Source organism: Microbacterium sp. 22242 (genome assembly GCF_052045495.1).
Taxonomy (GTDB): Bacteria; Actinomycetota; Actinomycetes; order Actinomycetales; family Microbacteriaceae; genus Microbacterium.
Map to the genome: position 1 here is coordinate 1 of NZ_JBQEOZ010000013.1, position 56,965 is coordinate 56,965.

The window sequence follows — 56,965 nt, forward strand, 5'->3', positions numbered from 1 at the left end:
AACTCATCGCCCGCGAAATCTACTACGTCCTGATCCAGCCTTGACATCCATAGGAGCATCACCACCCCACCACGAGAAGAACGGCCCGTCGCTCGGAATGAGCGACGGGCCGTTCTGGGCCCGGATCAGGCCCCGGCGTCGGGGTCCCTGGTCGGGATCACCGGGATCGCGGCGGTGATGGTCTCCAGGCCGGACAGGCGCGCCGGCGACAGCTGCTTGATGACCTCCTCGCGCGACATCAGGCCCGCCTCGACCACGAGGTCGGCGACGTTGCGGTTCGTCAGCAGCGCGGTCTTGGCGAGCGCAGCGGACGCCGCGTAGCCGATGAACGGCGTCAGCGCGGTGATCACGCCAACCGAGGAGCCGACCATGGCGCCCAGCCGGTCGCGGTTGGCGGTGATGCCGTCGACGCAGTTCACGCGCAGAGTCCACATGGCCTGCCGCATCCAGGTGATCGACTGGAAGATCGAGTGCGCGATCACCGGCTCGAACGCGTTCAGCTGCAGCTGACCCGCCTCGGCGGCCATCGTCACCGTCATGTCGGATCCGGCGACCGCGAACGCGACCTGGTTCACGACCTCGGGGATGACCGGGTTGACCTTGCCGGGCATGATGCTGGATCCCGCCTGCATCGCCGGGAGGTTGATCTCGCCCAGACCCGCCTGCGGACCCGAGGAGAGCAGCCGCAGGTCGTTGCAGATCTTGGAGAGCTTCATCGCGTTGCGCTTCAGCGACGAGGAGAAGGACATGAAGGATCCGGTGTCGCTGGTCGCCTCGACGAGGTCGCTCGCGGTCTGCAGGTCGAGACCGGTGATCTCGCGCAGGTGCCGCAGCACCGCCGCCGCGTACGCGGGGTGCGTGGTGATGCCGGTGCCGATCGCCGTGGCGCCCATGTTGATCTCGAACATGAGCGCGGCGTTCTCGCTCAGCCGGGTGTGGTCGAAGCCGAGGGTCGTGGCGAAGCCGTGGAACTCCTGGCCGAGCGTCATCGGCACGGCGTCCTGCAGCTGGGTGCGGCCGACCTTGAGCACGTCGTGGAACTCGCGCGCCTTTGCGAGGAACGCCACGCGCAGGTGGTCGAGCTCGTCGAGCATCGTGTGCAGGGTGATCGACAGGCCGATCTTGATCGCCGTGGGGTACACGTCGTTCGTGGACTGGCTGCGGTTGGTGTGGTCGATCGGCGAGAGGAACGCGTAGTCGCCCTTCTCCCGGCCGGCGAGCTCGAGCGCGATGTTGGTGATGACCTCGTTCGCGTTCATGTTCGTCGAGGTGCCGGCCCCGCCCTGGATGACGCCGACGATGAACTGGTCGTGGAACTCGCCGTTGATCACCTTCTGCGCGGCGGCGTCGATGAGGTCGGCCTTCTCCGGGTCGAGGACGCCGATCTCCTTGTTCGCCCTCGCGCTCGCCTGCTTCACCATGGCGAGGGCCTCGATCAGCTCCGGATAGACGGAGATGGGGCGCTTGGTGATCGGGAAGTTCTCCGCCGCGCGAAGCGTGTGGATCCCCCAGTACGCGTCGGCGGGAATCTCCTTGCTTCCCAGAGAGTCGGTTTCGGTTCGGGTGACGGCAGGCGCGACAGCGGCCATGGACACATCCTCGTGGGTGATGGCGAACAGGGAAGGGGGATGCCCCCATCCTACCCGAGCGGTCTCAGCGTCCCGGCTTGCGGGAGAACGCCTCCAGCCGCTCCTCGGGGGTCAGCGCGGCCATCCGCTGCAGCCACTCCGGGGTGAACGTGCGCACGGGCTCGGCTTCGACCACGGGCACCACCGTGTGCGTGATCGTCTCGGGCCGCACATGCACGAGCTGGAAGGACTGGGCCGCGTCCATCCCGTTCACCCGATCGGCCGGGCTCGCCACGTCCATCGTGTAGCAGGTGGCCGAGGCGACGCTCACGGGGATGCCCGCGAAGGTCCCGTGCAGCGAGTAGTGCAGGTGACCGGCGAGGATCCCGCGGACATCGGATCCGCGCAGGATCTCGGCCAGCTCGTCCTGATGCCGCAGCTCCAGGATGTCGAAGAACGGCACATGGCTGGGCACCGGCGGGTGATGCATCGCGAGCAGCGTGCCGTGCGGCGCAGGCGTGCGCAGCTGCTCGGCGAGCCACGCGCGCTGGCCGGCGTCGATGTCGCCGTGATGCCACCCCGGCACGGTCGAGTCCACGGCGATCAGGCGCAGCCCGTTCAGATCCCACACGCCCGTGACCGGCTCCTCCGTCGGCGCGGCGTCGAGGAGGTGCTCGCGCAGGGCCGGGCGCTCGTCGTGGTTGCCCGCGACCCAGATCACGGGGGCGCCGAGCCGCTCTGCGACCGGCTCGACCGCGGCGCGCAGCCGCCGGTACGCCTCGGGCTCGCCGAGATCGGCGAGATCTCCCGTGACGACGATCGCGTCGGGACGCTCCACCGCGCTCTCGATCGCGGCGAGGGTGCGCTCCAGGGTGCGCTCGACGTCGAACCGGCCGGCAAGCACCGCGCCTCCGGCGAGCAGATGCGGGTCGCTCACGTGCACCAGCGTGTGCGTGGGAGGCGCGTAGCGGCCGAACTGCGGCAGGGCGGACGGAGCGGGCGGGGCCATGCCGCCAGGTTACCCGGCGCCTCCCGCAGCGTGCTCGAGGCCGCCCGCGCGCTGGCTCAGTGCACGACGATGAGCAGGATGCCGCTCAGCACGGCGGCGGCGCACAGCGCGAAGCACCCGTACGCGGCGACCAGCGCGATCGTCTTCTGCCCGCGGCTGAGCGGGCTCTTCTTGGCGGCCTTGGCGGCCGCTTTCGCCGCGCGCTTGGCCTCCTTCGCGGAGATCACCGTGATCGCATCGGTGAACTCGACCGGGGTGACCACCGGGGAGTGCCCCGAGCGCACCAGCATCCGCAGCCCCAGGGCGTAGAAGCCGACGACGACCAGGGTGCCGACGAGAGCCGCGCCGAGCACCTGGAAGAAGGCCTCCCAGTGGATCACGACGGTCATCGTCCCTCCCCTTTCGCCTTGGCGCGCTCCCGCGCCCGCTGCGCCCTCGCCTGCCGCGGGGTGAGCGGCGGCGCCTCCGGCACCTCGACCGCGCGGCCGGACGCCGCCACCTCGCTGAAGGCGTTGTTGGCGGTGACCGCGTTGTGCCGCGAGCGCAGGAACAGGCCGACGATGATGGCGATCGCGAGGATCGCGTCGATCAGCACGCCCCAGCCGTCGCCGAGCCGCACGATCAGTGCGGCGACCGCCCCGACGACCGCGGCCGCCGGCAGCGTGAGGACCCAGCCGATCGCGATCCGGCCGGCGGTGCGCCAGCGCACGGTGGAGCCGCGGCGGCCGAGGCCGGATCCGATCACGGATCCGGACGCGACCTGCGTGGTGGACAGCGCGAAGCCGAGCGCGCTCGAAGCCAGGATGGTCGCCGCGGTGGAGGTCTCCGCGGCGAAGCCCTGCGCGGGCTTCACATCGGTGAGGCCGCGGCCGAGGGTGCGGATGATCCGCCACCCGCCGAGGTAGGTGCCCAGCGCGATCGTGCACGCGCACGCGATGATCACGTACACGTGCGGCTGGTGGTCGCCCTTGGCCTGCCAGCCGACCGAGATCATCGCGAGGGTGATCACGCCCATCGTCTTCTGCGCGTCGTTCGTGCCGTGCGCGAGCGCGACCAGCGATGAGGTGAAGATCTGGCCCCAGCGGAAGCCGCTCCTGCCGTCCGGCTTGCCGTCGTAGCGGCGGGTGATCAGATACGCGAGCTTGGTGGCGAGGTAGGCGATCAGCCCCGCCGTGACCGGCGCGATGAGCGCGGGCAGCACGACCTTCGACAGCACGATCCCGAAGTTGATCCCGCCGAGTCCCGCACCGACCAGGGTGGCGCCGATCAGGCCGCCGAACAGGGCGTGCGAGGAGCTGGACGGCAGACCGAGGAGCCAGGTCAGCATGTTCCAGGTGATCGCACCGATGAGACCGGCGAAGATCAGGGCCGGGAACAGGTGCGCGTTGCTGTCGTCCTCCTGGATGATGCCGCCGGAGACCGTGGCAGCGACCTCGGTCGACAGGAACGCGCCGACCAGGTTGAGGCCCGCGGCGAGCAGCACGGCGACCTTGGGCTTGAGCGCCCCGGTCGCGATCGGGGTCGCCATGGCGTTCGCCGTGTCGTGGAACCCGTTGGTGAAGTCGAAGAAGAGTGCCAGCAGGATCACCAGCACGACGATGAGGGCTGCGGTATCCACCGTTCGCTTTCGTGAAGTGGAGGGACGTGACGAACGAAGAGTTCACCGGGGATTCAGCATCCGTTAACGGGCCGTGAGAATCCTCCCATCCCGCCCGGTGCCGGTCAACTCGACCTCGGATAGCGTGGTGGGGTGACCTCCGTCTCCGCCGCGACCTCTTCCGCCATCCCCGCTCCCGCCGCCCCCGTGCCGCCGCGCGCGGCACGCCGCTCTCGGATCCGCAGCCACCACGGCGACGTCTTCGACGACCCCTACGACTGGCTGCGCGCGAAGGACGATCCCGAGGTGATCGCCCACCTCGAGGCGGAGAACGCGTACACGGAGGCGAAGCTGGCGCCGTTGGCGCCCCTGCGGGAGACGCTGTTCGAGGAGATCAAGGCGCGGGTGCAGGAGTCGGACCTGTCCGTGCCCACCCGCCGCGGCGACTGGTGGTACTACGGCCGCACGGTCGAGGGGCAGCAATACGGTCTGCAGTGCCGCGCCGCCGTGTCCTCCGCCGACGACTGGACGCCGCCGGTGCTGGATCCGGCCGTCCCCGTGCCGGGCGAGCAGATCCTGCTGGACGGCAACGCCGAGGCCGAGGGGCACGACTTCTTCGCGATGGGGGCGTTCGACGTCTCGGACGACGCCACTCGGCTGCTCTGGTCGACCGACTTCGAGGGCGACGAGCGCTACACCGTGCGGGTGCGCGACCTGGGCACGGGCGAGACGCTGCCCGACGAGATCCCCGGCACCTCCGGCGCGTTCTTCACCCCCGACGGCGCCGCGATCCTGTACACGACCGTCGACGAGTCCTGGCGCCCGGACACGCTCTGGCTGCACCGCATCGGCACGCCGGTCTCGGAGGACGTGCCGCTGTTCCACGAGCCGGACGAGCGGTTCTGGCTGGGTGCGGGGATCACCCGCAGCCGGTGCTTCCTGGTGATCGGGCTCGGATCCAGCATCACCAGCGAGGAGCTGCTGGTCGACCTCGACGACATCACGGCTCCGCCGCGCGTGGTCTGGCCGCGTCGGGAGGGCGTCGAGTACTCGGTCGAGCACGCCGTGGTGGACGGCCGCGACGAGCTGCTCATCCTGCACAACGACGGCGCCCTCGACTTCGAACTGGTGTCCGTGCCCGCATCGGATCCCGGCGGCCCCCGCCGCACGGTCCTGCCGCACACGCCGGGCCGGCGGCTGCTCGACGTGGACGCCTTCCGCGACGTCACCGTCGTCGCCTACCGCTTCGAGGGACTGGAGCGGATCGCGCTGCTGGATCCCGCCTCCGGCGCGCTGGACGAGCTCGGCTTCGACGAGCCGCTGTACTCTGCCGGGTTCGGCGGCAACCCGGAGTGGGCGGCGCCGTTCCTCCGCCTCGGCTACGGCTCGTTCGTCACCCCGTCGACCGTCTACGACCTGGAGCTGGCGACCGGCGAGCTGCACCTGCGCAAGCGGCAGCCGGTGCTCGGCGGCTACGAGCCCGCCGACTACGGCCAGCGCCGCGACTGGGCCATCGCTCCTGACGGGACCCGCGTGCCGATCTCCCTGGTGTGGAAGCGCTCGTTCGGCGAGCCGGGCTCCGAGCCCCGGCCGGTGCACCTGTACGGCTACGGGTCGTACGAGCACTCGATCGACCCCGGCTTCTCCGTCATGCGCCTCTCCGCGCTGGATCGCGGGGCCGTGTTCGCGGTGGCGCATGTGCGCGGCGGCGGCGAGATGGGCCGGCAGTGGTACGAGGACGGCAAGCTCGGCCAGAAGACGAACACGTTCACCGACTTCGTCGCCTGCGCCCGGCATCTGGTCGACGCGGGCGTCACGGCCCCCGACCGGATGGTGGCCGAGGGCGGCAGCGCGGGCGGCCTGCTCATGGGCGCGGTCGCGAACCTCGCACCCGAGCTGTTCAGCGGCATCCTCGCCTCCGTCCCGTTCGTCGACGCGCTGACCACGATCCTGGACCCTTCGCTGCCGCTGACCGTCATCGAATGGGACGAGTGGGGCGACCCGCTGCACGATGCCGGCGTGTACGCGTACATGAAGTCCTACTCGCCGTACGAGAACGTGCGCGACGGGGTCGCCTATCCCCCGATCCTCGCGGTCACCTCGCTCAACGACACCCGCGTGCTGTACGTGGAGCCGGCGAAATGGATCGCTCGCCTGCGCGACGCGGGAGCCGCGGACGCGATGCTCAAGTGCGAGATGGTCGCCGGTCACGGCGGCGTCAGCGGCCGGTACAACTCCTGGCGCGAGCGCGCGTTCGAGCTCGCCTGGATCCTGGACCGGCTCGGCATCGCGGGGGCCTGACCCCTCCGGCTCGGCCGAACCGCACCGCGCGGCGGAACGGCGACGCCGCTCAACAGAACAGCACCTCTCAGCCGAACAGCACCTCTCAGCCGAAAAGGGCCGCGGCCTCCTCGTAGCGCGCCAGCGGGACGGTGTTCAGCTCGCCCAGCGCCTCGGCGAACGGGACGCGCACGATGTCCGTGCCGCGCATCGCGACCATCTGCCCCCAGGCCTCGTCCACGAGCGCGTCGGCGGCGTGCAGGCCGAGCCGGGTCGCGAGCACGCGGTCGAAGGCGGACGGGGATCCGCCGCGCTGGATGTGGCCGAGCACGGTGGACCGGGTCTCGATGCCGGTGCGCTCCTCGATCTCCGGGGCGAGGAGCTCGCTGATGCCGCCGAGACGCGGGCGGTTGAACGCGTCCAGACCCTTGTCGCTGTATGCCTGGTCCATGCCCTTGAGCTTGAAGCCCTCGGACACCACGACGAGCGGCGCCCTGCCGCGGTCGCTGGCCCTGGTGACGAGGCCGCAGATCTCCTCGATCGACATCGGCACCTCGGGGATGCAGATGACGTGAGCGCCGGCGGCCATGCCCGCGTGCAGCGCGATCCAGCCGACATGCCGGCCCATGACCTCGGCGACCATGCACCGCTGGTGCGAGTCGCCGGTAGTGCGGAGCCGGTCCATCGAGTCGGTGGCGATGTTCACCGCGGTGTCGAAGCCGAACGAGTAGTCGGTCGCGCGCAGGTCGTTGTCGATCGTCTTCGGCACGCCGAGGACGTTGATCCCGTCCTTGGCGAGGCGGTCTGCGGCCGCCAGGGTCCCCTCGCCGCCGATCGCGACGATCCCGTCGATGCCGTGCTTGGCGAGGTTCTTCGCCACGCTCTCCGCACCGCCGCGCGGGCCCTCGTACGGGTTGGTGCGGCTGGTGCCCAGAATCGTGCCGCCCACCTTCGACAAGCCCTTCACCTCGTGACGGGTGAGCGGGAAGAAGTCGGCGTCGACGACGCCGCGCCAGCCGTCGCGGATCCCGACGAACTCGAGCTCATAGGTCGTGGTGCCCTTGAGCACGATGCCGCGGATGACCGCGTTCAGGCCGGGGCAGTCGCCGCCGCTGGTCAAGATGCCGATCTTCATGGGTCGTCCTCGGGAGGGATGGGGGATGGAAGCACGGCGCCGTTGCCTCGTTCGACCCTAGTGCCGAGGGGCGCCATCGCGCCATTCCGGGCCGTCGAAAACCCGGGTTCTTACGACGCGCACCCGGGACTTTCGGCCTTCTTGACGAAGAACGGCGCAAATCCGCATCTGAGGGTGCGAAGAAGCGCCGTTCTTGCAGGCATGTGTCGGGGTCAGTCGCCGCCGAGCGCCTCCCGCAGCAGATGCATGAGCGCCGCCTGCTGCACGGACTCGCTCGCGCCCTCCTCCACGGTCTCGCCGTCGAGTGCACGCGCCGCGAGGCCCTGCTTCTGATCGATCAGCTCGGCGATCTTGGTGTCGAGCGTGTGCGCGGCGATGATCCGCCACGCCGTGACCGGCTCGTCCTGGCCGATGCGGTGCACGCGGTCGATCGCCTGGGTCTGCTCGGCCGCGGTCCAGCTGAGCTCGGCGAGCACCACGTTCGAGGCGGTCTGCAGGTTCACGCCGACGCCGGCCGCGGTGAGCGAGCAGACGGCGATGCCGACCTCGGGATCGCCGTTGAAGTCGTCGATCGCCTTCTGACGGGCGGGCGTGGTCTGGTCGCCGCGGACCGACACGGCGCGGATCCCGGCCGCCGCGAAGTGCGCCTCGGCCTGGTCCATCACATCGACGTGCTTGGCGAAGAAGACGACCTTGCCCACCGAGCGCTGCAGCTGGGCGGCGTAGTCCGCCGCGAGCAGCGCCTTGGCCTGGCCGATCTTGCGCACCATGGTGAAGACGTTGTCTCCCGCGGTTCCGGCGGCCTTGGACTCTTCGAGCTCGCCGTGCGCGACGAGGCGAACGATGTCCTCGTCGATCTCGCCCGGCACCAGACCGCGGTCGCCGCGCGCCTCGATGATCCGGCGGTACTTCGCCGCCATCCGCGCTCCGAGCTCCCGCTCGGCCTGGCGGATGCCGCGACCGAACTCGTCGTCCAGCTGCACGGGCAGATCCGCGATGAGCTTGTCCGGGAGATCGGCGGCGACATCCTTCTTCTTGCGCCGCACGATCCCCATCGAGATCACCGCGTCCCTCGCCTCGCCGTAGAAGGCCTTGTCCGCCGGGGTCAGCCCGGTGGCGTCGAGCTTCTCGGCCAGCTCCGGTGCGGGCCGCTCGCCGTTGGTCCAGCCGAGGAAGCGCCAGATCGCGTCGAAGTCCTCGACGTCGTTGATCAGCGGCGTCCCGGTGAGCGCCATCAGCAGCGGCTTGCCGCCAGGGGTCTGCTCGCGGACGCGGGAGGCCAGCGCGAGCACATTCTGGGAGCGCTGCGAGGACAGGTTCTTGATGAAGTGCGCCTCGTCCACGACCATGCCGCGCAGGCCGATCGAGCCCAGCCAGGACAGGTGCCGGTCGAGGATCTCGTAGTTCACGATGAAGATGTCGGCGAACGCGTCGATGTCCTGACCGTCGCCCTGGATGACGGCGGCGCGACGCTGCGGCGTCCACCGCTCGACCTCGCGGGCCCAGTTCATCTTGACCACGTTCGGGACAACGACGAGCAGCGGGTAGGCGTGCGCCACCGAGGCAGCGAGCACCGACTGGGCGGTCTTGCCGAGACCCGGCTCGTCGGCGAGCAGGAACGAGCGATGCCCGGCCCGCACGGACTCGAGGAAGCGCGCCTGGTGCACCATCACCTCCAGCCCCTTCGGCGAGACGTGGTCGTACTCCGGCAGCGGCGGCAGCTCCATCGAAGCGACGGATCCGCCCGCGCCCGACTCGAACGCCTTGTACAGCGGCCCCATGAGCTCCCAGCCGTCCAGCCGGCGCCGCGGTGTGGAGGCGGGGCGCGGGGTCAGGTCGGGGGCGAGGAACGGGTTCGCCAGCAGCCGCGACTCGACCGACGGCGGCGTGACCTGACGCTCGGCGAGAGCGGCGGGCACGACCGGCGCCTGCTGCACGCGGATGGCGTCGGCGATCACGAGCTCCTCGGGGGGGAGCTCGGCTCCCGACTCCAGCAGCCAGTCCCGGCGCATGCGCTTGGCGACCGGGCTCGTCGCCTGGTCCGCCTCGAGCAGCTGGATCAGCGAGGTGTCGCGGGCGGCGGTCTTCGCGAGGATGGTCGCGACGCCGTCCAGGCGCTTGAGCAGTTCGGCGCGCGCGGCGTCGCCGAGCTCCGCGTCGGCCTTGACCCTGGCGCGCTCCTCGCGCACCAGGAAGGCGATCACCTGGAACTTGACGCGGTTGGTCGGCCCGAGCTTGCCGTGCTGGGCCTTGGCCTCGACCTCGCGCACCTTGCGCGCGAGGATGGGGATCAGGGGCGCGTCCTCGTCGCGACGGGACGTCCTCTTCCGCCGGATGGCGGTGGTTGCCGTGCTCGGCATGCTCCTCCTGAGCGTGGATGCCGGCTCGCACCGGGCGAGCGGCGGGTATCCGTAAAATGCGGTGTCCGCGGACGGGCTGCTGCCAGACGGCGGAACGCGGACCGGGCGGACGAGAGCCGCTGCCGATGTGCATCGCGCACGCCGATCGCAGCGGGTACGCGGTCAGTTTACGCCACTTCGGGCCTGATCCGGGTCACTCCGTGTGCGCCTGCCGGATCCGGATCACTCCGCGTGCGCGTCGGCCGGATCCCCCGTCGGGACGCCGAGCAGGATCCGTGCCTGGGCCACGTCCGAGGCGATGCCGTCGATGAGCGCCTCGATGCTGTCGAAGGCGGTCATGCCGCGCAGCCGGTGCGTGAACTCCACGGTCACGTCGTGGCCGTACAGGTCCAGGCCGGGCCGGTCGATCGCGTGCGCCTCCACCTGACGCTCCGGCACGTCGTCGAAGGTGGGGTTCGTGCCGACGGACACCGCAGCCGGATGCGTGAGTCCGGTGGTGTGGTCGATGAGCCGGCCCGCGTACACGCCGTCCGCGGGGACCATGTCGTCCAGCATCCCGGGCAGGTTCGCGGTGGGGAAACCGAGCTCGCGGCCGCGCTCGAGCCCGTGCACGACCTCGCCGCGCACCGAGACGGGCCGTCCCAGCACGGTGCCGGCGAGGGCGACGTCCCCGGCGGCGAGCAGCTCGCGCACCCACGACGACGAGGCCCGCCGCTCGGTGCCGTCCAGGAGGACGTCCTCCACGACGTCGACGCGGAAGTCGCCGGCGGCGCCGAGCTCGCGCAGCAGGGCGGGGTCCCCGCTCCCGCCTCGGCCGAACCGGAAGTCCCTGCCGACGAGCACCGCGGCCACGTGCAGCGCATCCACCAGGATCGTCTGCACGAAGTCCTCCGCCGTGCGCGCGGCGAGCTGCTCGTCGAACGTGAGCACCAGCACCGCGTCGAGACCGCACTCGGAAAGCAGCTCGATCTTGCGCTGCACCGAGACCAGGGCGTCCGGGCAGCGGTCGGGCCGCAGCACGCTCAGCGGATTGCGGTCGAACGTGACGGCCACGGTCCTCGCGCCGAGCTCCGCCGCGTCCTGCACGGCTCTCCGGAACACCGCGCGGTGCCCGGCGTGCACGCCGTCGAACTTGCCGATCGCGGCGACCGTGCGGCCGAAGTCGGCGGGGATCTCGGCCGGATCCCGGAACACGATCATGCGCCGGATCCGTTCCGCACGGCCGGCCGGGAGGCCTCGACCGCGGCGGGACGGTGCCGGACGAGCCACCACAGCCCCACCATCGGCAGGAAGAGCGGGATGAGCACGTAGCCGAGGCCGTACTGCGACCACACCGTGTCGTGCGGGAAGAGTCCAGGATCCACGAGGCTGAGCGTGCCGACGACCAGCACGCCGAGGAGCTCGAACACGATCGCGATCCACGCCGCGCGGTACCAGCCGGGCCTCCCCGAGAGGATCAGCGCGAGCGTGGCGACGATGTAGACCACGGCGGAGACGGCGGAGAGGGTGTACGCGAGCGGGGCGTCGCCGAAGGCCCGCACGATCTGCACGAACGAGCGTCCCGTGGCCCCGAGCGCCATCACGGCGTACACGATCACCAGCACCCGGCCGACACCGCGCATCCGCGGGCGCGCCGGAGCGGGGTCCGGCGCAGCCGGGTTCGAGGCGGACTCGGAGGGGACGGGAGGGTGCGCAGCGCTCATGGCGGATCCATTCTACGGACGTCGCCGGGCTCGCCGGCCCGCCTCAGGCTCCGATCGGAGTCGTCCAGATCACCTGCATCCGCCAGATCATCACGGCCAGCGCCAGCGCCACCGCCCCCAGGATCACCGTGCTCCACCGGGAGCGCTCCAGCAGCGCCCAGATCACCCCGCCGATCGGCAGCAGGATCGCGGAGACCAGGTACACCCCGTACTCCAGGGGGTCGCCCTTCGCCGGGTTGCCCGCGAAGGGCGCGACGATCGCCATCACGGCCTGCACGACCAGCAGCAGCTCGACCAGGGCCAGCGCCCCCACGGTGTAGTCGTTCGGGCGCTTGCCCGCGAAGCCGAGGACCAGGCAGAGAAGCCCCGCGCCCACGGCGACGACCAGCTGGACCACCGTGAACCACAGGATCATGAAGCCCCCTCAGGCATGTTCATCGCGCTCTTGAGATCATCGCCGCGGCGCTCGACGATGCCGACCAGCCCGCCGTCCGGGTCGATCGCCGCGGCCCGCGCACCGTGCAGGCGGGATCGCTGCCCCACCAGGCGCTTGCCGTGGCGCAGGTCGACGGCCTCGGCGGCGCTCACCTCGAGCACCGGCAGGATGAGCGACGCCGCCTTCGCCGCCGACATCGGCCGCGCCTCCGCGAGATCGTCGAGGCCGGTCGCCGCGGCCACCTCGAACGGGCCCACCCTGGTGCGCCGGAGCGCGGTGAGGTGGCCGCCGACGCCGAGCGCGGCGCCGAGGTCTCGGGCGAGCGCGCGGATGTAGGTGCCCGAGGAGCAGTCCACGGTCACGTCGAGGTCGCGCACGCCGTCGCCGGGACGGTCAGCGAGGATGTCGAAGCGGGAGACCACGACCTCACGCGCGGCCAGTTCGACCTCCTCGCCCGCGCGCACCCGGTCGTAGGCACGGCGCCCGTCGACCTTGATCGCGGAGACGGCGCTGGGCACCTGGGCGATCGTGCCGGTGAGCGCGGCGATGCCGTCGGCGATCCGTCCGGCGGTGACGGCGGCGAGCGCGTCCGCGGACGCGGTGGCGACGACCTCGCCCTCGGCGTCGTCGGTCGTGGTGGCCTGGCCCAGCCGGATCGTCGCGGAGTAGGTCTTGTCGGCGCCGACCACGAACGTGAGCAGGCGCGTCGCCGCCTCGATCCCGATCACGAGCAGGCCGGTGGCCATCGGATCCAGGGTCCCGGCGTGGCCGACCTTGCGCGTCCCGAACGCCCGGCGGGCGCGCGCGACGACATCGTGACTCGTCATCCCGCCTGGTTTGTCGACGAGCAGGATTCCCGGGGCCACCATCCTTCCAGCCTAGAGGCCCGCCGCGGCAGCTTCCGGCCTCCCCCGCGGGGGCGTCGGCGGTAGCGTGGTCTCCCGTGTCCGTCTCCCCCGCCGCCGCCCTGATCCCCTGGTACCGCGCGCACGCGCGGGACCTGCCGTGGCGACGTGCCGAGTACCTCGAGCGGTACGGCCCGTGGGGCGTGCTCGTCAGCGAGTTCATGCTGCAGCAGACCCCGGTGAACCGGGTGATCCCGCACCTCGAGGCGTGGCTGGAACGCTGGCCGGACGCGCTTTCGCTCGCCGCGGCCACGCCGGCGGCGGTGCTGCAGCAGTGGGCGAACCTCGGCTATCCGCGGCGTGCGCTGTGGCTGCACGGCGCCGCGACGGCGATCCGCGACCGGCACGACGGACGCACGCCGCGCGACGTGCCGGCGCTCCTCGCGCTCCCTGGCATCGGGGACTACACCGCGCGGGCGGTCGCGGTCTTCGCTTACGGGGACCGTCATCCTGTCGTCGACACCAACACCCGCCGGGTGCTCGCGCGGGCGGTCCATGGTGCGGCGCAGCCGGATCCCCCGTCCCGCCGCGATCTCGACGACATGCTCGCGCTGCTCCCGGAGGATCCGGAGCAGGCGGCGATCGTGAACGCGGCGACGATGGAGCTCGGCGCGACGATCTGCACGGCGCGGTTGCAGCGGGAGAGCGCCGCCGCATGCCTCCGCTGCCCGCTGCAGGACGTGTGCGCCTGGCGCGCCGCGGGGTATCCGGAGGGCCAGGATCGACGGCGCCGGCAGGCCAGGTACGAGGGTTCCGACCGTCAGGCGCGCGGCGGTGTGCTGCGGGCGCTGCGGCACGCGGAGGGGCATCGGCTGCCCGCCGAGGCGGTGCTCGCGGACTGGCCCGATCCGGTGCAGCGCGATCGCGCGATCGACTCGCTCATCGGGGACGGCCTGCTCGAGGCCGCGGACGGCGAGCTGCTGCTCCCCCGCTGATCCGGGCTTCACCGGCCGTCCGGGCGGTCACAGGTGCTGGTCGACGCGGTGCGCGAGCACGGTCAGCTCGTGGCGCGTGCGCACGTCCAGCTTCGCGAAGATGCGGCCTCCGTGCACCTCGACCGTGCGGACCGATACGTGCAGAGCCAGGGCGATCTCGCGGTTCGTGCGCCCCTCGGCCATCAGCAGGGCGACCTCGAGCTCGCGGGCGGTGAGGATCGGCTCCCACGACGCCCGGCAGACCTCGAGGGGCGCCGCCGACGCCGGCTCCCGCACCGGCGAGGTGCGCTCGGCCCGGAGATCCTCGCCGAGCCGGCGCAGCCGCTGCTGCACGAGACGGCGCCACGCCTGCGCTCCGGACTCGTCGAACAGGCTGCGCGCGGCGCGCAGATGCCGCAGCGCGGCCGCCCGGTCTCCGCGCGCCGCATACGTGGACCCGAGCAGCGCCTCGATCCTGGCACGCTCGAACGGACTGCGGATGGCGCGGCTCTCCGCCGCGGCCGATCCGAGGTCGGTGCGCCAGGAGGCCTCCCGAGCGGAGCGGATCCGCTCCCTCAGGCTCCGTGCCGCCGTCGCCTCGGGAGGCTCCGGCGCGGCCGGGCCCCCCAGCGGTCCGATCTCGTCGATCCCGGGCAGGCCGAGCGCCTCACCGGGCCGTCCGCAGTCCGCCCACAGCTGCAGGTGCACGGCCGCCTCGTCGCTCCGGCCGTGCAGATAGGCCTCGATCGCGCGCTCCACGAAGCCGTCCGGCCGCTGCGGCCAGGGCACCGCGGCGGCGAGATCCCGGGAGAGCGCGCCGGTCCGGCCGTCCACCGCCAGCTCGAGCCGCCGTGCGAGCGGGAGGGCGATGCCCGCGAACGGCAGCGCGACCGGGAGTTCCGCGGCTGCGGTCTCCAGCAGCTGGCGCGCGACGGCGATGCGCCCGCCCCAGACGTGCAGCAGCACCTCGGAGACGGCATGGCGCGCCCGGAGGAGCGGACTGCGCTCATGCAGCCCGGCGACCGGTTCGCCCGGCTCGGCCGCGGCCGGCTCGGCGAGCGCCCTGACTCCGGCGTCCGGTTCGCCGTCCAGTCCGAAGCCGAGCGCCTGGACGACGCGCTCGATGACGTCGCCGCCGCCGATCCGCTCGCCCTCCCCCGTGCCGGCGAGGGCGCCGCACCACGCCAGCAGGGCGGCGCGGGCGTCCGGATCCCCCTCGATGCGCGCCTCCACGCCGAGCCAGGCCGCGCAGCGCTCACGATCTCCGCGTTCGGCGCTGAGCGCAGCGGCCAGCACGGCCGCGTCGCGGTAGCCCGGGTGTACCGCATCCGGCGGGATCAGCGGTTCCGGCGCCGGCGCCGTGCCGTGGCGCAGCGCATGGGCGAGCACGAATGCGGCGGTCGCCTCCGCACGATGCGGCTCGTCCGCGCGCAGGGCCGGCTCCAGGAGCTCCAGCGCGTCCGCGACGAACCCGCAGGCGAGCGCCGCGCGTCCCGCGCAGAGCAGCGCTTGCCGGTGGGAGGGCGCACCGGCCTCGGCGTGATCAACCGCTTCCCGCGCCAAGACCCAGGCGGCCCGGGCCCCACCGGCGCGCATCGCCGCTCTCGCTCGCACGAGCAGGGGCTCGACGAGGACCGGATCCTTCAGCACCGCGCCGCGGGCGCGATGCCACAGCGCGTCGTCGTCCTCGCCGGCGTCCGCGAGGACCGCCGCCAGCCGCTGATGCGCGGCGAGGCGCTCCGCCTCGGCGGCGGCGCCGACCACGTGCGCGCGAAGCACCGGATCCGCGAACCGGAACCGCCCGGCCGTGAACTCCACGCACTGCGCGAGTGGCGAGAGCGCCACCAGGTCCGCCGCGCGGCCCGCGATGACGCAGAGCGCCGCAACGGGCCCGCGCCCGCACAGCGCGAGCAGCAGCAGGGCGTCGGGATCCGCCCCGCCCGGCATCGCCTGGGCGGCGGCTCGGGTGATCGCCGGGACGAGCGGCAGCGGATCGGGCAGGCAGCGACTGCCGCCGCGCTGTTCGCCGGTCAAAGCCGCGAGCGTCTCGGCCGTCGCGACCGGATCGTTCCCGCAGGCGACCGTCACGGCAGCTCGGACATGCGGCGCCGCCGCGAGATCGCCGTCGTCCGGCGTCGCGCGGAACATCCCGCGGTCCCTCACCACGCAGCCCCCCCGGTGGTCCTCCGCCGTGCGCATCCTCGCGCACGTGCCGAGAATGCTAGCAAGCGGGGGCGCCGGACGGGAGGGTACCCGTGCTCAGTCCTCCTGCGTGCCGTCGTCGACGCGGTACGGGTCGGCCTCGCCGGCGTAGCGTCCGGTGGCCGCGAGCCTGGCGACCTCTTCGTCCCGCTCCCTGGCCTGGCGGAGCAGGTCGCTGATGTGATCAGCGTTCTCCGGCAGGGCGTCGGGGATGAACTCGAGCGTGGGCACGAGGCGGACGCCGAGCTGACGGCCGACCTCCTTGCGCAGCAGGCCGGTCGCCGCGGTGAGGGCGGCGCCGGACGCGACGCGCTCCTCCTCGCTGCCGAGCACCGTGTAGAACGCGGAGGCGTGCTGCAGGTCGCCCGTGACGCGCACGTCGGTGATGGTCACGAAGCCGAGACGCGGGTCGCGCAGCCCCTTCTCCAGCCGTTCGGCGAGGATGACGCGGATCCGATCCGCGAATCGTGCCTGTCGTTCTCCGGCCATGTGCAACACCTATCTCTTCTTCTCAGCGCCCCAGGCGGGGCGAAGCCGGATGGCGTTCCGGACCGAGTGCCGGGGCAGAAGCCCACTGACTCGGTACGGAACGCCATCCGGCACAGCCGGGTCCACTCAGGAGCGCGGCTTCTCGACCATCTCGATGGTCTCGATCTCGTCGCCGATCTGGATGTCGTTGTACTTGCCCAGGCCGATGCCCGCCTCGAAGTCCGTGCGGACCTCGGTGACGTCGTCCTTGAAGCGGCGCAGCGACTCGATGGCCAGGCCGTCGGCGATCACGATGCCGTCGCGGATGACGCGCGCCTTGGCGTTGCGCGTGATCGTTCCCGATCGCACGATGACACCGGCGATGTTGCCGAACTTCGAGGAGCGGAACACCTCGCGGATCTCGGCCACACCCGACTGCACCTCTTCGAACTCGGGCTTGAGCATGCCCTTGAGGGAGCTCTCGATCTCGTCGATCGCGTTGTAGATGACCGAGTAGAACCGGACGTCCACGCCCTCGCGGGAAGCGGCCTCGCGGGCCTTCGGGTCGGGGCGGACGTTGAAGCCCACGATGATCGCGTTGTCGATCGTCGCCAGGTTCACGTCGCTCTCGGTGACCGCACCGACGCCGCGGTGGATGATGCGCAGCTGCACCGAGTCGTCGACCTCGATCTTGAGGAGCGACTCCTCCAGCGCCTCGACGGCACCGGACACGTCGCCCTTGATGATGAGGTTGAGCGTCTCGACCTTGCCCTCTTCGAGAGCACGGGTGAAGTCCTCGAGCGAGATGCGCTTGCGGGCCTTGGCCAGCTGGGCGTTGCGCTCGACGGCCTCGCGCTTCTCCGCGATCTGACGGGCCATGCGGTCCTCGTCGGTCACGATGAAGACGTCGCCGGCGCGCGGGACCGAGTTCAGACCCTGCACCTGGACCGGACGCGACGGCGCTGCGGCCTCGACCGCGTCGCCGTTCTCGTCGATCATGGCGCGGACGCGTCCGTAGGCGGTGCCCGCCACGATCGCGTCGCCGATCCGGAGCGTTCCGGACTGGATCAGCACGGTCGCGACCGAACCGCGGCCCTTGTCGAGCTTCGCCTCGATGGCGATGCCTCGTGCGGCCTTGTTCGGGTTCGCGGTGAGGTCCAGGCCGGCGTCCGCCGTGAGCAGCACGGCGTCCAGGAGCTCCTGGATGCCGGTGCCGGCACGCGCCGACACGTCGACGAAGATGACGTCTCCGCCGTACTCCTCGGCGACCAGTCCGTACTCGGTGAGCTGCTGGCGCACCTTGGCCGGGTTGGCCTCGGGCTTGTCGACCTTGTTGACCGCGACCACGATCGGCACCTGGGCCGCCTGGGCGTGGTTCAGCGCCTCGACCGTCTGCGGCATGATGCCGTCGTCGGCCGCGACCACGAGGATCGCGATGTCGGTCACCTGGGCACCGCGGGCGCGCATGGCGGTGAACGCCTCGTGACCCGGGGTGTCGATGAAGGTGATCGCGCGCTCGATGCCCTCGTGCTCGGTCCAGACCTGGTAGGCGCCGATGTGCTGGGTGATGCCGCCGGCTTCGCCCTCGATCACGTTGGTCTGACGGATCGCGTCGAGCAGTCGCGTCTTACCGTGGTCGACGTGACCCATCACGGTCACCACCGGAGGACGGATCTCGAGGTCGTCCTCGCTCTCCGCCTCCAGCTCGGCCTCGAGGTCGAGACCGAAGCCCTCGAGGAGCTCCTTGTCCTCGTCCTCGGGCGAGACCATCTGGATCTTGTAGCCGAGCTCTTCGCCGAGGACCTCGAAGGTGGCCTCGTCCAGCGACTCGGTCGCCGTGGCCATCTCGCCGAGGTTGAACAGGATCGTGACGAGCGTGCCGGGCTGCACGGTGTAGCCGCGCAGCGCCTCGAGCTTGTCCGCGAAGTCCGCAATGGACGCACCGCGGCGCAGGCGGATGATCTCGCCGTTGCCCTTGGAGACGTTGACGCCGCCGACGACCGGCGCCGACCGCATCTCGAATTCCTGCCGCTTCGCCCGCCGCGACTTGCGCTGCTTGCTCTTGCCCGCGCCCTTGCCGAAGGCACCTGCGGTGCCACCGCCGGGACCACGGCCACGGCCGCCGCCACCGCCGGGACGACCGGCGAACCCGCCGGCCGGGGCTCCCGGTGCACCACCGGGACGCTGGAAGCCGCCTGCACCGGCGCCGCCGGGACGACCGGGGCCGCCCGTGCGCTGCTGGAACGGAGCACCGGGGCGACCGGCGCCACCGGGACGACCGGGTCCGCCGGCGCGACCGCCGGGACCGGGACGGGGGCCGCCGATGCGCGGGGAGCCGGGGCGCGGCGCCTGCGGACGCGGGATGTTGCCCGGCGTCGGGCGCTGGCCCATGCCCTGCTGCGAGGCGAACGGGTTGTTGCCCGGCCGGGGACCGGCCGGACGCGATCCCATCCCCTGCTGCGAGGAGAACGGGTTGTTGCCCGGACGCGGAGCGCCGGGGCGGGGAGCCGCGGATCCGCCGGGCTTGGGCGCGGAGGACTTCTCCGCAGCCGGGGCGGCCGGAGCGGGCGCGGCCGGAGCCTCCGCCTTCTCCGGGGCCGGAGCCGGAGCCGGAGCGGGCGCCTCGGCGGGCTTGGCCGGACCCGGCTTGGGACCGGGGGCCGGCGCCTTGGGGCCGGGCCTGGGACCGGCCGGGGTCGCCGAGGCGGTCTTCGCCGCCGGGGCGCCGGCAGCCTTGGCCGCAGGCGCGGCGGAGGCCGGCTTGTCGGCCTCGATCGCCGCGCGCAGCTTGCGCGCGACCGGGGGCTCGATCGTGGAAGAGGGGGACTTCACGAACTCGCCGAGCTCCTTGAGCTTCGCGAGTGCGAACTTGCTGTCGACGCCGAGTTCGGCGGCGATCTCGTGCACGCGTGGTTTACCAGCCACAATTCTCCTGTCAGGGTCGGTCGGCCCTGGCAGGGCAGACCACTAGTCGCGGACGGGTCTCATTTCGAGCCGTTCACTTTGTTTCCATAGCCGTTCAGCCGTTTCTCGAGGGTCTGCATGTTCTCTGCTTCCGGGAATTCCAGGGCAGTGGACACACGGAGCGCACGGGCGAAGGCGCGGCGCCGCTGGGCGGCCTCCACGCACTCCGGAGTCGGATGCACCCACGCACCCCGTCCCGGCAGCACGGCGTCCTCGTCGAAGACGAGGTCACCGTTCCGGATCACCACCCTGAGCAGGGAGGTACGAGATGCACGAGCGCGGCAACCGACACACGTTCGTACAGGATCCATCTTACACCTCGGAGCTGAAAGACCGGTTCGCCCGGTACCGGGCGGTCACGCCTCGTCGAGAATGGAGTCCGGCTGGATGTCGATCTTGGCGCCCGTGAGCTTCGCGGCGAGGCGTGCGTTCTGCCCCTCCTTGCCGATCGCGAGCGACAGCTGATAGTCGGGCACCAGGGCGCGCACGGCCTTCGTGCCGGCATCCAGCACGAACGCGCTGGTCACCTTGGCCGGGGAGAGCGCGTGCGCGACGAAGGTCGCCAGGTCGGCGTGGTGGTCGACGATGTCGATCTTCTCCCCCGCCAGCTCCTCGGTGACGGCGCGCACGCGCCGCCCCATCTCGCCGATGCAGGCGCCCTTCGCGTTGATCGACGGGTCGTTCGCCCGGACGGCGATCTTCGTGCGGTGTCCGGCCTCCCTGGCGAGCGCGACGATCTCGACGAGGCCCGCCGCGATCTCGGGCACCTCGAGCGCGAACAGCTTGCGGACCAGCCCGGGGTGTGTGCGGGAGACGGTGATCTGCGGGCCCTTGAGCCCCTTGGCGACGCTCGTGACGTACACGCGCAGACGGGATCCGTGCGTGTACTCCTCGCCGGGGACCTGCTCCTCGGGCGGCAGGATCGCCTCGACCGAGCCGAGGTCGACGTGGATCATGCGCGGGTTGGGACCCTGCTGGATGACGCCGGCGACGATGTCGCCCTCCTTGCCGCGGAACTCGCCGAGCACCGCGTCGTCGGCGATGTCGCGGAGGCGCTGGCTGATGACCTGCTTCGCGGCGAAGGCGGCGATGCGGCCGAAGTCGGCAGGAGTGGAATCCTCCTCGCCGATCACGGCCCCCTCCTCGTCGAGGACGGGGACCAGCACCGCCACGTGGCCGGTCTTGCGGTCGAGGTCGACGCGGGTGCCCTCGGGCAGCACGCCGTCGTTGGAGTCGTGCTTGGCGTAGGCGGTCAGGACGGCCTGTTCGATGATGGCGATGAGCTCTTCGAAGGGGATCTCCTTCTCGCGCTCGATCGTGCGCAGCAATCCGAGATCGATATCCATGACGGCCTCCCTGTTCAGCTCTCGTCGGCGCATGAGTGCACGCACGACATCCGTACAACGATACCCGGTCCGGGTCGGGTGCGCGATCGCGGGCCGGTCAGGCCGGGCGTGCCGACCCGAGCGCGTTGATCGCGCCGATGAGGCGGAACAGGCCGCCGACCGTGCGCTGATCCAGATGCAGGGCGAGCCGGGGAAGCTCGAGCGCGTCCTTGTCCGCGAGCTCGGCGGGCAGCGGCGTGGAGCGCTCGATCCGCCCCGAGGACAGCAGGGACCCGAACCGGCGGTTCAGCTCGTTGATCTCGGCGTGGGTCGGCTCGGCGCGCAGCCGGAGCACCAGAACGTCGCCCACCCAGCGCAGCGAGTCGTAGTTGCGCCAGAACCCGGTGATCTCCTCGGTCGCCCTGGTCACCGAGTCGGTGACCAGGACGCGGTCGAAGTCGCCGGGCGAGATCACCCGCGCGGGAGCGAGGTCCTCCGTCACGAACCGCTCCAGCCCCTGCCAGAAGGAGCCGCCGGGCTGATCGAGCAGCACGATCGGCATCGGCTCCGCCTTGCCGGTCTGCTGCAGCGTGAGCAGTTCGAACATCTCGTCCAGAGTGCCGAAGCCGCCGGGCAGGCAGATGAAGCCGCGCGACTCCTTCATCAGCATGAGCTTGCGGGTGAAGAAATACTTCATCGCCACCACGTGCTCCTGCTCGGTGACGATCGTGTTCGCCTTCTCCTCGAACGGCAGCCGGATCGAGACGCCGAGGGAGCGCTCGGGCCCGGCGCCCTCCGCGGCGGCCTGCATGATGCCGGGTCCGGCGCCCGTGACGACCATCCAGCCCTCTGCGGCGAGCGCGGCGGCGACGTCCCTCGCCTGGCGGTACAGCGGGTCCTCCTGCGCGGTGCGCGCGGAGCCGAACACGGTGACCTTGGGCACGCCGTGGAAGGGTGCGAAGAGGCGGAACGCGTCGCGCATCTCGCTGAGCGCTGCGGAGGCGATCTTGAGGTCGAGCCGGTCGGTGCCGTCCGTGCCGAGCAGCACCGCGGTCTGCAGCATCCGCATGATCAGGCGCCGGTCCGCGTGCACCCCTGCGTCGTCGAGCACGGCGTTGATCTCGGCGCGCAGCGCCGGCGGCAGGAGTTCGTCGGTCATGCCTCCAGCGTGTCACGGCCGGGTGAACGACGGCCGTCGCCACACGGTTCCGGGCGGGGAGCGGGCGCGGTCACGCCCAGGGCATCGGCCGCCCCGGCACGCGGGCGCTGTCGTCCGGCAGGTGCGGGAGCGTCTCGCCACCTGCGCGGATGCACAGCCAGCGCAGCTGACCCGGGCTGTCCGGACGCGCCCGCCAGGTGCGCACGACGTCCTGGCCGACCCGCACCACGGTCCCGGGGCCGACCTCGACCAGGTCGTCGCCGACCCCCATCTGCCCGCGCCCTTGGAGGAACACGTAGAGCTCCTCGATCCGGGAGTGAGTGTGCCAGTAGCCGGCCTCCTCCCCCGGTTCCAGCGCGTTCGCGGTCATGCCGATGTACTGCATCGTGAGCTCGTGGTCCACGACACGACGACCGTCGCGTGCGCGGGACTCGTCGAACCCGCCATGATGGCTGCGCCACTCGTCCAGCGCGCCGATCTCGGTGACCTCGTAGTCGCTCATGCCTTCTCCTCGTGCCCGGCACCCTCGGGTGCGCCTTCCCCGTCGCCCGGCTCGCGGCGCCAGCGGTGCCCGGCGTCCGAGTAGACGATGCGCCGATGCCGGCGGTCCGGGGATCCCTGCCAGAACTCGATCCGGGAGGGGACGATCCGCCACAGCGCCCAGTCGCCCTCCGCGATCCCGGCGCGGGCCGCCGGGGAGCGTGCGGCGAGATCCGCGGCGCTCTCCTCCGCCTGCGCCTCCTCGACCCGTCCGCGCACGCGCACGGCGCGCACGAGCGGCTGCCACCAGAAGTTCAAGGCGGCGGCCGGGTTCGCGGCCAGCTGCCGCGCCTTCGCCGAGGAGCGCGGGCCGGCGAACGCCCAGCCGCGCTCGTCCACGCCCTTGAGGATCAGCGTGCGCGCATCCGGCACCCCGTCGGCGTCGACCGTCGCGAGCGTGGCCGCGTGCGGCTCGGCCACGCCGGCGTCGGCCGCCGTGGCGACCCAGTCCAGGAACAGCGCGATCGGATCCTCCGGCAGGGCGCCGGGATCGAGCGCGGGAGCCGATCCGGTGAGGGACGGCTGCGCGCGGAGCCAGGCCGCGGTGCTGACGGGATCCATGGCCTTCGCGCCGCTCAGCGGACGGTGAGCGCCCGCACCGCGTCGGCGATCGAGACCGTGTCGCGGTCGCCGGTGCGGCGGTCCCACAGCTCGACCTGTCCGTCGGCGGCGCCGCGTCCCACGACCAGCACCCGCGGCACGCCGACCAGCTCGGCATCGCCGAACTTCACGCCGGGCGAGACCTTGGGGCGGTCGTCGTAGAGCACGTCCAGGCCCGCGGCCTCGAGCTGCGCCGACACGTCGGCTGCCACGTCGAACACGAGCTGGTCGCGGCCGGCCGCGACGACGTGCACGTCGAACGGCGCGACCGAGGCGGGCCAGATGAGGCCCTTGTCGTCATTGTTGAGCTCGGCGATGATCGCGAGGATCCGGGTCACCCCGATGCCGTACGAGCCCATCGTCACCGTGACGAGCTTGCCGTTCTCGTCGAGCACCTTGAGCCCGAGCGTCTCGGCGAAGAACCGGCCGAGCTGGAACACGTGGCCGATCTCCATGCCGCGAGCGAGCTCCACGGGGCCGGATCCGTCCGGCGCGGGGTCGCCCTCGCGCACGTTCGCGATCTCGACGACGCCGTCGGCGGCGAAGTCGCGGCCCGCGACGACCGAGTGCGCGTGCTTCTGGTCGAGGTTCGCGCCGGTGATCCAGCTCGACCCCTCGACGACGCGCGGGTCGACCAGGTAGCGGATCCCCGTCGCGGACTCCTCGCCGAGGATCGCGCCGGTGGGCGACCACGGCCCGATGTAGCCCTTCACGAGCAGCGGGTTCTTCTCGAAGTCGTCCGCCGTCGCCGCCTCGACCTCGGCCGGGGCGAACGCGACCTCGGCGCGCTTCTCGTCGACCTCGCGATCGCCGGGGAGGCCGACGACCACGAGCTCGCGGGTGCCGTCAAGGTGGGTGAGCGCGAGCACCACGTTCTTCAGTGTGTCGGCGGCGCTGTACTCGCCGTCGAGGTTCGCGTTGCAGTGCGCCACGAGCGTCTCGATCGTGGGCGTGTCCGGCGAGTCGAAGATCACCGGGCTCGCGTCGGCGTCGAACGGGATCGCCTCCGGGATCGCGGTCGTGAACGCCTCCACGTTGGCCGCGTAGCCGCCGTCGCTGCGCACGAAGGTGTCCTCGCCGACCGGAGTCGGGTGCAGGAACTCCTCGCTGCGGGCGCCGCCCATCAGTCCGTTGTCGGCGTTCACGATCACGTACTCCAGGCCGAGACGCTGGAAGATCCGCTCGTACGCGTCGCGCTGCGTCTGGTAGCTGACCTCGAGGCCGGCATCGGACGCGTCGAAGGAGTAGGCGTCCTTCATCGTGAACTCGCGGCCGCGCAGCAGGCCGGCGCGGGGGCGCGCCTCGTCGCGGTACTTGTCCTGGATCTGGTAGATCGTGAGCGGCAGATCCTTGTACGAGGAGTACAGGTCCTTCACGAGCAGCGTGAACATCTCCTCGTGCGTGGGCGCGAGGAGATAGTCGGCGCCCTTGCGGTCCTGGAGGCGGAAGATGCCGTCGCCGTAGGACTCCCACCGGCCGGACTGCTCGTACGGCTCGCGCGGCAGCAGCGCGGGGAAGTGGACCTCCTGCGCACCCGCGTTCGACATCTCCTCGCGGATGATCGCCTCGATGCGCGCCTTCACCTTGAGGCCCAGCGGCAGCCAGGTGAACACGCCCGGCGCGGCGCGGCGGATGTAGCCGGCGCGGACCAGCAGTCGATGGCTGGCCACCTCGGCGTCGGCGGGGTCTTCGCGGAGCGTGCGGAGGAAGAAGTTCGAGAGACGAGTCACCACGGGGCAAGTCTAGTGAGGCCGACGGCCCGGCCCTGTGCGAGGAGCACGGGACCGGGCCGGTTCGCGAGACGGGTCAGTTCAGCGCGCGGGTGCCCGCGGGGATGATGCCGCCGCGGTAGATCTCGGCGGCGTTGTCCTGCAGGGCCGTGAGCGCGACGCGCTGCGGCATCGGGCCGTAGGAGACGCGGGCGACGCCGAGCGCCTCGTACTCGACGGAGGTGAGCGCGCCGGGCAGGCCGATCACGCTGACCTTGCCGCGGCCGATCCCGTCGACGAGGGCGCGGGTGGTGTCCGCGTCGAGGATCCCCGGCACGAACACGCAGGTGGCGCCCGCGTCGAGGTAGGCACGGCCGCGCTCGATCGCGTCGGCGAGCGACTCCTCGACCGGGCGTCCGCCGCCGCGCGCGAACGCGTCGGTGCGGGCGTTCAGCACGAACGGCACGCCCTCGGCCTCGCCCGCGCGGATCATCGCCTCGACGTTCGCCGTGGCCTCGGCGAGCGGGCGCAACCGGTCCTCGACGTTGGCGCCCACGACGCCCGCCCCGATCGCGAGGCGCACGGTCTCGCCCGCATCGTCGTAGCCGTCGTCGAGGTCGGCCGTGACCGGAAGATCGACGGCGGCGGCGATCCGGCCCACCATGTCGAGCATGAGCTCGCGCGGGATGGCGCCGTCGGCATAGCCGAACGAGGAGGCGATCGAGTGCCCGGCCGTGGCGATGGCGGTGGTCTCGGGGAGGGCGGCGATCGCCTGCGCGGAGACGACGTCCCACACGTTCACGACGCGGAGGATCTCGGGGGCGGCATACAGTGCGGCGAGGGAGCGGGCCTTGTCGGCGGAGCTGGTCATGTGACCACGCTAGCGCCCGCTCATCCCTGCCGCGGCGGCCTAGCATGAACGCATGCCTCAGCGCCGATCCCACGTCGCCCCGTCCGCCGCGCAGAGCGAGCTCGCGACCGCGCTCGCGGCTCTGCGCACCGAGATCGACGCGCCGACGGACTTCTCCCCCGAGGTGCTCGCGGAGGCCGCCGCCGCCACGCCGCCGGCCCCGGAGCTCGACCTGCGGGACGTCCCGTTCGCCACGCTGGATCCGGCCGGGTCGATGGACCTGGATCAGGCGTTCCAGCTGGAGCGGAGCGGATCCGGCTACACGGTCCGGTACGCGATCGCCGATGTCCCGTCCTTCGTGGCGCCCGGCGGCGCGCTCGACGCCGCTGCGCGGGCGAGAGGCGAGACGCTGTATGCCGCCGACGGCACGATCCCGCTGCATCCCCCGATCCTCAGCGAGGACCATGCGTCGCTGCTGCCGGACGTCGACCGCCCAGCCCTCGTCTGGACCTTCACGCTGGACGGCGCCGGGTCCGTCACCGGCACGCGCCTCGAGCGCGCCCTGATCCGCTCCCGCGCGAAGCTCGACTATCTGACGGTCCAGGCCGACCTCGACGCCGGCCGCGACTCCCCCGCCGCGCTCCTCCCGGAGATCGGGAAGCTGCGGCTGGAGCAGGAGGCGCAGCGCGGCGGGGCGAGCCTGAACCTGCCGGACGAGGATGTCGTGCGCCGCGAGGACGGCAGCTACGCGATCGAGCGGCGCAGCCCGCGGCCCGTGGAGGACTGGAACGCGCAGCTCTCGCTGATGACGGGGATGGCGGCGGCCCAGCTGATGCTGCAGGCGAAGGTCGGGATCCTGCGCGTGATGCCGCAGCCCGACGAGGCCGCGTTCGACACGTTCCGGCGGCAGACGGAGGTGCTCGGCGTTCCGTGGACCACGGGACGGTACGGCGACTACCTGCGGCAGCTGGACAAGGACGATCCGCGCACTCTGCCGATCCTGGAGGCGGCGTCCGCACTGTTCCGGGGCGCCGGCTACGTCTCGTTCGACGGCGAGGCGCCTGCCCAGACCACGCAGGCGGCGATCGCGGCGCCGTATGCGCACGCGACCGCTCCGCTGCGCCGGCTCGTGGACCGGTGGTCGCTCACGATCTCGCTGGCCGTGAGCAGGGGCGAGGAGGTCCCGGCGTGGGTGCGCGAGAGCCTGCCGCAGGTGCCCGACCTCATGCGGGAGTCGGCGCAGCGGTCCTCCGCGCTGAACTCGCGGACCATCGACCTCGTCGAGGCGGCCCTGCTCACGCCGCATGTGGGCGAGACGTTCGATGTGACCGTGATCCGGCGCAACGGCAGCCACGGGAGCGTGCAGCTCGCCGATCCTCCCGTGACGACGTCGATGGAGCTGCCGGATTCCGCAGCCGCCGGCGCCACGATCCGGGTGAGACTGCTCGCGGTCGACATCGCGAAGGGGCAGGTCTCGTTTGCCGCAGTCTGATCTGCCGCTGTCCGAGCCGGATGAGCAGGAAGCGCCGCTGCCGGGCGGAAACGCGGGCGGTGCCGTCGTCCGGATCGGGCGGACGGTGCGGAAGTCGTGGACGCCGGCGACCGAGCACGTCGTGAGGTTCGTGACGACCCTGCGCGAACGCGGCGTCGACGCGCCCACCCCGCTGGGGAGGGACGGTCTCGGGCGCCAGATCATCGAGTACGTCCCCGGCGACCTCGCCGTCGCGCTGCCCCGCCTGACGCCGTCCGAGTTCGCTCGTGCGGGGGGAATGGTCCGGCGGATCCACGATGCCGCCGCCTCGTACGTTCCGGCGGCGGACGCGACGTGGGACACCCCGATCGCCGCTCCGGGCGCAGAGCTGATCTGCCACAACGACCTCGCCCCGTGGAATCTCCTCGTCGGCGAACGCTGGGTGTTCATCGACTGGGACGGCGCGGGCCCGAGCACGCGTCTCTGGGATCTCGCCTACGCGGCCCAGGCCTTCACGCTCAACGATGCCACGGTGCCTCCCGCATCCGCCGCCCGCGATCTCGCCGCATTCGTCGACGGTTACCGCGCCGACGACACCCTCCGCGCCGCTCTTCCCGCGGCGATGCAGGAGCGGACCACGGCGATGCTGGACCTGTTGCGAACCTCGCACCGCGACGGCGTGGAGCCGTGGGGATCGATGCTCGTGAACGGCCACGGGACGCACTGGGCGAACGCGTCGGCTTACGTCGGCGCGCACCAGGAGGTGTGGGCGCGCGCCCTGCGACGGGAACAGGGAGCCGCCTGAGGAGGCCGCCCCCGTCCCGCGACTCTCAGGCGGGTGTCGCCACCGTGGTCATCACCAGCAGCTGCGGATCCGTGAGATCCAGCGAGACCCGGATGGACGCGAACTCCGCCAGCGAGGTCGCGTGCGTGCCGCCGCAGAAGATCGCGGCCGTGCCCTCGGGAAGCTCGCACACCCACCGGCGCCGGTCCACGATCGTCTCGCCCTCGACCTCGATCCGGCTCGGAGCCGCCGAGGCCACCCACCGGGCGAGCTGCGCGTTCATCCGCTCCTCGCGCTCAGCCAGCGTCGCGGCGAGGCCCTCAGTGTCGAACCCCGCCTTGCGCAGGCTCTTGCCGAGCCGATACTCGTCGACCGCGCCGTCCTCGTGGATGAAGCTGGTCTGGTTCGCGCGGCCCTCGAAGTCCGGGGTGCCCAGCGCGTCGGATCCGGGATCCTTGCGCCACAGATCCGCGACCGCGAGGTCCAGCGCCAGCGAGGCCAGGTGGCAGGCCGTGTGCCCGCGACTGAGACCCGAGCGGCGCCCCGCGTCGACCACGGCCTCGACGGTCGTGCCGACCGGGAGCGCGCCGGGTGCCGCGTCCACCCGGTGTCCGACGAGCCAGGTCCAGCCGTCGGCACCGCGCTTGACGGGGATCTCCGCGCCGACCGCGGGCGCGCCCTCATCGCTCACCGCGGCCATGACCGCCTCGGTCACCGCGAACTCCACGCCGTCCACGCGCAGCGTCCCGCTGTCGCCGGGCTGATCCGGCCAGGTGTGGTCGACCGGGTGGAACGGCGTCCGGTCCAGGACCACGACCGAGCCCTGATCCGCCGGCTGCGCGCCGACGACGGTCGCCGGCTCGACGAGGGATCCCGAGGGGAACGTGACGACGGTGCTGCGCGGCATCAGCTCGTGACGACCTGCGCCGTGCCGACCGGAGCCGCGGGCCCCATCTCATCGGCGATCCGGTTGGCCTCCTCGATGAGCGTGGCCACGATGTCCTCCTCGGGGACGGTCTTGATGACCTCGCCCTTGACGAAGATCTGCCCCTTGCCGTTGCCGCTCGCCACTCCGAGGTCGGCCTCACGCGCCTCGCCCGGGCCGTTCACGACGCAGCCCATCACGGCGACGCGCAGCGGCACGGTCATGTCCTTCAGACCCTCCGTGACGTTCTCCGCGAGCGTGTAGACGTCGACCTGCGCGCGCCCGCAGGAGGGGCACGACACGATCTCGAGCTTGCGCTCACGCAGGTTCAGCGACTGCAGGATCTGGTGGCCGACCTTGACCTCCTCGGCGGGCGGCGCCGAGAGCGAGACCCGGATCGTGTCGCCGATCCCCTCGCCGAGCAGGATCCCGAACGCGGTCGCGCTCTTGATCGTGCCCTGGAACGCGGGCCCTGCCTCGGTGACGCCGAGGTGCAGCGGCCAGTCGCCCATCGCCGCGAGCAGGCGGTACGCCTTCACCATCACGACCGGATCGTTGTGCTTGACCGAGATCTTGAAGTCGTGGAAGTCGTGCTCCTCGAACAGCGACGCCTCCCAGCGCGCGCTCTCGGCGAGCGCCTCAGGCGTCGCCTTGCCGTACTTCTCCAGCAGCCGAGGGTCCAGGGATCCGGCGTTCACGCCGATCCGCAGCGAGACGCCCGCGTCCTTGGCCGCCCGAGCGATCGCGCCGACCTGGTCGTCGAACTTGCGGATGTTGCCCGGGTTCACGCGCACGGCCGCGCAGCCGGCATCGATCGCCTGGAACACGTACTTCGGCTGGAAGTGGATGTCGGCGATGACCGGGATCTGGCTCTTCTTCGCGATGATGTGCAGCACGTCGGCGTCGTCCTGAGACGGCACGGCGACACGCACGATCTCGCAGCCGGAGGCCGTCAGCTCGGCGATCTGCTGCAGCGTCCCGTTGATATCGGTCGTCTTCGTGGTGGTCATCGACTGGACGCTGATGGGAGCGTCACCGCCGACGAGGACCTTGCCGACCCTGATCTGGCGGCTCTTGCGGCGCGGGGCGAGGACGTCGGGGATCCGAGGCATCCCGAGGTTGACAGCTGGCACGTCATACAGGTTACCCGGGCGCGGCTGGACGGGATCCGTGTGGTAGTTTCGGCGCATGTCCGCGAACACCACCTGGTGGCCCGCCTCCTAGGCGGTGAGTTCGCGTTCCACGATCCAGACCGCCTTCCGGGGCGGTCTTGTCGTTTCTGCCGCGCCGGATCCCCCTTTCAGGAGCTCCTCGATGACCACTGCCGATCGGATCCGCGCGCTCGCGGACGAGACCTCCTTCGTGCTGCTCGCCCGGGAGGGATCCGGCAGCGTGGAGCTGCTGACCGGCTCGCTGATCGATGTCGAGAACCTCGCCGACATCCCGCTCGGATCGGGCGACGACCGTCGCGAGGTGTTCGCGATGGTGCCGTACCGCCAGGTCCGCGAGCGCGGCTTCGAGGCCCAGGACGACGGCGCCCCGCTGCGCTGTCTGCTGGTCGACGAGCATCTGCACCTGCCCGCCGACGAGGTGCGCGCGGCGCTCCCCACCGCGCCCGTCGCGCTGCACGACGGCGGCTTCGACCTCAGCGATGAAGAGTACGCGGCGATCGTCGAGCGCGTGATCGCCGACGAGATCGGCCGCGGCGAAGGCGCGAACTTCGTGATCCGCCGCGACTACACGGCCAGGATCGACACGACCGCGGACGACGCGGAGCGGATCGCTGCGCTGACCTGGTTCCGCGCGCTGCTCGAGCACGAGCGCGGGGCGTACTGGACGTTCGCCGTGGTCACTCCCGGGGTCATCGCGGTCGGCGCGAGCCCGGAGGCGCACGTGGTGGCGCAGGGCGGCGTGGTCACGATGAACCCGATCTCCGGCACCTTCCGGCACCCGGCCGGCGGATCGACCACCGCGGCGCTCACCGAGTTCCTCTCCTCCACGAAGGAGACCGAGGAGCTGTTCATGGTGGTCGATGAAGAGCTCAAGATGATGAGCGCGGTCTGCTCGGACGGCGGACGGATCACCGGCCCGCACCTCAAGCAGATGTCGCGGCTCACGCACACCGAGTACATGCTGCGCGGCAGGAGCCGCCTCGACCCGCGCGAGATCCTGCGGGAGACCATGTTCGCGCCGACCGTGACCGGATCCCCCATGCAGAACGCGTGCACGGTGATCCGCCGGCACGAGCGCAAGCCCCGCGGCTACTACTCCGGGGTCGCGGCCCTGTTCAGCCCGAACGAGGCGGGCGGCCACGACCTGGACGCGCCGATCCTGATCCGCACGGTGTATCTGAAGGACGGCGAGCTCAGTGTGCCGGTCGGGGCGACGCTGGTGCGCCACTCGGATCCGGCGGGCGAGGTCGGCGAGACGCACGGCAAGGCCGCGGGCGTGCTCGGCGCGATCGGCGCCGTCGCCCGCGACGCCGCCGCGGAGGCGCGCGAGGATCCGGACGCCCCTGGGGCCGGCCCGACGCCCGGGGACGACCCCGCGGTCCAGCACCTGCTGGCCTCGCGGAACGCGCGCCTGGCCGAGTTCTGGATGAATCCGCAGGACGGCGCGGCGGAGGCTGCGGCGCCGACCCCGTTCGCGGGGCGCACCGCGGTCGTCGTCGATGCCGAGGACCGCTTCACGACGATGCTCGCGCACCAGCTCCGTCATCTCGGCCTGGACGTGCGGATCGTGTCCTGGGCCGCGGCGGAGGACGCCGAGATCGACGCCGCAGATCTGCTCGTCGCCGGTCCCGGGCCCGGGGATCCCCGGGACGGATCCTCGCCCCGAATCGCCCGGATGCGGGCGCTGGTCGGCCGACGCCGCGACGCCGGCCGACCGCTGCTCGCCGTGTGCCTCAGCCACCAGATCCTCGCGGACGGGCTCGGCCTCGAGCTCGCCCCGCTGGCCAGCCCGCACCAGGGGCTGCAGAAGTCGGTGCCGGTGTTCGGCGAGGAGGCCTCGATCGGCTTCTACAACACCTTCACCGCCCGGGTCGCACCGGGCACGACCGCCGCAGGGCAGGCCGAGGTGTCCGCGGACCCGGAGACCGGCGACGTGTACGCGCTGCGCGGCCACGGCTTCGCCTCGGTGCAGGGCCACCTGGAGTCGATCCTGTCCCGCGACGGCATGACGACCCTGCAGCGCCTGGTCGCGCACGCGCTGCGCTGACGAGGGTCGCAGGGCCCGGGAGGTCGGCGCGCGGCCATCGTGGCGCCGCTCGGGTCAGGTCGGCGCGCGGCCATCGAGGCGCCGCTCGGGTCAGGTCGGCGCGCGGCCATCGTGGCGCCGCTCGGGTCAGGTCGGCAGCTTGACCGGGTTGAACAGGTCGGCCGCGAGCAGCAGCGCGCCCATCGCGATCAGGATCCCCGCGACGACGATCGTGAGCGGCACGAGCCGGGTCGCGTCGACCGGCTTCGGCGGCGGACGGCGGAACAGCTTCGCCCACGCCCGCTTCAGTCCGTCCCAGAGCGCGACCACGACGTGCCCGCCGTCCAGGGGCAGCAGCGGGACCAGGTTGAACACGAACAGTGCGATGTTCAGCGAGCCCATCAGGCTCAAGAGCACGGCGAAGCGGTTCAGCAGCGGTGCGTCCGCGGCGGCGACCTCTCCGGCGATCCGCCCCACGCCGACCACGCTGAGCGGGCCGTTCGGGTCGCGAGGCGCGCCGGTCGCCAGCGAGACGCCGACGTCCCAGAGCCGGACCGGCAGGTTGGCGATCAGCGAGACGACAGCCCCCGTGTTGCTCACGGCCTGCTCGACGCCCGCCGTGAGCGGCTGCCGCACGTAGGCGAGCCGGGCTCCGACGCCGGCGTAGCCGACGGTGTGCATGACCGCGTGGCCCTTGTCGTCGACGACGGCTCCGCCGTTCGCATCCACCGCCTGGCGCTGCGCGGCCACGGGGGTCAGCTGCAGGGTCACCTCGGACCCCCCGCGCTGCACGACGAGCGGGATGGTCCTGCCCGGAGACGCCTGGATGATCGCGCTCGCCTCGGCGAAGGTCGAGACGGCCTTCCCGTCCACCGACACGATCCGGTCTCCTGGCTTGATCCCGGCCTTCGCCGCGGGAGCGACCGGGTCGGACGAGGTGCACGTCGTCTGCGTGGATCCCGCGGGCAGCACGCACTGCGACACCGAGGCGATCGTCGTGGTGCCCTGCTGGATCCCGATCCCGGAGAGCAGCACCGTGAAGATCACGAGCGCGAGCACCAGGTTCATGAACGGACCGCCGAGCATGACGATGATCCGCTTCCAGACGGGCAGCAGATAGAACACCCGGCTCGCCCGCTCCGGGTCGATGGTCTCGTCGTTCGCGGCCCTGGCATCCTGGATGAGCGCCCGGAAGGCGCCCCGGGACGCGTTCTCCGCGCCGTCCGCCGCGTCCGGCGACGGCGGGTACATGCCCGACATCGAGATGAACCCGCCGACCGGCAGCGCCTTCACGCCGTACTCGGTCTCCCCGATCCGCTTCGAGAACAGCCGAGGGCCGAAGCCGATCATGTACTGCCCGACGTGCACGCCGAACAGCTTGGCCGGCACCAGATGGCCGAGCTCGTGCAGGGCGATCGAGACGCCGAGCCCGACCAGCACGAAGAGCAGGCCGCCGACGTAAAGCAGGATCTCCACGCCGCCACGCTACCGGTGCCGGGCTAGGAAACCGCCGTGCCGTTGGCCGGACTCTCCCCCGACGCGCGCGCTGCCGGCCTCAGGACAGCTTCGCGATCGCATGGTCGGCGCTCGCCCGCGCCCACGCCTCGGCGTCGGCCAGCGACTCCACGGTGAGCACCTCGGGCGGGTCGTGGGCGTCGACCACGCGCTCGATCGTGTCGACGATCCCGAGGAACGACAGGCGCCCCTCGTGGAACGCGTTCACGGCCTGCTCGTTCGCGGCGTTGTAGACGGCGGGATAGGTCCGTCCCGCCCTGCCGACCTTCTTCGCGAGTCCGACGGCGGGGAAGGCCTTGCCGTCCAGCGGCTCGAAGGTCCACCGGGAAGCCCTGGTCCAGTCCAGCGGGTGTCCGACGCCGCCGACCCGGTTCGGCCAGTCCAGTCCCAGCGAGATCGGCAGGCGCATGTCGGGCGGGGAGGCCTGCGCGATCGTGGAGCCGTCGACGAACTCGACCATCGAGTGCACGATCGACTGCGGGTGCACCACGACGTCGATCCGCTCGTAGTCGATGTCGAAGAGCAGGTGTGCCTCGATCACCTCGAGCCCCTTGTTGACGAGGGTGGCGGAGTTCGTGGTGACCATCCTGCCCATGTCCCAGGTCGGGTGGGCGAGCGCCTCGGCCGGCGTGATCCCCCCCATCTCGTCGCGGGTGCGGCCGCGGAAGGGGCCGCCGGATGCGGTCACGACCAGGCGGCGCACCTCCTGCTTGGTCCCGGATCGGAGCGCCTGGGCGAGCGCGGAATGCTCGGAGTCGACGGGCGTGATCTGCCCGGGCGCGGCGAGGGCGGTGACCAGCGCGCCGCCCACGATCAGCGACTCCTTGTTCGCGAGCGCGAGGGTGCGCCCTGCCTTGAGCGCGGCGAGCGTGGATCCCAGACCGATCGAGCCCGTGATCGCGTTCAGCACGACGTCGGCGTCGACGTCGCGGACGAGCTGCTCGGCCTCCGCCGCCCCGAGCGCCGTGTCGTCGACGTCGAACTCCTCCGCCTGCGCGGCGAGCTGCTCCGCCTGCGACCCGGCGGCGAGCCCGACCAGTTCGAACCGGTCCGGATTCGCCCTGATCACGTCCAGGGCCTGAGTGCCGATGGAGCCGGTGGAGCCGAGGACGATGACGCGACGCATGGGTTCAGCCTAGGCGGCGCGCCGTCCCGGCGCCGGAACGCCGAGCGCCTGCTACTGGGCGGCCGCGACCGCCGGGATGGTGCCGAGGATGTCGACGACGAACACGAGCGTCGAGTTGGCGGGAATGGCACCCTGCGCGGTGGCCCCGTAGCCGTCGGCCGGCGGGATCGTGGCGAGCACCTGCGATCCGACCTTCTGCCCCTCGAGCGCCTTCTGGAAGCCGGGCACGACACCGGTGGTCTGGAACTGGGTCGGGGCGCCGCGCTTCCAGCTCGAGTCGAACACCTTGCCGTCGGCCCAGGTCACGCCCGTGTACTGCACCACGACGAAGTCGCCGCTGGCCACGGTGGGGCCGTCGCCCTGCTTGAGCACGGAGATCTTGGTCTCGGTGGGCGGATCCGCCTTCGGCACCGTGATGGTCGGCTCGCCGTTCTTCGCGAGCTTCACGGTGGGCATGCCCGCCTCCGGGGCGACGGACTTGCCCGTCGCGACGGTGGGCAGCTTCTTCGTGGACTGCGCGTAGACGACGAGCGGCTTGCCGTCCTGTCCGAGCAGCTTGCTGGGCAGCACCAGCGCGACGGCGGAGCCCAGCGGCTGACACTCCAGCGCGACCACGAACAGCGACTGCTGCTGCGGGTCGAGCAGGACGGGCAGCTGGTCGTCCTCGCCGCGGGAGCTCGAGTCCATGACGCTGTTGTCGGTGGCGTTGACGATCCGGTACTGCACGGAGACCAGGTCTCCGGAGACGACGTCCTTGCCGCTGCCCTTCTTCACCACGGTGCGCTGGGCGGCGGTGAGGGCGTCGACGTCTGCGGCGGACGGCGACGTCACCTTCAGGTCCTTGCCCGTTCCGTCCACCTTGACGGCGTCGGACACCTTGCCCGGCTTGGCGTCGAGCAGGCATTTGGAGGATGCGGACGGCGAGGGCGAGGCCGACGGGTTCGCGGCACCCGCGCAGCCCGACAGCAGGAGGGCTGTCGCAGCGACAGCGGACAGAGCAGCGGCGAGACGGATGCGCACGGAAGACCTCGAGACGTAGAGACGAACTCGCCCATCCTGCACCATTCCGCTTTGCCGCCGCTGAACGGGAGGTCCGCCGGGCCTGGGAGATGACGTCCGCGGGCTCCCCCTGCGAGGGCGTCCTGAGCGCATGCCGTCGACGGAATGGATTCTGATCTAGCCTTGTCGGGTGACTCAGGACCCTGGATCCGATGCGGCGGCCGCTGTCGACGAGGACGTCGCGGCCGACCTGCACCGCGCCGGTGCGACCTACCTGCTCGGACGGCTGATCCTGGCCCCGCTCGCGCGGCTCGTGTACCGTCCGCGTGTCGAAGGACGCGCGAACGTGCCGAAGACCGGCCCGATCATCGTCGCCTCGAACCACCTGTCGTTCATCGACTCGATCGCGATCCCGGTCGCCGCTCCCCGCCGCGTGCATTTCCTCGCGAAGTCGAGCTACTTCGAGGGCACCGGCTTCAAGGGCCGCCTGGTCGCGAGCTTCATGCGCGCGGTCGGCGCGATCCCGGTGCGGCGTGGCGCGGGGCAGGCCGCTCTCGACGCCCTGGACGAGCAGCGTCGCCTGCTCGACGAGGGGCTGGCCGTGGCGCTGTACCCGGAGGGGACGCGCTCGACCGACGGCCGCCTGTACAAGGGCCGCACCGGCGCCGCCTTCCTCGCGCTGCAGACCGGCGCCCTGGTGGTCCCCGTGGGCGTGATCGGAACCGACAAGGCCATGCCGGTCGGAGCGAACATGCCGAAGCTCGGCACGCGCGTGACGATCCGCTTCGGCGAGCCGCTCGATCTGTCCCACCACGGCGCGGCGACATCGGGTCGGGCTCGCCGGGTCGCGACCGACGAGATCATGGCGGCGATCCACGCGCTCAGCGGGCAGGAGCTCGCCGGGGTCTACAACGAGGTTCCCGCGCAGGGCGCGATCGAGAAGATCCGGCAGGCGCTGCCGCACGAGCGCCGCTGAGCAGGAACCGCACGAGCGCCGCTGAGCAGGAACCGCACGAGCGCCGCTGAGCCGGCGTCACGCAGGCGTCGTCTGCTCCCCCGCGATCAGGATCGTCGCCTCATGCCGTACCGGGAACGAGACCGAGTTCGCGATGAAGCACCACGCGTTCGCCTGCGCGTGCGCGGCCTCGGCCGCCGCGCGCATCGACTCCTCCGCCACGGTCACGACCGGGTGCAGCACGACCTCGGTGAACGCTCCCCCGCCGTGCCCGTCCTCCTGCATGGTCCCCGTCGCCTCGTCGCGGTAGTCCACGACGACCACGCCCGCCGTCACGCACGCGTGCAGATACGACAGCAGGTGGCACTCGGAAAGGGCGGCGAGCAGCAGATCCTCGGGGTTCCATCGGGCCGGATCCCCGCGGAACGGCTTGTCCGCCGAGGCGAGCAGCTCGGGCTTGCCGGCGACGACGATCGTGCTCGCGCGGTCGTAGTCGCGATACCCGGAGGTGCCGGTTCCGCGGTTGCCGGTCCAGGTCGTGCTGAGGGCGTAGCGATGCGTGCCGAGGCTCATGAATCCATCGTGCCAGGTCGTCGGTCCGGCGGCCGGGCCGACCGCTAGGCTGGCATGCGTGCTGCAGACTCTGACCGTCCAGGACGCCGTGGAACTCGCCGTCGTCGAACGAAACGGGTTCATCGAGTCCCGCCACGCCGGGGCTGCGGTCGTGCTCTCCGCCGAGGGCGAGGTCGTGGTGCGCCACGGCAACGTGGACGCGCTGGTGCTGCCGCGTTCGAGCATGAAGCCGCTGCAGGCCGTCGCCTGCCTCACCGCGGGCGCCCCGCTGGACGGCGAGCAGCTGGGCATGTCGACCGCGAGCCACAACGGCACCGATCGGCATGTCGCCGTGGTCAGGGAGATGCTCGCCGCCGGCGGCCTCACCGAGGACGATCTGGGCTGCCCGGCGGACTGGCCCGGCGACTCCGCGACCCGCGACGAGCTGGTCCGCGACCACGCCGGGAAGGCGCGGATCCGGATGAACTGCTCCGGCAAGCACGCGGCGATGCTGCGCGCCTGCGTGGCCACCGGCTGGCCCACCGACGGCTATCTTTCGCTGGAGCATCCGCTGCAGCAGCACATCAAGGAGGTCGTGGAGCGGCTCAGCGGCGAGCGCATCGCGGCGACCGCGATCGACGGCTGCGGCGCCCCCGTGCACGCGATCACGCTGCTCGGTCTGGCCCGGGCGATGCACCGGATCGGCACCGCGTCGGAGCGCTCGCCGTTCGCGATGCACCGTTTCGCCGGCGCCCTGGTGCGCGCGGTGCGGGAGAACCCGTGGACGATCGAGGGCCCCGGCCGCCCTGACACGATCGCGACCGAGAAGCTCGGCGTGTTCACGAAGCACGGCGCCGAAGGGGTCATGGTCATGGTCGCCCCGAGTGGCGCCACGGTGGCGCTGAAGATGCTCGACGGCTCCGGCCGCGACCCTGCTCGCACGCGCGGGCGCACTGACCGACGCTCAGGTCGACGACCTCGCCTCGGCCCTTCCTCTCGCCGTCCTCGGTGGCGGCAGCGACGTCGGCGCCATCCGCGCCGGCGCCGGAATCTGAGCGCTCCCACAAGGGGCCTGGACCGCGGGCACGACAGGCCCGCATGGGAAGAAAGGAGCCACGATGAGGATTTCCGTCCCCACCGAGGTCAAGAACAACGAGTTCCGCGTCGCGCTCACGCCCGCCGGAGTGCACGATCTCGTGGTCGCCGGCCATGAGGTCGTCGTGCAGTCCGGCGCCGGTGCCGGATCCTCCATGTCGGATGCCGACTACCTCGAGGCCGGAGCGGTGCTGCTCGACGACCCCGACGAGGTATGGGCACGCGCCGAGCTGGTGCTGAAGGTGAAGGAGCCGATCGCCAGCGAGTATCACCGCTTCCGCAGCGACCTGGTGCTGTTCACGTACCTGCACCTCGCCGCCGACCGCCCGCTGACCGAGCGTCTCGCCGAGTCCGGGATGACAGCGATCGCGTACGAGACGGTGCAGCTCGCCTCCGGCGGGCTGCCGCTGCTGGCGCCGATGAGCGAGGTGGCGGGACGTCTCGCCCCGATCGTGGGTGCGAACACGCTGATGCGCTCGCACGGCGGGCTCGGCCTGCTGATGTCGGGCGTGCCCGGCACGCGTCCGGCGACCGTCACCGTGATCGGCGGCGGGGTCGCCGGTGCGAACGCGGCGGTGATCGCGGCCGGCATGGGCGCCGACGTGACCATCTTCGACACCAACATCGCGCGCCTGCGCTACCTGGACGACTTCTTCGGCGGGCGGGTGAAGACGGCGGCGTCGAACCCGCTCGATCTGCGCCGTGCCGTCGTCGCTTCGGACCTCGTGATCGGATCGGTGCTGATCCCGGGTGCGAAGGCGCCGAAGCTGGTCACGAACGACATGGTGAGCCAGATGCGCCCGGGCAGCGTGCTCGTGGACATCGCGGTCGACCAGGGCGGCTGCTTCGAGGACACCCGGCCGACCACGCACGACGACCCCACGTTCCGCGTGCACGACACCGTGTTCTACTGCGTGGCCAACATGCCGGGCGCGGTGCCGAACACCTCCACGTCCGCCCTGACGAACGCGACCCTGCCGTACGTGCGAGCGATCGCCTCGCGCGGCTGGCAGGATGCGCTGCGCGCCGACGCCGCGCTCGCCGGCGGCCTGAACGTGACCGGCGGCCGCATCGCGAACGCCGGCGTGGCCACCGCGCACGGCCTGCCGCTCGCCCCGCTGGACGAGCTGCTGGGCTGATCTCTCGCACGACCCGCCTCGCCCTATCATGCGCGAGGCGGGCCGTGCAGGATCACCCGCGACGGCCTGCCGTCCCGGTCGATCGCCCAGGCCCGGCCCGCGAAGGGCACGGCGTAGGGCGGGAGTTCCCGCACGCCGGCGAGCGTCCGCAGCTCGCGCGCCGCCTCGGCGAGCACGACGACTTCGCCGGACCGGACGATGCGCTGCCACAGCCCGTACTGCCGCTGCCACGACTCCGCGTCGCCGACGAGCAGCATCGGATCCCGTCCGTCCCCCGGCAGCTCGGGGCGACCGCGCTGCGCCTCGGACAGCACCGGGTCGCCGGACGGCCTCCGCGCCTCCTGCGGCACCGCCGGAGCGCCGTCTGCGAGGAGCTGCACCGCGCGATCACCGAACCGGGCCACCAGGGCATCGGCGGTCCGCGCCGGGGTGGTGCTCACCACCCCGACGAGTGCGCATCGCGGCTGCCACAGCGGATTCCTCGTCGCCGGGGCCGGCGCCGCCGCACGCTCGGGCAGGGCGAACTGCAGCTCGGTCCCGTCCAGCGTCGCCCGTCCCGGCGGGCGGCCTGGATCGAACGTGCTCGTCTCGCCGCCCGCCGCGAGGTGCTCGGTCCGGCTGGAGGTCCGCAGGACCGCCCGCGACGGCAGCAGCTCGGCAAGGGCGGCGACCTGGCCGTTGCACCGCGCTGCGCTGAGCAGCACCGTCCCGCCGTGCTCCCCGGCCATGCGGATCACGCGCTGCAGACGCTCGGCCCAGGCGCCGGCGTACTCGATCGGGAACGCCGCGAGCTGCCGGTCGAGGTCGTCGACGGCGAGCAGCGCGGGCATCGCACGCCGGCCGTCCGCGAGGTCGTCCACGATGCTCCAGGCCTGCTCCGGGTCCGGAGGCAGGACCAGCGATCCGGGAACCTGCTCGGCGACGGCCCGCAGCACGCTGCTCTTGCCGGATCCCGGCCCGCCGACGACGACCAGCCCCCGGTCGTCCCCGGCGCGCAGCGTGCGGATCGGCTGCTGCTGGCGCTCCGGCTCGTCGGCGACGCCGAGCACGATCCCGCCGCCCGCAGGATCCGCGAGCGCTGCCCGGTTCACGCGGAGCGGTAGAGGGGGCAGCCAGGGGCTGCGCGCCCGTTCCTGACCCGCGGCCTGCTCGACGACCGCGGCCAGCTCCTGTGCGGAGGTCCTCGCGACGCGGAACAGCCCCGGTGCCCCGTCCTGCGGGCGGCGCACGAGGGCGAGCCCGCGCCCCGCGAGGTCGCCGGGGAGTCCCGCCGCGGCGTCCGTGCCGATCATCGCGCGGCTGTCGGCCGGATCCGTGACGCGCAGGGCGATCCGCAGCGGACAGTTCGCCGCCAGAGCCTCCCGGACCACGCCCGTGGCACGCTGGGTCCCCAGGATCAGGTGCAGGCCGAGCGCACGCCCCCGCGCGGCGATGTCGGTGAAGACCGCGGTCAGGTCGGGATGCTCCTGGAGCAGCGCCGCGAACTCGTCGACGACGATGACCAGGCGTCCCAGCACCCCGTCGGCCTCGTCGATGCCGCGCAGCCCGTGCGCCGCGAGCACCTCCTCCCTGCGCCGCAGCTCGGCGCGCAGGCTGCGGACGCCGCGGGCCGCACCGCCCGCATCGAGGTCGGTGATCACGGCGGCGACGTGCGGAAGCGCCCGCAGCGGTTCGAACGCGGTGCCGCCCTTGAAGTCCGCCAGCACGAACCCCGCCTCTCGCGCAGGGCCCGTGGCGGCGATCGCCGTCACCCAGCTGACCAGGAGCTCGCTCTTTCCTGCCCCGGTCACCCCGGTGACCAGCGCGTGCGGGCCGTCCGCGACGAGATCGACGACGACCGGCCCTTCGGCGTCGCGACCGAGCGCGGCCGCCAGTCCTGTCCCTGCGCGGCCTTCGCCGGCGCCGCCCGCCTCAGCCCGCGCCGCGGCGCCGGCGCCGAGCGCCTCCTGCAGGGACACGGCGGCCGGAATCGTGGACTCGGTCGCCGCACCCTCCGCGAGCACCCGCACCAGCGCCGCCGCCTGCTCCCTGGAGATCCCCTCGGCCGCGCACGTCCGCACGCCGTGCGGCGAACGGATCTCGGCGACAGCGGGCTCGGCGACATCGATCACCGCCTCGTAGCCGGGCGGCGGCGGCGCCCCGGGTGCCACGAGCGCCACACGCGCACCGGCGGAGAACGTGCGCTCCGCCCCGACGTGCACGACGGTCGCATCGGGCCGGTGCGCCCCGGCCTGCGGCAGCCCCGCCAGCCCGAGCAGGGCGACGCCGTCGCCGACCAGCCGGATCGCGCCCGGAGCGTGGCGCAGGCACAGCTGCAGCACCATCGCCCGCGCGACCGCGTGCACGAGCGGCGCGGGGCCGCGCACGCACACACCCGCGTGCAGCCCGGCCGTGACCGGCACCCCGGAGATCGTGCCGTGCCGCGCCCGGAACGCGTCCGCCCGCTCCCCGGTCCCGCTGAACCGCAGCGGGGACGGGCCGTCCCCGCGTCCGATCGTCACCTCGGCGTCCCCTGCGAGCGCGCTGCGCCGCAGCGGCGCCTCCGCCAGGCACGCCGCGAGATCCGGAGCCGCACGGCGCCGTCGCTGCCGCTCCGCATCGGCGCGCGCCGTCACGGCCTCCTCCGCGCGCTGCCACGCCGCGGCCTCCTCGGCCCTGGCCTCCCGCAGCGCCCGGCGCCGCTGGCGCAGCCCGTCGAGGAACGAGGCGAGGATCATCACCGGCCCGAGCGCCGCGAAGCACAGCGACAGTGGCGACCGCGTCACCGCGAACAGCACCACCCCCGAGACCACCGGGACGACAGCGGCGAGCAGCGGCAGCGAGGCGCGCGGCGGCGGCGCGGACGGGGACGGCAGGACGATCGTCTCGGCGGGATCCATACCGACATCCCAGCCCTGATCTCCCGGCCGCGGCGACCCGCGCACCGAACCCGTGGACTACTCCTCGGCGCGGCCCTCGGTGGAGGACGCGGAGGGCTCGGCGACGGTGGCGGCCTCGTCAGCGGCCGATGCGGCGTCGGCAGAGGCCTCTGCGCTCGTGGAGGACGCAGCGGAGCGGCGATGCGCATCCACCACGATGACCGTCACGTTGTCCCGACCGCCGTTCTCCAGCGCCGCGGACAGCATCGCGGTGACCGCCGCGTCCGGGGTCGGGTTGAGCCCGAGGAAGTGCTGGATCCCGTAGTCCGTGAGCTCCTTGGTGAGCCCGTCGGAGCAGATCACGAAGCGGTCGCCGTCCTGGACGCTCAGCTCGCGGTAGTCCGGCGGCAGCGCCTCGCTCACGCCCACGGCGCGGGTGATGACGTTGCTGTACGGGTGCCCCTCCGCCTCTTCCGGACTGAGCCGGCCGGCGGTGATCAGCTCCTGCACCACGGAGTGGTCCGTGGTGATCTGGGCGAGCGCGCCGTCGCGGAGCAGGTACACCCGCGAGTCGCCGATGTTCAGGGTCACCCAGCGGGCGTCCTGGTCGACGAGGGCGAAGAGCACTCCGGTCAGCGTGGTTCCGGTGCCCTCGTCGGTCGTGTCGGGGTGCGCGGTGATGTCGGTCACGGCCGCGGCCAGTGCGGTCTCGATCGTGCCGGTGGTGATGTCGCCGGAGACGACGACCTCCTCGAGCCGGGCGATCGTGCGCTGGCTGGCGATCTCGCCGCCGGCGTGGCCGCCCATCCCGTCCGCCACGACGAACAGCGGGAACTCCGCCAGGTACGAATCCTGGTTCGTCTCCCGCCGTCGCCCGGTGTCGGTCGCCCCCGCCCATTGCAGGACGACCGTGTCGCCGGACGTCAGCGCCACCTCGCGCGTGTTCGCCGTCGAACTCTGAGTCACTGCGGTTCTCCCCGTCCTCGGGTGATCGGTCCGACCGTTGAAATCTCACACATCGTAGTGGATTCGCCTCCTCGACGTGCGGCTCAGACCGCGGGGTCCGCGGGCAGGGGGAACAGTGCGTCGATCGCCGCCAGGTCCTCCGCGGAGGGCGACCAGGCCTCCCCCGCGCGCGCGTTCGCCTCGATCTGCGCCGGGCTGGTGGCTCCGGCGATCACGGACGCGACGCCCGGCTGCGCCAGCAGCCAGCCGAAGGTGGCCTCCAGCATGGTGATGCCGCGCGCGTCGCAGAAGGCGCGGTACGCCTCCAGCGCGTCCCAGGGGGCGTTCTGCCAGAGGTGCGAGCGCGTCCGCATGATGCGGCTCTCCCCCGGCCCGCCCTCGCGCGTGAACTTGCCGGTGAGCAGGCCGTTGTGCAGCGGGAAGAACGGGAAGAAGCCGAGCCCGAAGCGGTTCACCGCGGGCAGCACCTCGCGTTCCGCGGCCCGGGAGAGCAGAGAGAACTGGTTCTGCGCGGAGATGAACCGCGCGCTGCCGGTCGCGCTCAGCTCGGCCTCCGCGATCTGCCACCCGGTGAAGTTGGAGTGGCCGAAGTAGCGGATCTTGCCCTCGCGCACCAGTTCCTCGAGGGCGTCGAGCGTCTCCTCGATGGGGGTGAGCGGATCCGGAGTGTGCAGCTGGTAGAGGTCGATCCAGGAGGTGTTCAGACGCCGCAGCGACTCCTCGACGGCCTTGCGCACATAGCGGCGGGATCCGAGCCCCGCGGGGAAGTCGTAGCCCATGCCGAGCGACTCGTGGCCGAACTTGGTGGCGAGGACGACCCGGTCGCGGCGGCCCTGCAGGGCCTCGCCCATGAGGGTCTCGCTCAGCCCCGGCTCCTTGCCGTAGATGTCGGCGGTGTCGAGGAACGTGACACCGCCGTCGATCGCGGCGTCGAGCACGGCTCTGGTCCCCTCGAGCGTCTCCGTCGCGGTGCCCGCCCGTCCGAAGTTGTTGCAGCCCAGTCCCACCGCGGAGACCAGGAGTCCGGACGATCCGACCCGACGTTGCGCACTCATGCCTCCACGCTACCCGAGCGAGCGAGGCGGAGAGCGCTCGCGCTCTTCCCTCGAGCGACCGAGGGTCGAAGGCGCGCAGCGCCGGACACCTCGGCGAGAGAGACGGAGAGCGCTCGCACGCCCGGCGGACGAGAGTCCGGCCCCGGACATGACGACGCCCCCGGTCAGGGACCGGGGGCGTCGTCAGCACTCACTCCGAGGGTCGCTCCTCATTCGTCGGTGCGTCCGGCGCGGCTGCCGGGGGCGCCGGCGGTGCGGGCGGAGCCGGCGGCGCTGCCGGAGCAGCGGGGGCGCCGGTGGGCGGCGGCACCACGGGCGGGACCTGCGGCGCGGCAGGCGGCTGGAAGCCCTGCTGCGGCGGCTGGTAGCCCGGCTGCGGCGGCTGCGGAGTCGCCGGCGTCTGGTAGCCCTGCGGCTGCTGCCCGTAGCCGGGCTGCTGCGGAGCGCCCGGGGCCGCGTAGCCCTGCGGCGCCGGCGGCTGGTAGCCCTGCGGCGCGCCGTAGCCGGCGGGAGCGCCGGCGGACGGCTGGACAGGGATGCCCTGCCACACCGTGCGGTCTCCGAAGAAGCCGTTGCCGGCCCAGGAGGCCGGGGCGATGTTCGGGTTCCAGCGCGACTTGTCGAACGCGTTGATGCCGAGCCAGATCAGCGAGCAGAGGCCGCCCGTGATCGCACCCGCGGCGTAGAGGACGACCCAGCCCGCGCTCTTCTGCAGCTTCAGGCCCACCCGCCAGGCGGCGATGGAGAGGATCACGAACGACGCGATGCCGGTCAGGTAGTTGAGGATCGGGATGATCGACGCGACCATCAGGATCAGGATGAGCCACGGCGACATGTCACCGAGCTTGAGGAAGATCATCTGGTTGTAGACCGGAACCCAGGCGCGCCACTTCCCCTGCACCCCGGCCTTCTCGAAGATCTTCATCATGAAGATCGAGCCGATGACGTAGACCAGAACGAGCAGGATCAGGAAGAAGAAGAAGATGCCCAGCGCAGCGGCGACGCTCGCGCCGCTGTCGTAGCCGTATGAATCCATGTGTCCCTCCGGAACAGGTTGAGATGCATGTGCATCAGACGCCCCTTGCGGCGCGCCGACGCGATCACCATACCGTGTCCCGGCGTCGCGCTCACGTACTAACTGCGCGTGGTCGGCTGATCCGTCACCAGCTCCAGCACGCCACGATCCTGCGTCTCGCGCAGTTCGAGCCCGGACCGCCGCGCCCAGCCGAGCAGCGTGCGCCGGGAGCCGATCCTCGGGCGCATCTCCGCGAGCCGGCGCACGAGCGCGCCCTTGGCGTGCTTGTTGAAGTGGTTGAGGGCCCTTCCCTGCGCGGTGACGACGCGCACGTACGCCGACGGCACGCCGGTCGGCACGGGGCCGAGGTCGACATAGGCCTCGGAGCGCAGGTCGAGCACGAAGTCCGGAGCCGCCGCCACCAGCTCCGCCGTGACCCGGTCCGCCCACAGCCGGCGCAGCGCGGGCAGCCCCGGGATCGAGGCGGCCGCGCCCAGCCGGTAGGACGGGATCGGGTCCAGGGCGCCCACCGGGCCGAACGGCGCGCTGTGGATCCGCACGTGCGCGCCGAGCCAGCGCCGGGCGTACCCGTCCAGCGACGCCGCGTCGAGCGCGTCGTAGAGGACGCCGGTGTACCGATCCACGGCCGGCTGCACCGGAGCGGTGCGCAGGGCGCCGTTGTCGCGCACCGCGTCGGCGAGCTGCTTCTCGCTGAGCTTCAGGACCCGTCGCGTCTCCCCCTCGTCCGCGGCCAGTGCGACCAGCGCGTCGAGCACCTGCTCGCGCTGCGGCAGCAGACCGGGCAGCGCCCACGAGGACGGATCCGCCGGTCCCCTCTTCCCGCCGGGGCGCTTCGTCTCCGACGGCGGCAGCAGGATCATCATGCGCGGGACTCCTCGCAGGTCGGGAACGGCGAACGCGCGGAAGCGCCAGACCCCCGAAGGGATCCGGCGCTTCCGCGAAAGACGGGTGCGATCAGGCGACGAGCGCCGCGTTGCCCGCGACGATCGTCAGGGTGTCGCCCTCCATCGAGACGAATCCGTCCCGGGCGCTGGCGAGGACCTTGGTCCCGTCCAGCTGGGTGATGCGGACCTGACCCTCGGCGAGGATGGCCAGCACGGGCTCGTGCCCGGACATGAAGCCCAGCTCGCCCTCGACGGTCTTGGCGACGACGAGACTGGCCTCTCCGGTCCAGACCTCCGCGTCGGCGGAGACGAGGCTGACGTGCAGAGCCATGCTCAGCCGTTCTCCCTCTGGATGCGCGCCCAGTTCTCCTCGACGTCCGAGATCGGGCCGACGTTGAAGAAGGCCTGCTCGGCGACGTGGTCGAAGTCACCGCGGCAGATCGCGTCGAACGACTCGATCGTGTCCTTGAGCGGCACCGTGGAGCCATCGACACCGGTGAACTTCTTCGCCATGTAGGTGTTCTGGGACAGGAACTGCTGGATGCGGCGGGCGCGGGAGACGACGATCTTGTCCTCTTCGGAGAGCTCGTCGACACCGAGGATCGCGATGATCTCCTGCAGCTCCTTGTTCTTCTGCAGGATCTGCTTGACCGTCGTGGCCACGCGGTAGTGGTCCTCGCCCAGGTAGCGGGGGTCCATGATCCGCGAGGTCGAGGTCAGCGGGTCGATCGCCGGGTACAGACCCTTCGAGGCGATCTCGCGCGAGAGCTCGGTGGTCGCGTCGAGGTGCGCGAACGTCGTGGCAGGGGCCGGGTCGGTGTAGTCGTCGGCCGGCACGTAGATCGCCTGCAGCGAGGTGATCGAGTGACCGCGCGTGGAGGTGATGCGCTCCTGGAGCACACCCATCTCGTCGGCGAGGTTGGGCTGGTAGCCCACCGCGGACGGCATGCGGCCCAGCAGCGTGGAGACCTCGGATCCGGCCTGCGTGAAGCGGAAGATGTTGTCGATGAAGAGCAGCACGTCCTGCTTCTGCACATCGCGGAAGTACTCCGCCATGGTCAGGGCGCTCAGCGCGACGCGCAGGCGCGTCCCCGGCGGCTCGTCCATCTGGCCGAAGACGAGGGCGGTCTTGTCGAAGACCCCCGCCTCCTCCATCTCGGCGATGAGGTCGTTGCCCTCACGGGTGCGCTCGCCGACGCCGGCGAACACGGACACGCCGCCGTGGTCCTGCGCGACACGCTGGATCATCTCCTGGATGAGGACGGTCTTGCCGACGCCCGCACCGCCGAACAGGCCGATCTTGCCACCCTGCACGTACGGGGTGAGCAGGTCGATCGACTTGATGCCGGTCTCGAACATCGTGGTCTTCGACTCGAGCTGGTCGAAGTTCGGCGCCTTGCGGTGGATCGGCCAGCGCTCGGTGACCTCGATGGTCTCACCGGGCTCGCCGTTGAGGACCTCGCCGATCACGTTGAAGACCTTGCCCTTGGTGACGTCGCCGACGGGGACCGAGATGGCCTCGCCGGTGTCGCGCACCTCCTGGCCGCGGACCATGCCGTCGGTCGGCTTCAGCGAGATGGCGCGCACCAGATCGTCGCCGAGGTGCTGCGCGACCTCGAGCGTGATCTCGGTCGACTCGTCGCCGATCGTGATGGTGGTCTTCAGCGCGTTGTAGATGTCGGGGATCGAGTCGTGCGGGAACTCGATGTCGACGACCGGTCCGGTGACGCGAGCAACGCGCCCGACGACCGTCGTGGCGTTCTCGGCCGTGGCGGTGGCAGTCATATCTTCGTCTCTCTCCTGAGGGTCTTACTTGCTCGACGCCAGGGCGTCGGCGCCGCCGACGATCTCGGCGATCTGCTGCGTGATCTCCGCCTGACGCGCGTTGTTGCGCAGGCGGGTGTAGTCGGTGATGAGCTTGTCGGCGTTGTCGCTGGCCGACTTCATCGCCTTCTGCGTCGCGGCCTGCTTGGCGGCGGACGACTGCAGGAGGGCGTTGAAGACGCGGCTCTGGATGTACACCGGCAGGATCGCGTCGAGCACCGTCGCGGCGTCCGGCTCGAACTCGTAGAGCGGGTAGACGGCCGACGCGTCGGCCTCGTCGGCCTCTGCGATCTCCAGCGGAAGCAGGCGGACCGTCTCCGGCGACTGCGTCATCATGCTGACGAAGCGGTTGTAGACGAGGTGGATCTCGTCCACGCCGTTCTGCTCCCCGCCCCGCGCGAACGCCTCCAGCAGCGACGCCGAGATGGCCTCGGCCGTGTGGAACGACGGGGTGTCGGTGTCGCCGGTCCACTCCGCCGCGGCCTGGATGCCGCGGAACTGGAAGTAGCCGACGGCCCGGCGGCCGACGAGGTAGAACACCGGCTCGCGACCCTCCGAGCGCAGGAGCTCGGCGAGCTCCATGCCCTCGCGGAGGATCTGCGAGTTGAACGCGCCGGCGAGTCCGCGATCGGAGGCGAAGATCACGATCGCGGAGCGGCGGATCCTCTCGGGCTCGCGGGTGAGCGGGTGGTCGACGTTGGAGTGCGTGGCGACGGCAGAGACGGCCCTGGTCACGGCCCGCGCGAAGGGCGAGGACGCGTTGACCCGCGCCATCGCCTTCTGAATGCGCGAAGCCGCGATGAGCTCCATCGCCTTCGTGATCTTCTTGGTCGTCTGCGCAGAAGAGATCTTCTGCTTGTAGACCCGGAGTTGTGCGCCCATATCTCAGATTCCCCCGCGATTACGCGCGGCGGCCCTTGACGATCTTCTCCTGGTTCACGTCTTCGACGTCGGCCGCCGCGTGCTCCTCGCGGCCGGGGGCGGAGATGCCGTGGCTCTTGCCGCCCTGGAACTCGAGGATGAAGGCGTCGGTGGCCTTCTCCAGCTCTGCGACGGTGTCGTCGTCGAGGACGTTCGTCTCACGCAGGGTGTCCAGGACCTTGGTGTGCCGGCGGACGTGGTCCAGCAGCTCGCGCTCGAAGCGCAGCACGTCCTCGACCTCGATCGTGTCGAGCTTGCCGTTGGTGCCGGCCCAGATCGAGACGACCTGCTCCTCCACCGGGTACGGCGAGTACTGCGGCTGCTTGAGCAGCTCGGTCAGGCGCGCACCGCGGGACAGCTGACGGCGCGAGGCCTGGTCGAGGTCGGACGCGAACATCGCGAACGCCTCGAGCGAGCGGTACTGCGCGAGCTCGAGCTTCAGCGTTCCGGAGACCTTCTTGATCGACTTGACCTGGGCGTCGCCACCGACGCGGGACACCGAGATGCCCACGTCGACGGCCGGACGCTGGTTCGCGTTGAACAGGTCGGACTGCAGGAAGATCTGGCCGTCCGTGATCGAGATCACGTTGGTCGGGATGTACGCCGAGACGTCGTTCGCCTTGGTCTCGATGATCGGCAGACCCGTCATCGATCCCGCGCCCAGCTCGTCGGACAGCTTCGCGCAGCGCTCCAGCAGACGGGAGTGCAGGTAGAAGACGTCACCCGGGTAGGCCTCGCGGCCCGGCGGGCGGCGCAGCAGCAGCGACACGGCACGGTACGCCTCGGCCTGCTTGGACAGGTCGTCGAAGATGATCAGGACGTGCTTGCCGCCGTACATCCAGTGCTGGCCGATGGCCGAGCCGGTGTACGGGGCGAGGTACTTGAAGCCGGCCGGGTCGGACGCCGGGGCGGCGACGATGGTCGTGTACTCCAGGGCGCCGGCCTCTTCCAGCGCGCCCTTCACGGAGGCGATGGTCGAGCCCTTCTGGCCGATCGCGACGTAGATGCAGCGGACCTGCTTGCTGACGTCGCCGGACTCCCAGTTGGCCTTCTGGTTGATGATCGTGTCGATCGCGATCGCGGTCTTGCCGGTCTGGCGGTCGCCGATGATGAGCTGGCGCTGGCCGCGGCCGACCGGGATCATCGCGTCGATGGCCTTGATGCCGGTCTGCATCGGCTCGTGCACGCTCTTGCGCTGCATGACGCCGGGCGCCTGCAGCTCGAGCGCGCGGACGCCCTCCGTGGCGATCTCGCCGAGGCCGTCGATCGGGTTGCCGAGCGGGTCCACCACGCGGCCGAGGTAGCCGTCTCCGACGGGGACCGAGAGGACCTCGCCGGTGCGGGTGACCTCCTGGCCGGCCTCGACGCCGGAGAACTCGCCGAGGACGACGACGCCGATCTCGTGCTCGTCCAGGTTCAGAGCGAGACCCTTGGTGCCGTCGGCGAAGGTCACGAGCTCGTTCGCCATGACGCCGGGCAGGCCCTCGACGTGCGCGATGCCGTCCGCTGCGTCGATGACGGTGCCGACCTCGGTGGCCGTGCCGGACGCCGGCTCGTACGCGGCGACGAAGTCCTTCAGCGCGTCACGGATGACGTCGGGGCTGATCGAAAGTTCTGCCATTGTCTTCCCTTTGTGTTCGGGGTGCGCGGCTTCCCGCGCGAAGTCGTGTTTCAGCCCGCGAGCTTCTGCCGGAGATCGGCGAGGCGGGCGGCGATGCTGCCGTCGATGACGTCGTCCGCGACCTGCACGCGCAGGCCTCCGACGACCGAGGGATCGATGACCTCGTTGAGCGCGATCCGACGGCCGTAGCGGCCGGCGAGCACGTCGCCGAGCCGGGTGCGCTGCTCCGCGGTCAGCGGCGCGGCCGTGCTCACGGTCGCGACGATCCGATCGCGCTGCGCGGAGACGATCCGCATCGCGCGGCTCAGCAGCCGGCGCACGCGACGCTCGCGCGGACGGCTCACCAGCGAGGTGACGATCAGGGTCGTGGCGGGGTTCAGGCGGGTCCCGACGAGCTTCTGCACCAGCGCGGCCTTGCCGTCGCCATCGCCCAGGCGGCTGCCCAGCGCGAGCTCGAGATCGGCGTTGTCCGCCACCAGCCGGGTCACCGAGAACAGCTCGCCCTCGATGTCGACGTCGGGAGCCGCGATCGCGGTGGCGCGCACGGCGAGCTCCTCCACACCGTCGACCAGGTCGGCGGCGGAGGACCAGCGCTGTGCGACGGCTGTCTTCACCAGCTCCTGCACCGGCGCGGAGGCGCCGGAGAACACGCGCGACACGAGTGCCGCACGTGCGTCGGCCGGGGCGGCCGAGTCGGCGAGCGCGCCGCTCAGCGCGGAGGAGTCACCGATCAGGCGCATGGCGGAGAACAGCTCGCCGGCGGCCTCGAGGGTGATCCCCTGCGCGGCGTTCAGAGCGCTGCTCGACGCCACCAGGGCCTGAGCGGTCGCGCTGCCCATTACTTCGCCGCCTCGGAGGCTTCGAGGTCCGCGAGGAAGCGGTCCACGACCGCCGTCGCACGGGCGTCGTCGGAGAGCGTCTCGCCGACTACGCCGCCGGCGAGGTCGAGGGCGAGGCCGCCGACCTCGTTGCGCAGGGAGACGAACGCCGTCTGGCGCTCGGCCTCGATCTGCGCGTGCGCGGCAGCGGTGAGACGCGCGGCCTCGGTGGCTGCGGCCTCCTTGGCCTCGGCGACGATCTTCTTGCCGTCCTCACGGGCGGTCTCGCGGATCTCACCGGCCTCGGTGCGGGCCTCGGCGAGCTGGCGGGTGTACTCCTCCAGCGCGGCCTCGGCCTGCTTCTGGGCCTCGTCGGCCTTCGCGATGTTGCCCTCGATGGCGGCGGAGCGCTCGTCGAGCATCTTCGTGAAGCGCGGAAGGGCGACCTTCCACACCGCGATGAGGATCACGATGAACCACAGCGCCGACCAGACCAGGTCGTACCAGGCGGGCAGCAGAGGGTTGTTCGCCTTCTCCGCCTCGGCCGCGAGGTGCGTGACAAGAGCGTTCAGCATCCTGTCTCCTTCGGGATTCGGGTGCGGATTACGGGAAGGGGATGAAGCCGACGGCGATGCCGACGAATGCGAGCGCCTCGGTGAAGGCGATGCCGATCCACATCAGAACCTGCAGGCGGCCGGCCAGCTCGGGCTGGCGGGCGACACCCTCGATCGTCTTGCCGACGACGATGCCCACGCCGATGGCCGGGCCGATGGCGGCCAGGCCGTAGCCGATCGCCGCGAGGTTGCCGTTGACTGCTGCGAGAACCGTAGTAGCGTCCACGGGTTTTTCCTTTCGTTGTGGGCGGCACGTTCACCGCCCGCAGGGGGTTGTCAGTGCTCTTCTGCGACCGCGAGCTGAATGTAGACCGCGGTGAGGACGGTGAAGACGTAGGCCTGGAGGACGGCCACCAGGATCTCGAAGACCGAGAAGGCGCCGCCGAAGGCGAGGGTTCCCAGGCCGAGCGCGGCCCAGCCGCCGCCCGCCGTGAAGAAGAAGAACGCGGTGGCCGAGTAGCACAGCACGAGCAGCATGTGCCCGACGACCATGTTCATCAGCAGTCGCAGGGTGAGCGTCACCGGACGGACGATGAAGGTCGAGATGAACTCGATCGGGGTGACGATGATGTACACCGGCCACGGCACGCCCGCGGGGAACAGCGCGTTCTTGAAGAAGTTCTTCGGGCTCTTCCTGATGCCGGCGTAGATGAACGTCACGTAGCTGATCACGGCCAGCAGCAGCGGCACGCCGATGATGCTCGTCCCCGCGATGTTCAGGAGCGGGATGATGCCGGTGATGTTCATGAACAGCGTCATGAAGAAGATCGTCGTGAGCAGCGGCAGGAAGCGGTCGCCGTCCTTGCGGCCGAGCAGGTCGTGCGCGATGCCGCCGCGGACGAAGCCGAGGCCCATCTCCACGACGCTCTGGAACCGCCCGGGGACGATCTTCATGCGACGGGTGCCGAGCACCAGGATCAGCACGACGGCGACGACCGAGACGAACTGGACCACGTGGATCCGGTGGACAGGGACGCCGAAGACGTTGAACAGGATCTCGGGGAAGAACTCGTCGATGGACGGACCGTGGAAACCGCTGTCGGAGGCCAGTCGTGGGATCAGGGTCGCAGCAAGATTAAACAGCGCGGGCTCCAACTTCGGGGCACCGGGGGCTACCGGGGCGGCGGTCGATGTGCTTCACGGCGCAGCGCTCGCAGCACGGCGAACGGGCACAAGGCCAGCCTATCAGACGTGTGAGTTTCCTGAGTCCGCCTCCGGGCCGGCCTGAGGCCCTTCCCCGCGCTCGTCCGGGACGGATCCTCTCCGCGGTGCGACGTCCTCCGGGGCGACGGTGGGCAGCGTCGTGTCGCTCACGTGCGGCAGGCGCATCCTCAGGAAGACCACGGCGTCGATCGCGAGCGACGCGAGCACCCCGGCCAGCAGGGACCAGAAGAACACCACCGGCTCCAGCCAGGGCTGACCCCGGAGCACGAGAATCAGCACCACGAACAGCCCGAGCTTGAGGAACCAACCGCCCAGCACGATCGCGAAGAACAGCTGCGCGTACAGCTCCTGGCCGAACCAGCGGTTCGCGACCAGGATGCTGATCGCCGTGATCGCGAGGAACACGACCGCGATCAGGATGCCGGCCAGCCCGCTCCAGGCTCCGGGAGCGCCCTTGAACACGCCGCCGAGCACCGCGGCGACGACGGCGAGCAGCACGGCGGCGATCGCCGAGGCGATCAGGGTCGTGCGCAGGATCGGCGTGCTGGTGACGGGGCTGGGGCTCATGACGGCTCTTTCGGGGTGGCTCCCGCGTCGGCGGGCGGGGACGAGGACGGCGCCGCGGCGGCGCGCGGAGGCGACGGGATGAGGGTGACCACCAGGCACGCGGCCGCTCCGACCACGCCAAACAGGACGCCGGCCGCGTACTCGCCGTACCAGCCCTCCCTGGATCCGATGTACATCAGCAGCACCGCGATCGAGATGACCGCGGTCCAGGCGTAGAAGATGAGCACGGCGTCGCGGCCGCGATGGCCGAGGTCGAGCATGCGGTGGTGCAGGTGCTTGCGGTCCGGGGAGAACGGCGACTTCCCCGCCCGCATCCTGCGCAGCACCGCGAGGCCGAAGTCGAGCAGCGGGAGCAGCACGACCACGACCGGGAGCAGGATCGGGATGAACGCTCCGAGCAGCTGGGAGCGGCCGATCTGCGCCTGGGTCAGCACCGTCGGGTTCAGCTGACCGGTGATCGCCACCGCCGAGGTCGCCATCAGCAGGCCGATCACGAGCGCGCCGGAGTCGCCCATGAACAGCTTCGCCGGGCTCCAGTTCATCGGCAGGAAGCCGACGCACGCGCCGATCAGGACCGCGGCGATGAACGGCGCGAGGCTGAAGTAGCTGGACTGCCCGATGTCCCTCGCGATGATGTACGAGTACGCGAAGAAGACGCCGTTCGCGATCAGGCAGACGCCGGCGACCAGCCCGTCCAGGCCGTCGATGAAGTTCACCGCGTTCATCACGATCACGATCACGAACATCGTGATCGCGATGCTCAGCCAGCTGGATCCGATGATCGGCTCGGCGAGCGGGAGCGAGGCGATCTGCAGGCCGCCGACGATCGTGATGAGGCCGGCGGCGATGAACTGCGCCCCCAGCTTGATCATCCAGTCCAGGTCCCACAGGTCGTCGACGACGCCCACGATCGCGATCAGCAGCACTGCGCCGAGGACGGACCACATGGTCTGCGGCTGCGCCCAGATGATGCCGAAGAACGGACTCGCCGCGGACGCCGCGAACGCCGCGAGGATGCCGATCAGCATCGCCACGCCGCCGAGTCGCGGCGTCGGAGTGGTGTGCACGTCCCGCTCGCGGATGCCGGGGTAGAGCTTGAACCGGAGGCTGAGCTGCCACACCCCCCACGAGCAGACCAGCGTCACCGCGGCCGTGAGGATCACGGTGAACAGGTACTGCTTCATGTGGTCTCTTCGAGCAGGTCCCCGAGCACTCGGGCGAGCTCCTCGCGGCTGATGGCGCCGTCCCGGAGCACGCGCACCTTCGCGTCCTCGCCGCCGGGGCGCACGAGCGAGGTGGCGTCGACGATCGTGGACGCGACGCCGCCCTCCGCCTCGGTCACGGGTCCGTGGTCGAGATACACCGCGACGCTGTCGCCGAGCATGCGCTGGGCGGCGCCGATCTCGGCGGCGGCCTCCTGACCGGTGAGATTGGCGCTGGACACGGCGAGCGGACCGGTCTCCTCGAGCAGGGCGAGGGCGATCCTGTGGTCCGGCATGCGCACCGCGACCGTGCCGTGCGTCTCGCCCAGGTCCCACACCAGGGACGGCTGCGAGGGCAGCACGATGGTGAGTCCGCCGGGCCAGAACTCGTCGACGAGGCGCTGCACCGGCTCTGGCACGGTCTCGACGAGGGCGGACAGGGTCGCGACGCTGCCGACGAGCACGGGCGGCGGCTGCTGACGGCCGCGGCCCTTCGCGTCGAGCAGACGCTGCACGGCGGCCGGGCTGAACGCGTCCGCGGCGACCCCGTAGACGGTGTCGGTGGGGAGCACGACCAGCTCACCGCGGCCGATGGCCTGGCGGGCCTGGCGCATCCCGGTGAGGACCTGATCCGCATCGCGGCAATCGAAGACAGGGGACATGACCGATCCAGTCTACGGGGCGACGACGCTACGGCCGGATCGCGGTGGTCGCCCGGTCGCGCTGGATGAGGTCGCGGTGGGTCGCGGTGGCGCGCCAGCCGTGCCCGTCCAGCAGTTCCCGGATCGCGGCGCCCTGCACCTCCGCGTGCTCGAGCACGAGCGTGCCGCCAGGGCGCAGCAGCGCCCACGCGCGCCGGCTGATCGCGCGCACCACGTCGAGGCCGTCCGGGCCGCCGTAGAGCGCGAGGGCGGGATCGAACAGGCGCACCTCCGGGTCGCGCGGGACCGCGTCGTCCGGGACGTACGGCGGATTGGAGATGACCACGTCGACGGTGCCGTCCAGCTCCGCGAGCTCGTCCGCGAGGTCGCCGAGGACCAGGGTCAGGTTCGGCTGGCCGGCGGTGTTCCGCGCCGCCCACGCGTGCGCCTCCGGGGAGAGCTCGACCGCGTGCACCTGCGCGTGCGGGACCTCGGTGGCCAGCGCGAGCGCGATCGCTCCGGATCCCGTGCACAGGTCGACGCCGACCGGCTCGGGCGAGGCGGAGGCGAGCAGCGCGTCGATCGCGAACTGCGCGACGATCTCGGTCTCCGGACGCGGCACGAACACCCCCGGCCCCACCGCGAGCTCGAGGTGGCGGAACGGCGCGGTGCCGGTGAGGTGCTGCAGAGGCTCGCGCTTCGCGCGCCGCGCGACCAGCGCGTCCAGCGCCGCCAGCTCGGCATCGTCCAGCTGCTGCCCTCGGATCGCGGCGGCCTGGAGCGCGCCGCGGCCGAGTTCCAGGACGTGACCTGCGAGCAGTTCCGCGTCGACCACCGGATCCGGGACCCCCGCCTCGGCGAGGGTCGTCGCGGCGCGGCGGAGGACGTCGGCGAGGGGCGCAGGCACGATGCCAGCCTAGTTCCGGCGCAGGGCGTAATCGTGGCGTCACATTCACCGGGCGCACACGGGCGCGCCCTAGGCTGTGCTGGCACTGCATCGTGCGTCTCAGACGCGTCGCCCATCGAAAGGTCAGTCATGGCAGGGATCCACTCCGACATCACCACCGCGTTCGGCAACACGCCTCTGGTCAAGCTGAACCACCTCACCGAGGGTCTGGACGCGACGGTGCTCGTCAAGCTCGAGTCGTTCAATCCGGCCTCGAGCGTCAAGGACCGCATCGGCATCGCGATCGTCAACGCCGCAGAGGCCGCGGGAGAGCTGAAGCCGGGCGGGACGATCGTCGAGGCGACCAGCGGCAACACCGGGATCGCCCTGGCCATGGTCGGCGCGGCCCGCGGCTACCGCGTGAT

General features: G+C 71.6%; 51 protein-coding genes and 1 pseudogene (1 of these 52 cut by a window edge). 9 read left to right on the forward strand and 43 right to left on the reverse strand.

The features are described from left to right. Positions 1-125: 125 nt before the first annotated feature. The 4 genes from ACTJJZ_RS13715 to ACTJJZ_RS13730 all read right to left on the reverse strand — a co-directional run bounded on the left by ACTJJZ_RS13715 (position 126) and on the right by ACTJJZ_RS13730 (position 4,195). Positions 126-1,589, reverse strand: coding sequence for an aspartate ammonia-lyase (locus ACTJJZ_RS13715; RefSeq protein WP_440721745.1), 1,464 nt, complete (start codon positions 1,587-1,589; stop codon positions 126-128). Between the two features lie 64 nt (positions 1,590-1,653). After that, a complete protein-coding gene (locus ACTJJZ_RS13720; RefSeq protein ID WP_440721746.1) occupies positions 1,654-2,577 on the reverse strand; it encodes a metallophosphoesterase in 924 nt (307 codons plus the stop codon). Between the two features lie 56 nt (positions 2,578-2,633). Further along, on the reverse strand, positions 2,634-2,966 hold the full coding sequence (locus ACTJJZ_RS13725; RefSeq protein WP_440721747.1) for a peptidase: 333 nt from the start codon (positions 2,964-2,966) through the stop codon (positions 2,634-2,636). Then, entirely contained in the window at positions 2,963-4,195 is a 1,233-nt protein-coding gene (locus ACTJJZ_RS13730; RefSeq protein WP_440721748.1) for an anion permease, read from the reverse strand. The genes ACTJJZ_RS13725 and ACTJJZ_RS13730 overlap by 4 nt, the downstream gene beginning before the upstream one ends. A gap of 132 nt (positions 4,196-4,327) precedes the next feature. On the opposite strand from ACTJJZ_RS13730, the gene ACTJJZ_RS13735 reads away from it, so the two are divergent. After that, complete coding sequence (locus tag ACTJJZ_RS13735) at positions 4,328-6,475, forward strand: S9 family peptidase (RefSeq protein ID WP_440721749.1); 2,148 nt, start codon at positions 4,328-4,330, stop codon at positions 6,473-6,475. Positions 6,476-6,560: 85 nt separating this feature from the next. Here the strand turns inward: ACTJJZ_RS13735 and ACTJJZ_RS13740 are convergent, their stop codons facing one another. From ACTJJZ_RS13740 to truB, 6 genes are all read right to left on the reverse strand, one after another. Next, the gene (locus ACTJJZ_RS13740) at positions 6,561-7,589 is read right to left on the reverse strand and encodes a 6-phosphofructokinase (protein WP_440721750.1); all 1,029 of its coding nucleotides are present in this window, start codon (positions 7,587-7,589) and stop codon (positions 6,561-6,563) included. 212 nt (positions 7,590-7,801) lie between these two features. After that, positions 7,802-9,949: a DEAD/DEAH box helicase gene (locus tag ACTJJZ_RS13745; protein WP_440721751.1), complete on the reverse strand. Its 2,148-nt coding sequence runs from the start codon at positions 9,947-9,949 to the stop codon at positions 7,802-7,804. Between the two features lie 222 nt (positions 9,950-10,171). Further along, positions 10,172-11,149: a bifunctional riboflavin kinase/FAD synthetase gene (locus ACTJJZ_RS13750; RefSeq protein ID WP_440721752.1), complete on the reverse strand. Its 978-nt coding sequence runs from the start codon at positions 11,147-11,149 to the stop codon at positions 10,172-10,174. Continuing rightward, on the reverse strand, positions 11,146-11,571 hold the full coding sequence (locus ACTJJZ_RS13755) for a hypothetical protein (RefSeq protein ID WP_440721835.1): 426 nt from the start codon (positions 11,569-11,571) through the stop codon (positions 11,146-11,148). Before ACTJJZ_RS13755 ends, ACTJJZ_RS13750 begins: the two co-directional genes overlap by 4 nt. Positions 11,572-11,695: 124 nt before the next feature. Continuing rightward, entirely contained in the window at positions 11,696-12,067 is a 372-nt protein-coding gene (locus ACTJJZ_RS13760; RefSeq protein ID WP_440721753.1) for a hypothetical protein, read from the reverse strand. Beyond that, complete coding sequence (gene truB / locus ACTJJZ_RS13765) at positions 12,064-12,957, reverse strand: tRNA pseudouridine(55) synthase TruB (protein WP_440721754.1); 894 nt, start codon at positions 12,955-12,957, stop codon at positions 12,064-12,066. Before truB ends, ACTJJZ_RS13760 begins: the two co-directional genes overlap by 4 nt. A 74-nt stretch (positions 12,958-13,031) precedes the next feature. On the opposite strand from truB, the gene ACTJJZ_RS13770 reads away from it, so the two are divergent. Further along, on the forward strand, positions 13,032-13,928 hold the full coding sequence (locus ACTJJZ_RS13770) for an A/G-specific adenine glycosylase (protein WP_440721755.1): 897 nt from the start codon (positions 13,032-13,034) through the stop codon (positions 13,926-13,928). Between the two features lie 27 nt (positions 13,929-13,955). Here ACTJJZ_RS13770 and ACTJJZ_RS13775 read toward each other — a convergent pair whose 3' ends face one another. The 10 genes from ACTJJZ_RS13775 to ACTJJZ_RS13820 all read right to left on the reverse strand — a co-directional run bounded on the left by ACTJJZ_RS13775 (position 13,956) and on the right by ACTJJZ_RS13820 (position 25,745). Continuing rightward, the gene (locus ACTJJZ_RS13775) at positions 13,956-16,055 is read right to left on the reverse strand and encodes a LuxR C-terminal-related transcriptional regulator (RefSeq protein WP_440721756.1); all 2,100 of its coding nucleotides are present in this window, start codon (positions 16,053-16,055) and stop codon (positions 13,956-13,958) included. Positions 16,056-16,166: 111 nt separating this feature from the next. Continuing rightward, positions 16,167-16,598, reverse strand: coding sequence for a 30S ribosome-binding factor RbfA (rbfA, locus tag ACTJJZ_RS13780; protein ID WP_440721757.1), 432 nt, complete (start codon positions 16,596-16,598; stop codon positions 16,167-16,169). A 126-nt stretch (positions 16,599-16,724) separates the two neighbouring features. Further along, the gene (gene infB, locus ACTJJZ_RS13785; RefSeq protein ID WP_440721758.1) at positions 16,725-19,502 is read right to left on the reverse strand and encodes a translation initiation factor IF-2; all 2,778 of its coding nucleotides are present in this window, start codon (positions 19,500-19,502) and stop codon (positions 16,725-16,727) included. A gap of 59 nt (positions 19,503-19,561) precedes the next feature. Further along, positions 19,562-19,852 (reverse strand): YlxR family protein, encoded by a 291-nt coding sequence (locus tag ACTJJZ_RS13790; RefSeq protein WP_440721759.1) that lies wholly within the window; start codon positions 19,850-19,852, stop codon positions 19,562-19,564. A 45-nt stretch (positions 19,853-19,897) separates the two neighbouring features. Beyond that, positions 19,898-20,887: a transcription termination factor NusA gene (gene nusA / locus ACTJJZ_RS13795; protein WP_440721760.1), complete on the reverse strand. Its 990-nt coding sequence runs from the start codon at positions 20,885-20,887 to the stop codon at positions 19,898-19,900. Positions 20,888-20,984: 97 nt separating this feature from the next. Continuing rightward, on the reverse strand, positions 20,985-22,025 hold the full coding sequence (locus tag ACTJJZ_RS13800) for a TIGR00730 family Rossman fold protein (protein WP_440721761.1): 1,041 nt from the start codon (positions 22,023-22,025) through the stop codon (positions 20,985-20,987). Positions 22,026-22,095: 70 nt separating this feature from the next. After that, a complete protein-coding gene (locus ACTJJZ_RS13805) occupies positions 22,096-22,527 on the reverse strand; it encodes a cupin domain-containing protein (RefSeq protein ID WP_440721762.1) in 432 nt (143 codons plus the stop codon). Next, positions 22,524-23,126, reverse strand: a complete 603-nt coding sequence (locus ACTJJZ_RS13810) for a pyridoxamine 5'-phosphate oxidase family protein (protein WP_440721763.1) — start codon at positions 23,124-23,126, stop codon at positions 22,524-22,526. The genes ACTJJZ_RS13805 and ACTJJZ_RS13810 overlap by 4 nt, the downstream gene beginning before the upstream one ends. Positions 23,127-23,140: 14 nt before the next feature. Continuing rightward, complete coding sequence (locus ACTJJZ_RS13815) at positions 23,141-24,898, reverse strand: proline--tRNA ligase (RefSeq protein WP_440721764.1); 1,758 nt, start codon at positions 24,896-24,898, stop codon at positions 23,141-23,143. Positions 24,899-24,971: 73 nt separating this feature from the next. Continuing rightward, a complete protein-coding gene (locus ACTJJZ_RS13820) occupies positions 24,972-25,745 on the reverse strand; it encodes an isocitrate lyase/PEP mutase family protein (protein WP_440721765.1) in 774 nt (257 codons plus the stop codon). A 52-nt stretch (positions 25,746-25,797) separates the two neighbouring features. Between ACTJJZ_RS13820 and ACTJJZ_RS13825 the strand changes: the two genes are divergently transcribed. Next, positions 25,798-27,216 carry an RNB domain-containing ribonuclease gene (locus ACTJJZ_RS13825; protein ID WP_440721766.1) on the forward strand — a complete coding sequence of 473 codons (1,419 nt, stop codon included), beginning with the start codon at positions 25,798-25,800 and terminating at the stop codon, positions 27,214-27,216. After that, positions 27,203-28,000 (forward strand): phosphotransferase, encoded by a 798-nt coding sequence (locus tag ACTJJZ_RS13830; RefSeq protein WP_440721767.1) that lies wholly within the window; start codon positions 27,203-27,205, stop codon positions 27,998-28,000. The genes ACTJJZ_RS13825 and ACTJJZ_RS13830 overlap by 14 nt, the downstream gene beginning before the upstream one ends. Positions 28,001-28,025: 25 nt before the next feature. On the opposite strand, the gene ACTJJZ_RS13835 is transcribed toward ACTJJZ_RS13830, so the two are convergent. Next, positions 28,026-28,886 carry a hypothetical protein gene (locus tag ACTJJZ_RS13835; protein ID WP_440721768.1) on the reverse strand — a complete coding sequence of 287 codons (861 nt, stop codon included), beginning with the start codon at positions 28,884-28,886 and terminating at the stop codon, positions 28,026-28,028. Continuing rightward, positions 28,886-30,037 carry a flavodoxin-dependent (E)-4-hydroxy-3-methylbut-2-enyl-diphosphate synthase gene (ispG, locus tag ACTJJZ_RS13840; protein WP_440721769.1) on the reverse strand — a complete coding sequence of 384 codons (1,152 nt, stop codon included), beginning with the start codon at positions 30,035-30,037 and terminating at the stop codon, positions 28,886-28,888. Before ispG ends, ACTJJZ_RS13835 begins: the two co-directional genes overlap by 1 nt. Before the next feature lie 181 nt (positions 30,038-30,218). Between ispG and ACTJJZ_RS13845 the strand changes: the two genes are divergently transcribed. Continuing rightward, positions 30,219-32,123 carry a chorismate-binding protein gene (locus tag ACTJJZ_RS13845; protein WP_440721770.1) on the forward strand — a complete coding sequence of 635 codons (1,905 nt, stop codon included), beginning with the start codon at positions 30,219-30,221 and terminating at the stop codon, positions 32,121-32,123. A 126-nt stretch (positions 32,124-32,249) separates the two neighbouring features. Here ACTJJZ_RS13845 and ACTJJZ_RS13850 read toward each other — a convergent pair whose 3' ends face one another. The 3 genes from ACTJJZ_RS13850 to ACTJJZ_RS13860 form a co-directional block, all read right to left on the reverse strand. After that, entirely contained in the window at positions 32,250-33,578 is a 1,329-nt protein-coding gene (locus ACTJJZ_RS13850) for a M50 family metallopeptidase (RefSeq protein ID WP_440721771.1), read from the reverse strand. 79 nt (positions 33,579-33,657) lie between these two features. Next, positions 33,658-34,743, reverse strand: a complete 1,086-nt coding sequence (gene dxr / locus ACTJJZ_RS13855) for a 1-deoxy-D-xylulose-5-phosphate reductoisomerase (RefSeq protein WP_440721772.1) — start codon at positions 34,741-34,743, stop codon at positions 33,658-33,660. A 51-nt stretch (positions 34,744-34,794) separates the two neighbouring features. Next, complete coding sequence (locus tag ACTJJZ_RS13860) at positions 34,795-35,763, reverse strand: FKBP-type peptidyl-prolyl cis-trans isomerase (RefSeq protein ID WP_440721773.1); 969 nt, start codon at positions 35,761-35,763, stop codon at positions 34,795-34,797. Positions 35,764-35,932: 169 nt separating this feature from the next. Here ACTJJZ_RS13860 and ACTJJZ_RS13865 point away from each other — a divergent pair, with 169 nt between their 5' ends. Next, positions 35,933-36,718, forward strand: a complete 786-nt coding sequence (locus ACTJJZ_RS13865; protein WP_440721774.1) for a lysophospholipid acyltransferase family protein — start codon at positions 35,933-35,935, stop codon at positions 36,716-36,718. A 57-nt stretch (positions 36,719-36,775) separates the two neighbouring features. Here ACTJJZ_RS13865 and ACTJJZ_RS13870 read toward each other — a convergent pair whose 3' ends face one another. After that, positions 36,776-37,270, reverse strand: coding sequence for an OsmC family protein (locus tag ACTJJZ_RS13870; protein ID WP_440721775.1), 495 nt, complete (start codon positions 37,268-37,270; stop codon positions 36,776-36,778). A 58-nt stretch (positions 37,271-37,328) separates the two neighbouring features. On the opposite strand from ACTJJZ_RS13870, the pseudogene ACTJJZ_RS13875 reads away from it, so the two are divergent. Beyond that, positions 37,329-38,304: pseudogene (locus ACTJJZ_RS13875) on the forward strand (asparaginase). Between the two features lie 63 nt (positions 38,305-38,367). After that, complete coding sequence (ald, locus tag ACTJJZ_RS13880; protein ID WP_440721776.1) at positions 38,368-39,483, forward strand: alanine dehydrogenase; 1,116 nt, start codon at positions 38,368-38,370, stop codon at positions 39,481-39,483. A 26-nt stretch (positions 39,484-39,509) separates the two neighbouring features. On the opposite strand, the gene ACTJJZ_RS13885 is transcribed toward ald, so the two are convergent. The 17 genes from ACTJJZ_RS13885 to prmC all read right to left on the reverse strand — a co-directional run bounded on the left by ACTJJZ_RS13885 (position 39,510) and on the right by prmC (position 56,561). Beyond that, entirely contained in the window at positions 39,510-42,362 is a 2,853-nt protein-coding gene (locus ACTJJZ_RS13885; protein WP_440721777.1) for an FtsK/SpoIIIE domain-containing protein, read from the reverse strand. A 57-nt stretch (positions 42,363-42,419) separates the two neighbouring features. After that, the gene (locus ACTJJZ_RS13890) at positions 42,420-43,307 is read right to left on the reverse strand and encodes a PP2C family protein-serine/threonine phosphatase (protein WP_440721778.1); all 888 of its coding nucleotides are present in this window, start codon (positions 43,305-43,307) and stop codon (positions 42,420-42,422) included. 83 nt (positions 43,308-43,390) lie between these two features. Next, positions 43,391-44,362: an aldo/keto reductase gene (locus ACTJJZ_RS13895; RefSeq protein ID WP_440721779.1), complete on the reverse strand. Its 972-nt coding sequence runs from the start codon at positions 44,360-44,362 to the stop codon at positions 43,391-43,393. 190 nt (positions 44,363-44,552) lie between these two features. Next, positions 44,553-45,398: a large exoprotein gene (locus tag ACTJJZ_RS13900; RefSeq protein ID WP_440721780.1), complete on the reverse strand. Its 846-nt coding sequence runs from the start codon at positions 45,396-45,398 to the stop codon at positions 44,553-44,555. 98 nt (positions 45,399-45,496) lie between these two features. Continuing rightward, entirely contained in the window at positions 45,497-46,261 is a 765-nt protein-coding gene (locus tag ACTJJZ_RS13905; protein ID WP_440721781.1) for a YaaA family protein, read from the reverse strand. A 91-nt stretch (positions 46,262-46,352) separates the two neighbouring features. Then, on the reverse strand, positions 46,353-46,613 hold the full coding sequence (locus ACTJJZ_RS13910; RefSeq protein ID WP_440721782.1) for a F0F1 ATP synthase subunit epsilon: 261 nt from the start codon (positions 46,611-46,613) through the stop codon (positions 46,353-46,355). A gap of 2 nt (positions 46,614-46,615) precedes the next feature. Continuing rightward, a complete protein-coding gene (atpD, locus tag ACTJJZ_RS13915) occupies positions 46,616-48,067 on the reverse strand; it encodes a F0F1 ATP synthase subunit beta (protein WP_440721783.1) in 1,452 nt (483 codons plus the stop codon). A gap of 24 nt (positions 48,068-48,091) precedes the next feature. Next, positions 48,092-48,988 carry a F0F1 ATP synthase subunit gamma gene (locus tag ACTJJZ_RS13920; RefSeq protein WP_440721784.1) on the reverse strand — a complete coding sequence of 299 codons (897 nt, stop codon included), beginning with the start codon at positions 48,986-48,988 and terminating at the stop codon, positions 48,092-48,094. Between the two features lie 19 nt (positions 48,989-49,007). Beyond that, positions 49,008-50,648: a F0F1 ATP synthase subunit alpha gene (gene atpA, locus ACTJJZ_RS13925; RefSeq protein WP_440721785.1), complete on the reverse strand. Its 1,641-nt coding sequence runs from the start codon at positions 50,646-50,648 to the stop codon at positions 49,008-49,010. A 50-nt stretch (positions 50,649-50,698) separates the two neighbouring features. Next, positions 50,699-51,487: a F0F1 ATP synthase subunit delta gene (locus ACTJJZ_RS13930; protein WP_440721786.1), complete on the reverse strand. Its 789-nt coding sequence runs from the start codon at positions 51,485-51,487 to the stop codon at positions 50,699-50,701. After that, entirely contained in the window at positions 51,487-52,041 is a 555-nt protein-coding gene (locus ACTJJZ_RS13935; protein ID WP_440721787.1) for a F0F1 ATP synthase subunit B, read from the reverse strand. Before ACTJJZ_RS13935 ends, ACTJJZ_RS13930 begins: the two co-directional genes overlap by 1 nt. Before the next feature lie 28 nt (positions 52,042-52,069). Next, positions 52,070-52,306: an ATP synthase F0 subunit C gene (gene atpE, locus ACTJJZ_RS13940; RefSeq protein ID WP_045251710.1), complete on the reverse strand. Its 237-nt coding sequence runs from the start codon at positions 52,304-52,306 to the stop codon at positions 52,070-52,072. Positions 52,307-52,356: 50 nt separating this feature from the next. Beyond that, positions 52,357-53,175, reverse strand: coding sequence for a F0F1 ATP synthase subunit A (gene atpB, locus ACTJJZ_RS13945; RefSeq protein WP_440721788.1), 819 nt, complete (start codon positions 53,173-53,175; stop codon positions 52,357-52,359). Between the two features lie 90 nt (positions 53,176-53,265). Next, positions 53,266-53,811 (reverse strand): hypothetical protein, encoded by a 546-nt coding sequence (locus tag ACTJJZ_RS13950; protein WP_440721789.1) that lies wholly within the window; start codon positions 53,809-53,811, stop codon positions 53,266-53,268. Continuing rightward, positions 53,808-54,995, reverse strand: a complete 1,188-nt coding sequence (locus ACTJJZ_RS13955; RefSeq protein ID WP_440721790.1) for an MraY family glycosyltransferase — start codon at positions 54,993-54,995, stop codon at positions 53,808-53,810. Before ACTJJZ_RS13955 ends, ACTJJZ_RS13950 begins: the two co-directional genes overlap by 4 nt. After that, positions 54,992-55,675, reverse strand: coding sequence for an L-threonylcarbamoyladenylate synthase (locus ACTJJZ_RS13960; protein ID WP_440721791.1), 684 nt, complete (start codon positions 55,673-55,675; stop codon positions 54,992-54,994). The genes ACTJJZ_RS13955 and ACTJJZ_RS13960 overlap by 4 nt, the downstream gene beginning before the upstream one ends. 28 nt (positions 55,676-55,703) lie before the next feature. Further along, the gene (prmC, locus tag ACTJJZ_RS13965) at positions 55,704-56,561 is read right to left on the reverse strand and encodes a peptide chain release factor N(5)-glutamine methyltransferase (RefSeq protein ID WP_440721792.1); all 858 of its coding nucleotides are present in this window, start codon (positions 56,559-56,561) and stop codon (positions 55,704-55,706) included. A 129-nt stretch (positions 56,562-56,690) separates the two neighbouring features. Here prmC and cysK point away from each other — a divergent pair, with 129 nt between their 5' ends. Continuing rightward, positions 56,691-56,965, forward strand: the start of a protein-coding gene (gene cysK / locus ACTJJZ_RS13970) for a cysteine synthase A (protein WP_440721793.1). It continues 664 nt past the right edge of the window; the window shows 275 of its 939 coding nt (coding positions 1-275); the start codon lies at positions 56,691-56,693; its stop codon lies beyond the right edge, outside the window.

Bases quoted from the DNA above. Each gene is read 5' to 3' on its own strand.
- ACTJJZ_RS13715 (WP_440721745.1), bottom strand. From the start codon at position 1,589: ATGGCCGCTGTCGCGCCTGCCGTCACCCGAACCGAAACCGACTCTCTG.
- ACTJJZ_RS13720 (WP_440721746.1), bottom strand. From the start codon at position 2,577: ATGGCCCCGCCCGCTCCGTCCGCCCTGCCGCAGTTCGGCCGCTACGCG.
- ACTJJZ_RS13725 (WP_440721747.1), bottom strand. From the start codon at position 2,966: ATGACCGTCGTGATCCACTGGGAGGCCTTCTTCCAGGTGCTCGGCGCG.
- ACTJJZ_RS13740 (WP_440721750.1), bottom strand. From the start codon at position 7,589: ATGAAGATCGGCATCTTGACCAGCGGCGGCGACTGCCCCGGCCTGAAC.
- ACTJJZ_RS13745 (WP_440721751.1), bottom strand. From the start codon at position 9,949: ATGCCGAGCACGGCAACCACCGCCATCCGGCGGAAGAGGACGTCCCGT.
- ACTJJZ_RS13750 (WP_440721752.1), bottom strand. From the start codon at position 11,149: ATGATCGTGTTCCGGGATCCGGCCGAGATCCCCGCCGACTTCGGCCGC.
- ACTJJZ_RS13755 (WP_440721835.1), bottom strand. From the start codon at position 11,571: ATGCGCGGTGTCGGCCGGGTGCTGGTGATCGTGTACGCCGTGATGGCG.
- ACTJJZ_RS13760 (WP_440721753.1), bottom strand. From the start codon at position 12,067: ATGATCCTGTGGTTCACGGTGGTCCAGCTGGTCGTCGCCGTGGGCGCG.
- truB (WP_440721754.1), bottom strand. From the start codon at position 12,957: ATGGTGGCCCCGGGAATCCTGCTCGTCGACAAACCAGGCGGGATGACG.
- ACTJJZ_RS13775 (WP_440721756.1), bottom strand. From the start codon at position 16,055: ATGTTCCGCGCGACGCCGGACGACGGCGATCTCGCGGCGGCGCCGCAT.
- rbfA (WP_440721757.1), bottom strand. From the start codon at position 16,598: ATGGCCGGAGAACGACAGGCACGATTCGCGGATCGGATCCGCGTCATC.
- ACTJJZ_RS13790 (WP_440721759.1), bottom strand. From the start codon at position 19,852: ATGGATCCTGTACGAACGTGTGTCGGTTGCCGCGCTCGTGCATCTCGT.
- nusA (WP_440721760.1), bottom strand. From the start codon at position 20,887: ATGGATATCGATCTCGGATTGCTGCGCACGATCGAGCGCGAGAAGGAG.
- ACTJJZ_RS13800 (WP_440721761.1), bottom strand. From the start codon at position 22,025: ATGACCGACGAACTCCTGCCGCCGGCGCTGCGCGCCGAGATCAACGCC.
- ACTJJZ_RS13805 (WP_440721762.1), bottom strand. From the start codon at position 22,527: ATGAGCGACTACGAGGTCACCGAGATCGGCGCGCTGGACGAGTGGCGC.
- ACTJJZ_RS13810 (WP_440721763.1), bottom strand. From the start codon at position 23,126: ATGGATCCCGTCAGCACCGCGGCCTGGCTCCGCGCGCAGCCGTCCCTC.
- ACTJJZ_RS13820 (WP_440721765.1), bottom strand. From the start codon at position 25,745: ATGACCAGCTCCGCCGACAAGGCCCGCTCCCTCGCCGCACTGTATGCC.
- ACTJJZ_RS13825 (WP_440721766.1), top strand. From the start codon at position 25,798: ATGCCTCAGCGCCGATCCCACGTCGCCCCGTCCGCCGCGCAGAGCGAG.
- ACTJJZ_RS13835 (WP_440721768.1), bottom strand. From the start codon at position 28,886: ATGCCGCGCAGCACCGTCGTCACGTTCCCCTCGGGATCCCTCGTCGAG.
- ACTJJZ_RS13845 (WP_440721770.1), top strand. From the start codon at position 30,219: ATGACCACTGCCGATCGGATCCGCGCGCTCGCGGACGAGACCTCCTTC.
- dxr (WP_440721772.1), bottom strand. From the start codon at position 34,743: ATGCGTCGCGTCATCGTCCTCGGCTCCACCGGCTCCATCGGCACTCAG.
- ACTJJZ_RS13870 (WP_440721775.1), bottom strand. From the start codon at position 37,270: ATGAGCCTCGGCACGCATCGCTACGCCCTCAGCACGACCTGGACCGGC.
- ald (WP_440721776.1), top strand. From the start codon at position 38,368: ATGAGGATTTCCGTCCCCACCGAGGTCAAGAACAACGAGTTCCGCGTC.
- ACTJJZ_RS13885 (WP_440721777.1), bottom strand. From the start codon at position 42,362: ATGGATCCCGCCGAGACGATCGTCCTGCCGTCCCCGTCCGCGCCGCCG.
- ACTJJZ_RS13895 (WP_440721779.1), bottom strand. From the start codon at position 44,362: ATGAGTGCGCAACGTCGGGTCGGATCGTCCGGACTCCTGGTCTCCGCG.
- ACTJJZ_RS13900 (WP_440721780.1), bottom strand. From the start codon at position 45,398: ATGGATTCATACGGCTACGACAGCGGCGCGAGCGTCGCCGCTGCGCTG.
- ACTJJZ_RS13905 (WP_440721781.1), bottom strand. From the start codon at position 46,261: ATGATGATCCTGCTGCCGCCGTCGGAGACGAAGCGCCCCGGCGGGAAG.
- ACTJJZ_RS13910 (WP_440721782.1), bottom strand. From the start codon at position 46,613: ATGGCTCTGCACGTCAGCCTCGTCTCCGCCGACGCGGAGGTCTGGACC.
- atpD (WP_440721783.1), bottom strand. From the start codon at position 48,067: ATGACTGCCACCGCCACGGCCGAGAACGCCACGACGGTCGTCGGGCGC.
- ACTJJZ_RS13920 (WP_440721784.1), bottom strand. From the start codon at position 48,988: ATGGGCGCACAACTCCGGGTCTACAAGCAGAAGATCTCTTCTGCGCAG.
- atpA (WP_440721785.1), bottom strand. From the start codon at position 50,648: ATGGCAGAACTTTCGATCAGCCCCGACGTCATCCGTGACGCGCTGAAG.
- ACTJJZ_RS13930 (WP_440721786.1), bottom strand. From the start codon at position 51,487: ATGGGCAGCGCGACCGCTCAGGCCCTGGTGGCGTCGAGCAGCGCTCTG.
- ACTJJZ_RS13935 (WP_440721787.1), bottom strand. From the start codon at position 52,041: ATGCTGAACGCTCTTGTCACGCACCTCGCGGCCGAGGCGGAGAAGGCG.
- ACTJJZ_RS13950 (WP_440721789.1), bottom strand. From the start codon at position 53,811: ATGAGCCCCAGCCCCGTCACCAGCACGCCGATCCTGCGCACGACCCTG.
- ACTJJZ_RS13955 (WP_440721790.1), bottom strand. From the start codon at position 54,995: ATGAAGCAGTACCTGTTCACCGTGATCCTCACGGCCGCGGTGACGCTG.
- ACTJJZ_RS13960 (WP_440721791.1), bottom strand. From the start codon at position 55,675: ATGTCCCCTGTCTTCGATTGCCGCGATGCGGATCAGGTCCTCACCGGG.